Origin of the sequence: Streptomyces sp. CRCS-T-1 (assembly GCF_024442335.1) — a bacterium.
Taxonomy (GTDB): Bacteria; Actinomycetota; Actinomycetes; order Streptomycetales; family Streptomycetaceae; genus Streptomyces; species Streptomyces koelreuteriae.
In genome coordinates this window covers 6,260,107-6,317,043 of record NZ_CP101651.1, presented here as the reverse complement: position 1 = coordinate 6,317,043, position 56,937 = coordinate 6,260,107, and the positions used below count along the sequence as shown (strand labels likewise).

General features: G+C 71.5%; 53 protein-coding genes and 1 riboswitch (2 of these 54 cut by a window edge). Of the genes, 19 read left to right on the top strand and 34 right to left on the bottom strand.

Features of this window, described 5'->3' with window-relative positions; genetic code table 11:
- A protein-coding gene (gene ileS / locus NNW99_RS28590; RefSeq protein ID WP_215122040.1) for an isoleucine--tRNA ligase crosses the window boundary here: on the top strand, window positions 1–1,750 show its 3' portion. 1,394 nt of this gene lie to the left of the window's left edge; the window shows 1,750 of its 3,144 coding nt (coding positions 1,395–3,144); its start codon lies beyond the left edge, outside the window; the stop codon is at window positions 1,748–1,750.
- Between the two features lie 164 nt (window positions 1,751–1,914).
- Here ileS and NNW99_RS28585 read toward each other — a convergent pair whose 3' ends face one another.
- The 16 genes from NNW99_RS28585 to rsmH all read right to left on the bottom strand — a co-directional run bounded on the left by NNW99_RS28585 (window position 1,915) and on the right by rsmH (window position 20,104).
- Window positions 1,915–3,042, bottom strand: coding sequence for a DivIVA domain-containing protein (locus tag NNW99_RS28585; protein ID WP_215122039.1), 1,128 nt, complete (start codon window positions 3,040–3,042; stop codon window positions 1,915–1,917).
- Window positions 3,043–3,098: 56 nt separating this feature from the next.
- Window positions 3,099–3,383, bottom strand: a complete 285-nt coding sequence (locus NNW99_RS28580; RefSeq protein WP_115908676.1) for a YggT family protein — start codon at window positions 3,381–3,383, stop codon at window positions 3,099–3,101.
- A 59-nt stretch (window positions 3,384–3,442) separates the two neighbouring features.
- Window positions 3,443–4,084 carry a cell division protein SepF gene (locus tag NNW99_RS28575; protein ID WP_184596554.1) on the bottom strand — a complete coding sequence of 214 codons (642 nt, stop codon included), beginning with the start codon at window positions 4,082–4,084 and terminating at the stop codon, window positions 3,443–3,445.
- 129 nt (window positions 4,085–4,213) lie between these two features.
- Window positions 4,214–4,933, bottom strand: a complete 720-nt coding sequence (locus NNW99_RS28570; protein ID WP_215122038.1) for a YggS family pyridoxal phosphate-dependent enzyme — start codon at window positions 4,931–4,933, stop codon at window positions 4,214–4,216.
- A gap of 6 nt (window positions 4,934–4,939) precedes the next feature.
- Complete coding sequence (gene pgeF / locus NNW99_RS28565; RefSeq protein ID WP_215122037.1) at window positions 4,940–5,671, bottom strand: peptidoglycan editing factor PgeF; 732 nt, start codon at window positions 5,669–5,671, stop codon at window positions 4,940–4,942.
- A gap of 10 nt (window positions 5,672–5,681) precedes the next feature.
- Window positions 5,682–6,875, bottom strand: a complete 1,194-nt coding sequence (gene ftsZ, locus NNW99_RS28560) for a cell division protein FtsZ (protein ID WP_215122036.1) — start codon at window positions 6,873–6,875, stop codon at window positions 5,682–5,684.
- 288 nt (window positions 6,876–7,163) lie between these two features.
- Window positions 7,164–7,958: a cell division protein FtsQ/DivIB gene (locus NNW99_RS28555; protein WP_215122035.1), complete on the bottom strand. Its 795-nt coding sequence runs from the start codon at window positions 7,956–7,958 to the stop codon at window positions 7,164–7,166.
- Window positions 7,959–7,984: 26 nt separating this feature from the next.
- The gene (murG, locus tag NNW99_RS28550) at window positions 7,985–9,082 is read right to left on the bottom strand and encodes an undecaprenyldiphospho-muramoylpentapeptide beta-N-acetylglucosaminyltransferase (RefSeq protein ID WP_215122034.1); all 1,098 of its coding nucleotides are present in this window, start codon (window positions 9,080–9,082) and stop codon (window positions 7,985–7,987) included.
- Window positions 9,083–9,088: 6 nt separating this feature from the next.
- On the bottom strand, window positions 9,089–10,453 hold the full coding sequence (gene ftsW / locus NNW99_RS28545; RefSeq protein WP_215122033.1) for a putative lipid II flippase FtsW: 1,365 nt from the start codon (window positions 10,451–10,453) through the stop codon (window positions 9,089–9,091).
- Between the two features lie 145 nt (window positions 10,454–10,598).
- A complete protein-coding gene (gene murD, locus NNW99_RS28540; protein ID WP_215122032.1) occupies window positions 10,599–12,038 on the bottom strand; it encodes a UDP-N-acetylmuramoyl-L-alanine--D-glutamate ligase in 1,440 nt (479 codons plus the stop codon).
- Window positions 12,020–13,111 (bottom strand): phospho-N-acetylmuramoyl-pentapeptide-transferase, encoded by a 1,092-nt coding sequence (gene mraY, locus NNW99_RS28535; protein WP_215124499.1) that lies wholly within the window; start codon window positions 13,109–13,111, stop codon window positions 12,020–12,022. Before mraY ends, murD begins: the two co-directional genes overlap by 19 nt.
- Window positions 13,111–14,526 carry a UDP-N-acetylmuramoyl-tripeptide--D-alanyl-D-alanine ligase gene (murF, locus tag NNW99_RS28530; protein WP_215122031.1) on the bottom strand — a complete coding sequence of 472 codons (1,416 nt, stop codon included), beginning with the start codon at window positions 14,524–14,526 and terminating at the stop codon, window positions 13,111–13,113. The genes mraY and murF overlap by 1 nt, the downstream gene beginning before the upstream one ends.
- 28 nt (window positions 14,527–14,554) lie before the next feature.
- Window positions 14,555–16,075: a UDP-N-acetylmuramoyl-L-alanyl-D-glutamate--2,6-diaminopimelate ligase gene (locus tag NNW99_RS28525; protein ID WP_215122030.1), complete on the bottom strand. Its 1,521-nt coding sequence runs from the start codon at window positions 16,073–16,075 to the stop codon at window positions 14,555–14,557.
- Window positions 16,076–16,272: 197 nt separating this feature from the next.
- Window positions 16,273–18,231 (bottom strand): penicillin-binding protein 2, encoded by a 1,959-nt coding sequence (locus NNW99_RS28520; protein WP_285439959.1) that lies wholly within the window; start codon window positions 18,229–18,231, stop codon window positions 16,273–16,275.
- 442 nt (window positions 18,232–18,673) lie between these two features.
- A complete protein-coding gene (locus NNW99_RS28515) occupies window positions 18,674–19,123 on the bottom strand; it encodes a septum formation initiator family protein (protein ID WP_215122028.1) in 450 nt (149 codons plus the stop codon).
- A 24-nt stretch (window positions 19,124–19,147) separates the two neighbouring features.
- Window positions 19,148–20,104, bottom strand: coding sequence for a 16S rRNA (cytosine(1402)-N(4))-methyltransferase RsmH (gene rsmH, locus NNW99_RS28510; protein ID WP_215122027.1), 957 nt, complete (start codon window positions 20,102–20,104; stop codon window positions 19,148–19,150).
- Window positions 20,105–20,476: 372 nt separating this feature from the next.
- Between rsmH and NNW99_RS28505 the strand changes: the two genes are divergently transcribed.
- The 4 genes from NNW99_RS28505 to NNW99_RS28490 all read left to right on the top strand — a co-directional run bounded on the left by NNW99_RS28505 (window position 20,477) and on the right by NNW99_RS28490 (window position 26,111).
- Complete coding sequence (locus NNW99_RS28505; protein ID WP_215122026.1) at window positions 20,477–21,028, top strand: carbonic anhydrase; 552 nt, start codon at window positions 20,477–20,479, stop codon at window positions 21,026–21,028.
- A 291-nt stretch (window positions 21,029–21,319) separates the two neighbouring features.
- Window positions 21,320–22,360 (top strand): MoxR family ATPase, encoded by a 1,041-nt coding sequence (locus NNW99_RS28500; protein WP_215122025.1) that lies wholly within the window; start codon window positions 21,320–21,322, stop codon window positions 22,358–22,360.
- Window positions 22,360–23,718, top strand: a complete 1,359-nt coding sequence (locus NNW99_RS28495) for a DUF58 domain-containing protein (RefSeq protein ID WP_215122024.1) — start codon at window positions 22,360–22,362, stop codon at window positions 23,716–23,718. The genes NNW99_RS28500 and NNW99_RS28495 overlap by 1 nt, the downstream gene beginning before the upstream one ends.
- Window positions 23,718–26,111, top strand: coding sequence for a DUF3488 and transglutaminase-like domain-containing protein (locus tag NNW99_RS28490; protein WP_215122023.1), 2,394 nt, complete (start codon window positions 23,718–23,720; stop codon window positions 26,109–26,111). Before NNW99_RS28495 ends, NNW99_RS28490 begins: the two co-directional genes overlap by 1 nt.
- Before the next feature lie 138 nt (window positions 26,112–26,249).
- On the opposite strand, the gene NNW99_RS28485 is transcribed toward NNW99_RS28490, so the two are convergent.
- The 3 genes from NNW99_RS28485 to NNW99_RS28475 all read right to left on the bottom strand — a co-directional run bounded on the left by NNW99_RS28485 (window position 26,250) and on the right by NNW99_RS28475 (window position 28,585).
- Entirely contained in the window at window positions 26,250–26,651 is a 402-nt protein-coding gene (locus NNW99_RS28485; RefSeq protein WP_184596525.1) for a DUF3040 domain-containing protein, read from the bottom strand.
- Between the two features lie 280 nt (window positions 26,652–26,931).
- Window positions 26,932–27,795 (bottom strand): methyltransferase, encoded by an 864-nt coding sequence (locus NNW99_RS28480; RefSeq protein WP_215122022.1) that lies wholly within the window; start codon window positions 27,793–27,795, stop codon window positions 26,932–26,934.
- 196 nt (window positions 27,796–27,991) lie between these two features.
- A complete protein-coding gene (locus tag NNW99_RS28475) occupies window positions 27,992–28,585 on the bottom strand; it encodes an SAV_6107 family HEPN domain-containing protein (protein ID WP_215122021.1) in 594 nt (197 codons plus the stop codon).
- 156 nt (window positions 28,586–28,741) lie between these two features.
- Here NNW99_RS28475 and NNW99_RS28470 point away from each other — a divergent pair, with 156 nt between their 5' ends.
- From NNW99_RS28470 to NNW99_RS28455, 4 genes are all read left to right on the top strand, one after another.
- Window positions 28,742–29,569: an ATP-binding cassette domain-containing protein gene (locus NNW99_RS28470; protein WP_215122020.1), complete on the top strand. Its 828-nt coding sequence runs from the start codon at window positions 28,742–28,744 to the stop codon at window positions 29,567–29,569.
- Window positions 29,541–31,625, top strand: a complete 2,085-nt coding sequence (locus NNW99_RS28465; RefSeq protein WP_215122019.1) for a YhgE/Pip family protein — start codon at window positions 29,541–29,543, stop codon at window positions 31,623–31,625. The genes NNW99_RS28470 and NNW99_RS28465 overlap by 29 nt, the downstream gene beginning before the upstream one ends.
- 47 nt (window positions 31,626–31,672) lie before the next feature.
- On the top strand, window positions 31,673–32,302 hold the full coding sequence (locus NNW99_RS28460) for a TetR/AcrR family transcriptional regulator (RefSeq protein WP_215122018.1): 630 nt from the start codon (window positions 31,673–31,675) through the stop codon (window positions 32,300–32,302).
- 390 nt (window positions 32,303–32,692) lie between these two features.
- Window positions 32,693–34,195, top strand: a complete 1,503-nt coding sequence (locus NNW99_RS28455) for an NAD(P)/FAD-dependent oxidoreductase (RefSeq protein WP_215122017.1) — start codon at window positions 32,693–32,695, stop codon at window positions 34,193–34,195.
- Between the two features lie 28 nt (window positions 34,196–34,223).
- Here the strand turns inward: NNW99_RS28455 and NNW99_RS28450 are convergent, their stop codons facing one another.
- The 6 genes from NNW99_RS28450 to NNW99_RS28425 form a co-directional block, all read right to left on the bottom strand.
- Window positions 34,224–35,171, bottom strand: coding sequence for a hypothetical protein (locus NNW99_RS28450; protein WP_215122016.1), 948 nt, complete (start codon window positions 35,169–35,171; stop codon window positions 34,224–34,226).
- Between the two features lie 56 nt (window positions 35,172–35,227).
- The gene (gene metF, locus NNW99_RS28445) at window positions 35,228–36,151 is read right to left on the bottom strand and encodes a methylenetetrahydrofolate reductase [NAD(P)H] (protein ID WP_215122015.1); all 924 of its coding nucleotides are present in this window, start codon (window positions 36,149–36,151) and stop codon (window positions 35,228–35,230) included.
- Between the two features lie 104 nt (window positions 36,152–36,255).
- On the bottom strand, window positions 36,256–36,912 hold the full coding sequence (gene thiE, locus NNW99_RS28440; protein WP_215122014.1) for a thiamine phosphate synthase: 657 nt from the start codon (window positions 36,910–36,912) through the stop codon (window positions 36,256–36,258).
- A gap of 247 nt (window positions 36,913–37,159) precedes the next feature.
- Window positions 37,160–37,525, bottom strand: coding sequence for an Rv2175c family DNA-binding protein (locus tag NNW99_RS28435; RefSeq protein ID WP_184596507.1), 366 nt, complete (start codon window positions 37,523–37,525; stop codon window positions 37,160–37,162).
- Window positions 37,526–37,603: 78 nt separating this feature from the next.
- Entirely contained in the window at window positions 37,604–38,845 is a 1,242-nt protein-coding gene (locus tag NNW99_RS28430) for an NAD(P)/FAD-dependent oxidoreductase (RefSeq protein ID WP_215122013.1), read from the bottom strand.
- A gap of 32 nt (window positions 38,846–38,877) precedes the next feature.
- Window positions 38,878–39,228 (bottom strand): hypothetical protein, encoded by a 351-nt coding sequence (locus NNW99_RS28425; RefSeq protein ID WP_215122012.1) that lies wholly within the window; start codon window positions 39,226–39,228, stop codon window positions 38,878–38,880.
- A gap of 52 nt (window positions 39,229–39,280) precedes the next feature.
- A riboswitch (TPP riboswitch) is annotated at window positions 39,281–39,392 on the top strand.
- Between NNW99_RS28425 and thiO the strand changes: the two genes are divergently transcribed.
- From thiO to NNW99_RS28400, 5 genes are all read left to right on the top strand, one after another.
- Window positions 39,390–40,559 (top strand): glycine oxidase ThiO, encoded by a 1,170-nt coding sequence (gene thiO, locus NNW99_RS28420; protein ID WP_215122011.1) that lies wholly within the window; start codon window positions 39,390–39,392, stop codon window positions 40,557–40,559. It overlaps the preceding riboswitch by 3 nt.
- Window positions 40,556–40,756, top strand: coding sequence for a sulfur carrier protein ThiS (gene thiS, locus NNW99_RS28415; RefSeq protein ID WP_215122010.1), 201 nt, complete (start codon window positions 40,556–40,558; stop codon window positions 40,754–40,756). Before thiO ends, thiS begins: the two co-directional genes overlap by 4 nt.
- Window positions 40,757–40,758: 2 nt before the next feature.
- Window positions 40,759–41,556: a thiazole synthase gene (locus NNW99_RS28410; protein WP_215122009.1), complete on the top strand. Its 798-nt coding sequence runs from the start codon at window positions 40,759–40,761 to the stop codon at window positions 41,554–41,556.
- A 93-nt stretch (window positions 41,557–41,649) separates the two neighbouring features.
- Entirely contained in the window at window positions 41,650–43,584 is a 1,935-nt protein-coding gene (gene pknB / locus NNW99_RS28405) for a Stk1 family PASTA domain-containing Ser/Thr kinase (protein WP_215122008.1), read from the top strand.
- 59 nt (window positions 43,585–43,643) lie between these two features.
- On the top strand, window positions 43,644–44,522 hold the full coding sequence (locus NNW99_RS28400; protein ID WP_215122007.1) for a deoxyribonuclease IV: 879 nt from the start codon (window positions 43,644–43,646) through the stop codon (window positions 44,520–44,522).
- 18 nt (window positions 44,523–44,540) lie between these two features.
- Here the strand turns inward: NNW99_RS28400 and NNW99_RS28395 are convergent, their stop codons facing one another.
- Window positions 44,541–45,191, bottom strand: a complete 651-nt coding sequence (locus tag NNW99_RS28395) for a sulfite oxidase-like oxidoreductase (RefSeq protein ID WP_215122006.1) — start codon at window positions 45,189–45,191, stop codon at window positions 44,541–44,543.
- Window positions 45,192–45,366: 175 nt separating this feature from the next.
- Between NNW99_RS28395 and bfr the strand changes: the two genes are divergently transcribed.
- Entirely contained in the window at window positions 45,367–45,843 is a 477-nt protein-coding gene (gene bfr / locus NNW99_RS28390; RefSeq protein WP_215122005.1) for a bacterioferritin, read from the top strand.
- A 7-nt stretch (window positions 45,844–45,850) separates the two neighbouring features.
- On the opposite strand, the gene NNW99_RS28385 is transcribed toward bfr, so the two are convergent.
- A complete protein-coding gene (locus tag NNW99_RS28385; RefSeq protein ID WP_251057968.1) occupies window positions 45,851–46,093 on the bottom strand; it encodes a bacterioferritin-associated ferredoxin in 243 nt (80 codons plus the stop codon).
- A gap of 147 nt (window positions 46,094–46,240) precedes the next feature.
- The gene (locus NNW99_RS28380) at window positions 46,241–47,593 is read right to left on the bottom strand and encodes a class II 3-deoxy-7-phosphoheptulonate synthase (protein WP_215122003.1); all 1,353 of its coding nucleotides are present in this window, start codon (window positions 47,591–47,593) and stop codon (window positions 46,241–46,243) included.
- 96 nt (window positions 47,594–47,689) lie between these two features.
- On the opposite strand from NNW99_RS28380, the gene NNW99_RS39210 reads away from it, so the two are divergent.
- Window positions 47,690–47,746, top strand: coding sequence for a trp operon leader peptide (locus tag NNW99_RS39210; protein ID WP_082319877.1), 57 nt, complete (start codon window positions 47,690–47,692; stop codon window positions 47,744–47,746).
- Between the two features lie 137 nt (window positions 47,747–47,883).
- Window positions 47,884–49,740, top strand: a complete 1,857-nt coding sequence (locus NNW99_RS28375; protein ID WP_215122002.1) for an anthranilate synthase family protein — start codon at window positions 47,884–47,886, stop codon at window positions 49,738–49,740.
- 39 nt (window positions 49,741–49,779) lie between these two features.
- On the opposite strand, the gene NNW99_RS28370 is transcribed toward NNW99_RS28375, so the two are convergent.
- Genes NNW99_RS28370 through NNW99_RS28355 form a run of 4 tightly spaced genes read right to left on the bottom strand, consistent with a single transcriptional unit; the run spans window position 49,780 to window position 53,637 of the window.
- On the bottom strand, window positions 49,780–50,808 hold the full coding sequence (locus tag NNW99_RS28370) for a 6-phosphofructokinase (protein WP_215122001.1): 1,029 nt from the start codon (window positions 50,806–50,808) through the stop codon (window positions 49,780–49,782).
- Between the two features lie 53 nt (window positions 50,809–50,861).
- On the bottom strand, window positions 50,862–51,563 hold the full coding sequence (locus NNW99_RS28365) for a response regulator transcription factor (RefSeq protein WP_215122000.1): 702 nt from the start codon (window positions 51,561–51,563) through the stop codon (window positions 50,862–50,864).
- A complete protein-coding gene (gene macS / locus NNW99_RS28360; protein WP_215121999.1) occupies window positions 51,560–52,786 on the bottom strand; it encodes a MacS family sensor histidine kinase in 1,227 nt (408 codons plus the stop codon). Before macS ends, NNW99_RS28365 begins: the two co-directional genes overlap by 4 nt.
- Before the next feature lie 29 nt (window positions 52,787–52,815).
- Window positions 52,816–53,637 (bottom strand): 1-acyl-sn-glycerol-3-phosphate acyltransferase, encoded by an 822-nt coding sequence (locus tag NNW99_RS28355; RefSeq protein ID WP_215121998.1) that lies wholly within the window; start codon window positions 53,635–53,637, stop codon window positions 52,816–52,818.
- A gap of 202 nt (window positions 53,638–53,839) precedes the next feature.
- On the opposite strand from NNW99_RS28355, the gene NNW99_RS28350 reads away from it, so the two are divergent.
- Window positions 53,840–54,637, top strand: coding sequence for a carboxylesterase (locus NNW99_RS28350; protein WP_215121997.1), 798 nt, complete (start codon window positions 53,840–53,842; stop codon window positions 54,635–54,637).
- Entirely contained in the window at window positions 54,630–55,262 is a 633-nt protein-coding gene (locus tag NNW99_RS28345; RefSeq protein WP_215121996.1) for a hypothetical protein, read from the top strand. The genes NNW99_RS28350 and NNW99_RS28345 overlap by 8 nt, the downstream gene beginning before the upstream one ends.
- Here the strand turns inward: NNW99_RS28345 and NNW99_RS28340 are convergent.
- Window positions 55,259–56,005: an endonuclease/exonuclease/phosphatase family protein gene (locus NNW99_RS28340; protein WP_215121995.1), complete on the bottom strand. Its 747-nt coding sequence runs from the start codon at window positions 56,003–56,005 to the stop codon at window positions 55,259–55,261. The genes NNW99_RS28345 and NNW99_RS28340 overlap by 4 nt on opposite strands.
- Window positions 56,006–56,114: 109 nt before the next feature.
- A protein-coding gene (locus NNW99_RS28335) for an ROK family glucokinase (protein ID WP_215121994.1) crosses the window boundary here: on the bottom strand, window positions 56,115–56,937 show its 3' portion. Its footprint extends 131 nt past the window's final position; only the last 823 of its 954 coding nucleotides appear in the window; its start codon lies off the right edge, out of view; it ends in the stop codon at window positions 56,115–56,117.

Genomic DNA, 56,937 nt, shown 5'->3' with positions numbered 1-56,937 from the left:
CATCTGGCGCTGCGAGGACGACCACCTCACCTGCGTCGGCTCCCTCACCGAGCTGACCGAGCTGACCGGCACCGACCAGTCGGGCCTGGACCCGCACCGCCCCTACATCGACGCGGTCACCTTCACCTGCCCGCAGGACGGCTGCGGCAGCACGGCCACGCGCGTGCCCGAGGTCATCGACGCCTGGTACGACTCGGGTTCGATGCCGTTCGCGCAGTGGGGCTACCCGTACAAGAACAAGGACACCTTCGAGTCCCGCTACCCGGCGCAGTTCATCTGCGAGGCCATCGACCAGACCCGCGGCTGGTTCTACACGCTGATGGCGGTCGGCACCCTGGTCTTCGACAAGTCGTCGTACGAGAACGTGGTCTGCCTCGGCCACATCCTCGCCGAGGACGGCCGCAAGATGTCCAAGCACCTGGGCAACACCCTGGAGCCCATCCCGCTCATGGACCGGCACGGCGCCGACGCGGTCCGCTGGTTCATGGCGGCCGGCGGCTCCCCCTGGGCGGCCCGCCGCGTCGGCCACGGCACCATCCAGGAGGTCGTCCGCAAGACGCTCCTCACCTACTGGAACACGGTCGCCTTCCAGGCCCTGTACGCCCGTACGTCGGGCTGGGCCCCCTCCGAGGCCGACCCGGCCCCGGCCGACCGCCCGGTCCTGGACCGCTGGCTGCTGTCCGAACTGCACGCGCTCACCGACCAGGTCACCCAGGCGCTCGACGCCTACGACACCCAGCGCGCCGGCAAGCTGCTGTCCGCGTTCGTCGACGACCTGTCGAACTGGTACGTGCGCCGCTCCCGCCGCCGCTTCTGGCAGGGCGACAAGGCGGCCCTGCGCACCCTGCACGAGGTCGTCGAGACGGTCACGCAGCTCATGGCCCCGCTGACCCCGTTCATCGCCGAGCGGGTCTGGCAGGACCTGATCGTCCCGGTCGCCCCGGGCGCCCCGGAGTCGGTCCATCTCTCCTCCTGGCCCGAGGCGGACCTCACGGCCATCGACCCGGAGCTGTCGAAGCAGATGGTGCTGGTGCGCCGGCTCGTGGAGCTGGGCCGTGCCACGCGCGCGGAGTCGGGCGTCAAGACGCGTCAGCCGCTGTCCCGCGCCCTGATCGCCGCGTCGGGCTTCGACGCGCTGGACTCCGGGCTGCGCACCCAGATCACGGAGGAGCTGAACGTCGAATCGCTCGCGACCCTGAGCGACGTCGGCGGCTCCCTGGTCGACACCACGGCCAAGGCCAACTTCCGCGCGCTGGGCAAGCGGTTCGGCAAGCGCGTCCAGGACGTGGCCAAGGCCGTCGCGAACGCGGACGCGGCCGCCCTGTCCCTGGCCCTGCGCGAGGGCACGGCCTCGGTGGAGGTCGACGGCGAGACCATCACGCTGGCTCCCGATGAGGTGATCATCACGGAGACGCCGCGCGAGGGCTGGTCGGTGGCGTCCGACTCGGGTGCCACGGTCGCCCTCGACCTGGAGATCACGGAGGAACTCCGGCGTGCGGGCCTGGCCCGTGACGCGATCCGGCTGATCCAGGAGGCCCGCAAGAACAGCGGCCTCGATGTGGCCGACCGCATCGCGCTGCGCTGGACGGCGACCGACCCGGCCGTCACCGAGGCGCTGGCCGAGCACACCGGCCTGATCGCCGACGAGGTCCTGGCGACGGACTTCGTGGAGGGCGAGGCGGACGACACGTACGGCGAGCCCTTCACCGACGAGGGTCTGACCCTGACCTTCCGCCTGCGCAAGGCGTAGCGCTCAGCCCGAAGGCCCGGTCCCGCCAAAGATCTTGGCGGGACCGGGCCTTCGGCGTTGCGTACGCACGAACAAGCATGCAAAAGAGCGAGGCCCCGGGATCACCCCGGGGCCTCGCCCTGAACGCTGCCGATGTCTACGCCGTACTACTGGCCATCAGGCCGTCAGTTGTCATCCTCGTCGATCAGGAAGCCCCGCATGGGCGAGGGCGCCTGACCCATCGGCGAGGGGCCCTGCGGACGCACGGGCGCCATCGGCTGGGTCATCGCCGGAGACATCTGCTGCTGACCGCCGTAGGACGGACCGGACGGCGACGGGCCGCCGCCCATCGTCTGGTTGCCACCGCCGTAGGACGGGGCGCTCGCGCCGGCCGGAGCCATGGAAGGCGCCGGGGACGGCGGGAGGGACGCGGCAGCCGGAGTGCGCGGCGGAGCCAGCGAGTCGTCGGCCTGGGTCTCCAGCTGACGCAGCTGCGACTCCAGGTACGACTTCAGGCGCGTGCGGTACTCGCGCTCGAAGCCGCGCAGGTCCTCGACCTTGCGCTCCAGCGTGGCGCGAGCGGACTCCAGGGAGCCCATCGCCACGCGGTGCTTCTCCTGCGCGTCCCGCTCCAGGGCATCGGCCTTGGCACGGGCGTCACGCTCCAGACCCTCGGCACGCGAACGCGCTTCCCCGACGATCTTGTTGGCTTCGGAACGGGCCTCGGCGATCGCCTGGTCGGCGGTCTGCTGGGCCAGCGAGAGGACACGGGCGGCGCTGTCGCCACCGGGGCCTCCCTGACCGGGGCCGCCCATCGGAGGACCGCCCATGGGGCCGCCCATCGGGCCACCCATCTGCTGCTGCATCTGCTGCTGCATCGGGCCGGGACCGCCCGGACCCTGGCCCATCGGACCGGGGCCCTGCGGACCACCCTGACCGCCGGGACCGGCGGGCAGCTGCGGGGCACCGCTCGGCAGCTGGGGCGGACCACCCATGGGGCCACCCATCTGCTGCTGCGGCGGGCCCGATATGCCGGCGGGTACAGGACCACCCGGACCGCGCATGCCCTGCTGCTGCTGTTGCTGCTGATCCTGCTGGGGCTCCGGAGGCTTGCGCATGTTCTGCTGATTCTGGGCAGCAGCGCGCGTGGCCGCGGCCAGCTTGGCGCGCAGGTCCTCGTTCTCGCGGAGCAGGCGGGTCAGTTCGGCTTCGACCTCATCGAGGAAGGCATCGACCTCGTCCTCGTCATAGCCTTCTCGGAGGCGGACGGTCGTGAACTGCTTGTTCCGCACGTCCTCGGGGGTCAACGGCATCTCTTCACCTCAACGTAGTCGTCGGCATTCGGCAAGACGGTAGGTCACATCGCTCATCACAGCCGGCTCACGATCGAGATCAGGATGTAGACGATGATCATCAGTACGAAGAAGGACAGGTCTAGCGCCACGCCCCCGAGACGCAGCGGCGGAATGACCCGCCGCAGAAGCTTGAGCGGTGGATCAGTGACAGTGTAGGTGGCCTCCAGAACGACCACCATCGCCTTGCCGGGTTGCCATGAGCGGGCGAACTGGAAGACATAGTCCATGACCAACCGGAAGATGAGCACGATGAGAAAGCACATCAGCGCGATGTAGATGACATCCAGAACCACGCTCATGACCTGCGCTTCCCTCTCCCCTGTGCCCTGCTGGGTACTGCTGTTTCCGGTGGTGCGTCTCAGCTCTGGTTGAAGAACCCGCCCTCTGCGATGCGGGCCTTGTCCTCCGCCGTGACATCGACGTTAGCAGGCGACAACAGGAACACCTTCTGCGTCACCCGCTCGATACTGCCGTGAAGACCAAACACCAGACCAGCCGCAAAGTCGACAAGTCGCTTCGCATCTGTGTCATCCATCTCAGTCAGATTCATGATCACCGGAGTGCCTTCACGGAAGTGTTCCCCGATGGTACGGGCCTCGTTGTAGGTCCGTGGGTGGAGTGTGGTGATCCGGTAAGGCTCTCGTTCGGACACGACCTTGGGCATGATCACCGGTGCGTTCTTCTCCAGACTTGCGCGTTCTTGTGTGATGGATGCCACGGGCGCGATACGCGCCGGGCGTCCGGATTCCGCGGGGAGCGAAGCGGAACGGGGGGCCGGTTCGCGAGGCACGGACGGCTGTACGACTCGTACCTCTTCGTCCCTTTGGGGCTGATGTGAGACGTGCGGCTGATGGGACGGCTCGTGCCGTCGGTGGTCCCGCTCGGGCTCCGGGTCCAGTTCGGGTTCGAAGTCGTCGTCGGGGTCGAATCCGCGGCCGTCGTACCCATCGTCCTCCACGAGGCCGAGGTAGACCGCCATCTTGCGCATCGCGCCGGCCATGCTCTGAGTCCTCCGCTCTGTGGTGGATCTGCTGACGACTGCCAAGTGCCTGCGATCCACGAGGTCCTTGAGTCCGCCTATCGGCGGCAATGACCATATTTTCTGCTGTGGTCCGACTTCTTGGCGACGTTACCCGAGCCTGGGGCGGACTCCGAGTACCGCGCTGCCGACGCGCACATGTGTCGCTCCGGCCGCCACGGCCTGTTCGAGGTCCGCACTCATCCCTGCCGAGACCATGGTGGCAGTCGGATGACTCCGGCGCAGGTCGGTCGACAAAACCATCAACCGCTCGAACGCCGCCTGTTCGCGTCCCGCATATTCGCCGGTGAGCGGCGCGACGGTCATCAGTCCGCCGAGCCGCAACCCCGGCGCGTCGGCCACGAGGCCGGCCAACTCCTCGATCCCGCCGGGGGCCACGCCGCCCCGCTCGCCCCGCGCGCTCTCCCCGGCGTCGAGCGCGACCTGGAGCAGACACCCCAGTTCGCGCCCGGTCCGCACAGCCTCCTTCGACAGAGCTGTGACGAGCTTGGGACGATCGACGGACTGCACGAAGTCCGCGTAACCGACCACCGATCGCACCTTGTTGGTCTGGAGTTGACCGACGAAATGCCATGAAAGGGGCAGATCCGTACAGGCGGCGGCCTTGGGGGCCGCGTCCTGGTCGCGGTTCTCGGCGACGTGCCGCACCCCGAGTTCCGCCAGCATGCGCACATCGCTCGCGGGATACGTCTTGGTGACCACGATCAGGGTCACTTCCTCGCGCCCCCGCCCGGCGGCCGCGCACGCATCGGCGATACGTCGCTCAACTTTCGCCAGATTCGCGGCGAGTTCGTCCTTACGGTCCGTCATGCCCCATCAGTCCAGCCATACATAGCCCGCGAGCCGACCCGTGGTCCGGTCGCGGCGATACGAGAAGTGATCGTCCGACTCCAGCGTGCACACCGGAGCCTGCGCCCGGTCGCGCACCCCGAGCCGTTCAAGCTGGGCGTGCACTCCGGCACTCACGTCGACCGCCGGAGTGCCCCAACTGGTTTCGGCGTACGCCGCCGGCTCGACGGCGGAGACCTCGGCGCGCATCGCCTCGGGCACTTCGTAGCACCGGCCGCAGACGGTGGGCCCGGTGCGGGCGACGATCCGGGAGGGCTCGGCGCCCAGGTCCGTCATCGCGCGTAGAGCGGCCGGGACGACCCCGGCGATCATGCCGGGCCGGCCCGCGTGAGCCGCCGCGACGATCCCGGCGACGGGGTCGGCGAGCAGGACCGGCACGCAGTCCGCGGTGAGCACCGCGAGGGCGAGCCCCCGCTTCACCGTGACGATCGCGTCGACCGAGGGGATCTCGGACGAAGATCCCCACGGCCGGTCCACCACCGCCACGTCGGCCCCGTGCACCTGGTTCATCCAGACCACCCGGTCCGGCTCGACGCCCAGGGACTTGGCGGCCAGGTCCCGGTTGGCGCGTACGGCGTCGGGGTCGTCGCCGACCGCTCCGCCGAGATTGAGCTCCTCATACGGAGCGGCGCTCACTCCGCCCCACCGGTCGGTGAAGCCGAAGTGCGCGCCGCTCACGCTTTCGCGCTGTCCTATCACGACTGAAGGATCACTTGAGGAAGTCCGGTACGTCCAGTTCCTCGGCCGCGCTGTCCGAGTAGGTCCGCGGCGCCGGCGGGACCGGCGGGGCGACCGGGATGTCGTTCGCCGGTTCCGGAGCGGGCTCCGGGTCCTCCTTCGGGGTCACGCTGCCGAGCGAGCCGAAGGACGGCCGGCTCTCGGTCTGCCGCGCCGGGGCCGGCTCCTCGCGCTTGGCCGAGGACGAGCCGAGGACGTTGTCCCGCTTGGAGGGCGGCTGTCCGCCGTCGAAGCCGGCCGCGATCACGGTGACCCGGACCTCGTCGCCGAGGGCGTCGTCGATCACCGCGCCGAAGATGATGTTGGCCTCGGGGTGAGCGGCCTCGCTCACCAGCTGGGCGGCCTCGTTGATCTCGAACAGACCGAGGTCGGACCCGCCGGAGATGGAGAGCAGCACACCGCGGGCGCCGTCGATGGACGCCTCCAGCAGCGGCGAGGAGATCGCCATCTCGGCGGCGGCCACCGCGCGGTCGTCGCCGCGCGCCGAGCCGATGCCCATCAGCGCCGAGCCCGCCTCGGACATGACCGACTTGACGTCGGCGAAGTCGAGGTTGATGAGGCCGGGGGTGGTGATGAGGTCGGTGATGCCCTGGACACCGGAGAGCAGGACCTGGTCGGCCGACTTGAACGCGTCCAGCACCGAGACCTGGCGGTCCGAGATGGACAGCAGCCGGTCGTTCGGGATGACGATGAGGGTGTCGACCTCTTCGCGGAGTTCGGCGATGCCGTCCTCGGCCTGGTTCGCGCGGCGCCGCCCCTCGAAGGTGAACGGGCGCGTGACCACACCGATGGTGAGAGCGCCGAGCGAGCGGGCGATGTTGGCCACGACGGGCGCGCCGCCGGTGCCGGTGCCGCCGCCTTCACCGGCTGTCACGAAGACCATGTCGGCCCCCTTGAGGACCTCCTCGATCTCCTCGCGGTGGTCCTCGGCGGCCTTGCGGCCCACGGCCGGGTTGGCTCCGGCGCCGAGTCCGCGGGTGAGTTCACGGCCGACGTCCAGCTTGACGTCGGCGTCGCTCATCAACAGAGCTTGCGCGTCGGTGTTGATGGCGATGAACTCGACGCCCTTGAGACCGACCTCGATCATCCGGTTGATGGCATTGACACCACCGCCGCCGACACCGATGACTTTGATGACTGCGAGGTAGTTCTGCGGTGCTGCCACGTCGAAGGCCTCTCGCCTCGAGTTACGTGTCGCCGAATCACCGTGACGCGCTGCGCCCCGCGACCCGACGACTGATGCCGAATGGGACGGTCCGTATCGCCGACCCGAACCCTAACCCTGAAGTTTAGGGTTACCAGTGTGTCTGTTCCTTGGAGTCTTCTGAACAGGACACTAAGTCGACAAGTGGCGCACGTTCAACGAACACGCCGAACCTCCCGTTTTTCTTTTCACCCTATGTGATCAGCCGTAGCACTGCCCAACCAGGGTGCTGGCCTGCGCGGATGTGCGTCAACTTACTGATGACGCGGGCGCGGTGGGGACGCTCACGTCGAAGTAGCGCGCGCCGGGCGAGGCTTTCATCAGGGCGGTGAGCGTACGGGCCTTGACCGCGCCCTTCTCGCTGCTGCCCCAGACGACCGTGCGGCCGTCCCTCAACTCCAGTGAGATGTCGTCGTAGGAACGGACCTTGACGGTCTGTGTGGCGCGGGCGACGGCGGCCGGAACGGCTCGGGCGACGACGACCGCCTCGCGTACCAGCCGGGCCTCGCCGAAGCGGCGCAGGCTCGCGGCGGCGGAGCTGGACCGGGACAGCGTCAATTCCAGTGCGGGCACGCCTTTGGGCGCCTCGGGAACCGTGGCGAAACGGACACCTTCATCGTCCACCTCGACGAACTTTCCGCCCTTTTGGACAATCAGAACCGGAGTCCGCTCGACCACTTTCAGCCCGATTCCATCGGGCCAGGAACGGACCACGTCAACCGAGTCAATTCGGGGCAATTTCCGGCGCAGTCGCGACTCGATCGCGTCGGTGTCGACGGAAATCAGCGGCTTCCCGAGCGGAACGTCGGCGGCGGCACGCACCTGAGCCGGTGTCAGGACCCTGGTGCCCGACACGGACACGCGCTCGGCGCGCAGCCAGTCGGAGCCGTAGAACAGCCATACCGTCGGGAAGCCGAGGAAGACCAGGGCGAGGCCCAGGATGACAATCACACGAAGCCGGGCCCGCCTGGACCGTGGACGGGGCGGCGGGCCGGACGACTTCTGCTGGCGTTCACCGCGCTCGGCGGTGGTCGATCCGGCCACGCTCCCCTGCCTTCCGTCATACAGTCCTAGCGGTGTGCACGACTGGCGGCGATCGCCTCGTACACCATGCCGACGAGCAGGTCGTCGGCGTCCCGGCGGCCGAACTCGGCGGCGCTGCGGGACATCTGGTACAGCCGGTGCGGGTCGGCGAGCACCGGCAGGACGTTCTGCTGGACCCACTCGGGGGTCAGCTCCGCGTCGTCGACCAGCAGACCGCCGCCGGCCTTGACCACTGGCTGGGCGTTGAGCCGCTGTTCGCCGTTGCCGATGGGCAGCGGGACGTAGGCGGCCGGGAGCCCGACGGCGGAGAGTTCGGCGACGGTCATCGCGCCCGCGCGGCAGAGCATCATGTCCGCCGCGGCGTACGCGAGGTCCATCCGGTCCAGATAACTTACCGGGATGTAGGGGGGCATTCCCGGCATCTGGTGGACCTGCGGCAGTTCGTTCTTCGGACCGACCGCGTGCAGGATCTGGATTCCGGCCTGCTGGAGCCAGGGCGCGACCTGCTGGACGACCTCGTTCAGCCTGCGGGCGCCCTGGGAGCCGCCGGTGACCAGCAGCGTGGGCAGGTTCGGGTCGAGACCGAACGCGGCCCGGGCCTCGGGGCGTACGGCGGCCCGGTCCAGGGTGGCGATGGAGCGGCGCAGCGGGATGCCGATGTAACGGGCGCCCCGCAGCTTGCTGTCCGGCGTGGAGACCGCGACCTGGCTGGCGTAGCGCGAACCGATCTTGTTGGCCAGGCCCGGGCGGGCGTTGGCCTCGTGGATGACGATCGGCACACCGAGGCGCTTGGCCGCGAGGTAGCCGGGCAGGGCGACGTAGCCGCCGAAGCCGACCACGGCGTCCGCCTTGGTGCGCTCCAGGATCTGCTCGGTCGCCTTGATCGTCCCGCGCAGCCGGCCCGGCACGGTGATCAGCTCGGGGGTGGGCTTGCGCGGCAGCGGCACGGCGGGGATCAGCGCGAGTTCGTACCCACGCTCGGGTACGAGACGTGTCTCGAGGCCGCGCTCCGTTCCCAGGGCCGTGATGCCCACGCTCGGATCCTGCCTGCGCAGGGCGTCCGCGAGGGCGAGCGCGGGCTCGATGTGGCCCGCGGTTCCTCCGCCGGCGAGTACGACATGCACCGAAATTCACCGCTCTCCGGACGAGCGCGCCGCCGAGGCACGTCGTCGCATCGTGTTCCATCTCCGGGGACTCCGAATGGAACCGGTGCCCCCAGTCCCCCGCTTTCTACCAAAGCGGGGTTGCCGCATCGCAAGCGCCGCCCGCGCAGCGGGCTCGTCGCGTGCGAAGGCGATCAGCAGCCCGATGGCGAACATGGTCGGCAGCAGGGCGGATCCCCCGTAGGAGAACAGCGGGAGGGGGACACCGGCGATCGGCAGCAGACCGAGCACCGCACCGATGTTGATCACGGCCTGCGCCGTGATCCAGGTGGTCACGCCTCCCGCGGCATACCTCACGAAGGGGTCCTCCGTGCGTCCGGCCACGCGGATACCCGCATAGCCTAGAGCCGCGAAGAGGGCGAGTACCGACAGCGTCCCCGCCAGGCCCAGTTCCTCACCGGTGACGGCGAAGATGAAGTCGGTGTGGGCTTCGGGGAGTTGGCCCCATTTCTCCACACTCGCACCCAGCCCGGAGCCGAAGATTCCGCCCGAGGCCAGGGCGTAGATGCCGTGCACGGCCTGCCAGCAGTCGACGGGACCCGACTGAGGCTCGGTGGCACCGAGGCACTGCAGCCGGGCCATGCGGTTGGCGCTGGTCTTGATGAGGATCAGGCCGAGCACGGCGGCGATCGACAGCACACCGGCGAACAGCCGCGTGGGCGCGCCGGCGAGCCACAGCAGGCCGAACAGGATGGCCGTGAGGATGATCGCGGTGCCCATGTCGCCGCCGATCATGATCAGCCCGAGCAGCATGAAGGCGGCCGGCACCAGCGGGACGAGCATGTGCTTCCACTGGGTCAGCAGCTTCCGGTCCTGCTTGCGGGCGAGCAGGTCGGCGCCCCACAGCACGAGGGCGAGCTTGCCGAACTCGCTGGGCTGGATCTGGAAGGAGCCGCCCACCGCGATCCAGTTCTGGTTGCCGTTGACCGACACTCCTATCCCGGGGATCTGCACCAGGATCATCAGGAAGACGGCGCCCGCGAGGATGGGGTAGGCCAGCGCCCGGTGCAGTTTCACCGGCATCCGTGAGGCGGAGAACAGCAGCCCGGCGCCGATCACCGCGGCGAGCAGCTGCTTGCGGAAGAAGTACGAGCCCGGCAGCGACATCTGCAGCGCGGTGATCTGGGAGGCCGAGTAGACCATCACCAGCCCCAGCACGGTGATCAGCAGACTGCCGCCGAAGATCAGGTAGTAGGCGGTCAGCGGCCGGTCCCAGCCCCTGCGCGCCCGCAGATACAGCCCCAGGACACCGCTCTCGCGCGACGTCCGGGCCACGGCGGGCCGGCGGACGGGCCGCTGCGCGGGCGGCCCTCCGGTACGGCTACCGGGCATGGACGGCTCCCGCGGACGCGCGTGGAAGGGGTGGGGGCGTCGGCCCCGGGTCGGCGGCGGGTGTCCGCCGGCTGGTCTCGGGCCACATCCGAGTCACGCGTCCCTCCAAGGGTCCCGAAGCACCCGTCGTGGCCGAGACCGACCGTCAGGTGCCCGCGCCGAGTTCGCGAACCGCCTCCGCGAACGCGTCACCGCGCTTGTTGTAGTTGGTGAACATGTCCATCGAGGCGCAGGCCGGGGCCAGCAGCACCGTGTCGCCGGGCTGTGCGAGCCGCCGCGCCTCCTGGACGGCCTGGAGCATCGCCCCAGTGTCGGTCCGGTCGAGGTCGACGACGGGTACTTCCGGGGCGTGTCGCGCGAGGGCTTCCCGGATGAGCGCGCGGTCCGCGCCGATCAGCACGGCGCCGCGCAGCCGCCCCGCCGACTTGGCGACCAGCTCGTCGAAGACGGCGCCCTTGGCGAGCCCGCCCGCGATCCACACGATCGGCTCGTAGGCCGCCAACGAGGCTTCCGCCGCATGCGTGTTGGTGGCCTTGGAGTCGTCGACGTACGCGACGCCGTCCACGTCGGCCACGTGCGCGATGCGGTGGGCGTCCGGGGTGAAGGCCCGCAGACCGTCCCGTACGGCCTTGGCGGGCACCCCGTAGGCCCGGGCGAGGGCCGCCGCCGCGAGGGCGTTGGCGATGTTGTGCGGGGCCGGCGGGTTCACGTCGGCGACCTCGGCGAGCTCCTGGGCGTTCTTCTGCCGGTTCTCCACGAAGGCGCGGTCGACCAGGATGCCCTCCACGACACCGAGTTGGGAGGGCCCGGGCGTGCCCAGGGTGAAGCCGATGGCGCGGCAGCCCTCCTCGACGTCGGCCTCGCGGACCAGGTCCTCGGTGGCCTTGTCGGCCGCGTTGTAGACGCAGGCGATCTGATTGCCCTCGTAGATCCGGCCCTTGTCGGCGGCGTACGCCTCCATGGAGCCGTGCCAGTCGAGGTGGTCGGGGGCGAGGTTCAGCACGGCGGCCGAGTGGGCGCGCAGCGACGGCGCCCAGTGGAGCTGGTAGCTGGACAGTTCCACGGCGAGCACGTCGTAGCGCTCCTCGCCGAGCACCGCGTCCAGGAGCGAGACGCCGATGTTGCCGACGGCGGCGGTGCGCAGGCCCGCCGCCTCCAGGATCGAGGCGAGCATCTGGACGGTCGTGGTCTTGCCGTTGGTGCCCGTGACGGCCAGCCAGGGGGCGGCGTCGGGGCCGCGCAGGCGCCAGGCCAGTTCGACGTCGCCCCAGATCTCCAGACCCGCGGCACGAGCCGCCGCGAACAGCGGCTTGTCCGGCTTCCAGCCGGGCGCGGTGACGATCAGCTCGGAGCCCTCGGGCAGGGTGTCGCCGTCACCGAGGCGCACGGTGATGCCGAGCGCCTCCAAGTCGGCCGCCTGCGCCCGGGCGCGCTCGTCGGCGCCGTCGTTGACGACCGTGACGATCGCGCCGAGGCCGTGCAGCACCTTGGCCGCCGGGACGCCGGAGACGCCGAGCCCGGCGACGGTGATGTGCTTGCCCTGGAAGGCGAAGGGCTCCGAGGAGGTCACTTGTCCGCTGCCCATCCTGCGTAGAAGAGGCCTAGTCCGACGATCACACAAATGCCCTGAATGATCCAGAAGCGGACCACGACAAGCACTTCGGACCAGCCCTTGAGTTCGAAGTGGTGCTGGAGTGGCGCCATCCGGAAGACGCGCTTCCCGGTCAGGCGGAAGGAACCGACCTGGATCACCACGGACATGGTGATCAGGACGAAGAGGCCGCCGAGGATGGCGATCAGCAGCTCGGTGCGGGAGCAGATCGCGAGGCCGGCGAGCACACCGCCGAGCGCGAGCGAACCGGTGTCACCCATGAAGATCTTGGCCGGCGAGGTGTTCCACCACAGGAAGCCGAGGCAGGCGCCCATCAGCGCCGAGGCGACCACCGCCAGGTCGAGGGGATCTCGCACCTCGTAGCACGCGCCCGGGTTGGTCAGGGTCTGCGCGTTGGCGCAGGACTCCTGGAACTGCCAGACGCCGATGAAGGTGTAGGCGCCGAAGACCAGCACCGAGGCGCCGGTGGCCAGACCGTCCAGACCGTCGGTCAGGTTCACGCCGTTCGACATCGCGAGAATCATGAACAGCGCCCAGACGACGAACAGCACGGGTCCGATCGTCCAGCCGAAGTCCGTGATGAACGACAGCTTCGTGGAGGCGGGGGTGTTGCCGCGGTTGTCCGCGAACTGCAGCGACAGCACGGCGAACCCGATGCCGACGATCAGCTGGCCGGCCATCTTCGCCTTGGCCCGCAGACCCAGCGAACGCCGCTTGACGATCTTGATGTAGTCGTCGAGGAAGCCGACCAGGCCCATGCCGACCATCAGGCCGAGCACCAGCAGACCCGAGAAGGTCGGCGCCGCGTCGGCCTCCGGGTCCAGATAGCCCGTGATCACCTTCGCCAGGAAGTACGCGGCGACCGTCGCCAGGATGAAGGCGATACCGCCCATGGTCGGCGTACCGCGCTTGCTGGCGTGCTCGCGCGGGCCGTCGTCGCGGATGTACTGGCCGTAGCCCTTGCGGGCGAGCAGCTTGATCAGCAGCGGGGTGCCGACCAGGGTCAGGAAGAGGCCAATGACTCCTGCGAACAGGATCTGCTTCATCATCGGGCGGAAACCTCACCCTCGGCACCGGACTCGAGGAGCGCCTGCGCCACGCTCTCGAGGCCGACCGAACGGGACGCCTTCACGAGCACGACATCCCCCGGGCGCAACTCGCTGCGCAACAGGTCGACCGCCGCCTGTGCGTCGGACACGTGCACCGACTCCTCACCCCACGAACCCTCGTTATATGCGCCCAGTTGCAGCCAGGCGGCTTCCCTGCCACCGACCGCGACGAGCTTGCTGACGTTGAGCCGGACGGCGAGCCGCCCGACCGCGTCGTGCTCGGCGAGAGCCTCGTCCCCGAGCTCGGCCATCTTGCCGAGCACCGCCCAGGTCCGCCGCCCCTTGCCCATCGCCGCGAGCGCGCGCAGAGCGGCTCGCATGGACTCGGGGTTCGCGTTGTAGGCGTCGTTGACGATCGTCACGCCGTCCGGGCGCTCGGTGACCTCCATCCGCCAGCGGGAGAGGGAGCCCGCCTCGGAGAGCGCCACGGCGATCTCGTCTGCGGACATGCCCAGTTCGTGGGCGACGGCGGCCGCGGCGAGCGCGTTCGACACGTGGTGCTCACCGTACAGGCGCATGGTCACGTCACTTGCACCGGAGGGTGTGTGAAGCCTGAACGAGGGCTGTCCGCTGTCCGTGAGTCGCACGTTCTCGGCGGAGACGTCCGCTTCGCCGGACTCTCCGAAAAAGATCACCTTCGCCTTCGTACGGGCGGCCATGGCCCGCACGTAGGGGTCGTCCGCGTTCAGGATGGCGGTTCCGCCCTCGGCCTCGGACGGGAGCGCCTCGACGAGTTCGCCCTTCGCCTGGGCGATCTGCTCACGGCCGCCGAACTCGCCGATGTGGGCGCTGCCGACGTTGAGGACGAGGCCGACCTTCGGGGGCGTCAGACCGGCGAGGTAGCTGATGTGCCCGATACCCCGGGCGCCCATCTCCAGGACGAGGAACCTGGTCTCCTCGGTGGCGCTGAGCGCGGTCAGCGGCAGTCCGATCTCGTTGTTGAGGGAGCCGGGCGTGAACACCGTCGGCGCCTTGCGCTGGAGCACCTGCGCGATGAGGTCCTTGGTGCTGGTCTTGCCCGCCGAGCCGGTGAGGGCGACGAGGGTGGCACCGAGACGGCGTACGACGTGCCGGGCGAGGGCGCCGAGGGCGCTCTGGACGTCGTCCACGACGATCGCGGGCACGCCGACGGGCCGGGTGCCGAGCACGGCCACCGCTCCCGCCTCGACGACCGCCGCCGCGTAGTCGTGTCCGTCCACGCGCTCGCCGGCGAAGGCGGCGAACAGGCTGCCCGGCACCGCCTCGCGAGAGTCACGGACGACCGGTCCGGTGACCTGGACGGACGGATCCGGTATGTCGTGTGTCTGCCCGCCGACGACTTCTGCGATCTCGGCGAGGGAGAGGGCGATCACAAGTTCATCCCCTGGGTCTTCTGGATTTTCATCCCTGGGTCTTCTGGACGGCTTCGCGAAGTACCTGGCGGTCGTCGAAGGGACGGACCACCCCGGCGATGTCCTGGCCCTGCTCATGGCCCTTGCCCGCGACCAGCACGGTGTCGCCGGGCTCGGCACGGGCGACGGCGGCGGCGATCGCGGCGGCCCGGTCCTCGAAGACCTGCACCTCGCCACGCTCGAACGCGGGCACGGAGGCCGCGCCCTGGAGCATCGTGGCGAGGATCGCGAGGGGGTCCTCGGAGCGGGGGTTGTCGGAGGTCAGTACGGCGGTGTCGGCGAGCCGGGCCGCGGCGGCGCCCATGGGCTCGCGCTTGGACTTGTCCCGGTCGCCGCCGCAGCCGAGGACGATGTGCAGCTTGCCCTCGGTGACCTTGCGGAGGGCCTTGAGGACCGATTCGACCGCGTCGGTCTTGTGGGCGTAGTCGACGACCGCGAGGTAGGGCTGACCGGCGTCCACGCGCTCCAGACGGCCCGGCACGCCGGGTACGGCGGCGACACCGTCGGCGGCGGCCTGCGGGTCGAGGCCGGCGACGGCCAGGGCGACGATCGCGGCGAGGGTGTTGGCCACGTTGAAGGGGCCCGGCAGCGGTGACTTGGCGCTGATCCGCTCACCCTTGGGGCCGATGACGGTGAACGTCGAGTCGAGTTGGCCGACCTCGACGTCCTCGGCGCGCCAGTCGGCGTCGGGGTGGCCCTCGGCGGAGTAGGTGACGACCGGGACGGTGGCCTCGTTCGCGAGCCTGCGGCCGTACTCGTCGTCGATGTTGACCACGCCGAGTTTGCCGCGTCCCGGCGTGAAGAGCTGCGCCTTGGCCTGGAAGTAGTCCTCCATGCCGGAGTGGAACTCCATGTGCTCCGGGCTGAGGTTGGTGAAGACGCCGATGTCGAAGACACAGGCGTCGACCCGGCCGAGGACCAGGGCGTGGCTGGAGACCTCCATGGCGACGGCGTCGACGCCGCGTTCGAGCATGACGGCGAACAGGGCCTGGAGGTCGGTGGCCTCGGGGGTGGTGCGCTCGGACTTGATGCGCTCGTCGCCGATGCGCATCTCGACCGTGCCGATCAGGCCGGTGGACCTGACGGTCTTCAGGCCGCCCTCGACGAGGTAGGCCGTGGTGGTCTTGCCGGAGGTGCCGGTGATGCCGATCTGGAGCAGGTCCCGGCCGGGGTGGCCGTAGATCGTGGCGGCCAGCTCGCCCATCTGCGCGCGCGGGTCGTCGACGACGAGGACCGGCAGCCCGGACTCCGCGGCGCGCTCGGCGCCGGTGGGGTCGGTGAGCACGGCTGCCGCGCCGAGGCCGGCGGCCTGCGTGACGAAGTCGGCGCCGTGCAGGCGAGCGCCCGGGAGGGCGGCGTACAGATCGCCGGGGCGTACGGCGCGCGAGTCGTGGGTGATGCCCGTGACCTCGGCGGCGCTCTCCGGCGTGGGAACACCCAGCTGATCGGAGAGTTCCGCGAGGGGTGTGGCGGAGACCTGCACCGGCCTGGGCGGCCCGGGGTATGTCACGGGATGGCCCTTCTGGGTGGTTTGGGACTGATCAGCGTGTGGCACGGCGGTGAGCGTACCGGGCGCACCCGCCTCCGGGCGAAGTGAGGGGGCGGGGGTGCTCTGGTTCCCGGGGTCGGGGGTGATCGTTGTCACGGGGGCGGTCCTGGTGGCTCGGTGATGCTCGGTGCTGATCAGGGCTCGGGGTTCGGTTCCGGTCAGTTCTGGAAGGAGACGGGCAGCTTCGCGGCCTTGGCGCCGGTCGGCGGGACCTGGAGGGACTTCAGTGCGAACTCCATGACCCGCTTGTAGACGGGGCCGCAGATCTGGCCGCCGAAGTAGCTGCCCTGGGTGGCGTTCTGGATGGCGCAGTAGACGGTCACGCGGGGCTTGTCGGCGGGCGCGAAGCCGGCGAAGGACGAGGTATAGCCGTGGTACTTGCCGGTGGCCGGATCCACGCGGTTGGCCGTGCCCGTCTTGCCCGCGACGCGGTAGCCGGGGATGCGCGCCTTGGTGCCGGTGCCCTCCTCGTCGTCCACGACGGACTCCAGCATCTGGGCGAGGGTCTTCGCCGTCTTGGTGCTGACGACCCGCGTCTTCTTGGGCTCGGGGGCCGGGGCGAAGCGGCCTTCGGGGCCCTTGGTGCCGCGGACGAGCGAGGGTTCGACGCGGACGCCGCCGTTGGCGATGGTCGAGTACACGGACGCCGCCTGCATGGCGTTGATGGAGACGCCTTGGCCGAAAGGAATCGTGTACTGCTGCGAGGTCGACCACTTGTCGGGCGGGGCGAGGATGCCCTTGGTCTCGCCGGGGAAGCCGAGGCCGGTGTAGTCGCCGAGGCCGAACTTGCGCAGGTAGTCGTAGAGGACCTTGTTGGACTGGGCCTGGGTCTTGCGGAGCTGGCCGGTGGCGAGGATGGTGCCGATGTTGCTCGACTTGGCGAGGACGCCGTTGAGCGTCAGGTACCAGGTCGGGTGGTCGATGTCGTCCTTGAAGAGCCGGTCGCCGCGGTGCAGCCGGTTGGGCACGACGACGTGGGTCATCGGGGTGGCGGTGTTCTCCTGGAGGACGGCGGCCATCGACATGACCTTGGCGGTGGAGCCGGGCTCGAAGGCGTCCTGGACGGCCGCGTTGCCGAGCGCCGCCGAGTCGGCGTCCGACAGGTCGTTGGGGTCGAAGCCGGGTGAGTTGGCCATGGCCAGGATCTGTCCGGTGCGGGTGTCCTGGACGATGACGTAGCCGCGGTCGGCCGCGGACTCCTTCACCTGGTCGCTGATGGCCTTCTGGGCGGCCCACTGGATGTCGCGGTCGATGGTGAGCTCGACGTCGCTGCCGGGCACGGCGGGGGTCTCGGTGGAACCCACGGTGGGGACGAGACGGCCGCCGGACTGGGCGTAGCGGATCTTGCCGTCCTTGCCGGCCAGTTCCTTGTCCAGCTGCAGTTCGATGCCGCCGCCGGGCTTGCCCTCGCCGTTGACCCAGCCCAGTATCCCGGCGGCGAGGTCGCCGTTGGGGTACACGCGCTTGCTGGTGGCGACGGAGAAGACACCCGCGAGGACGTTGTGCGCTGACTTGTCCGTCTCCTCCTTCTTGGCCAGCGCGGACTTCAGGTCCTTGATCTGCTTCCAGACCTGCGGGGTCTGCCGGGAGGCCAGCTTCGCGTAGCGCAGGTTCTTGTTCTTCGGCCGCAGCTTCTCGACCAGGGCTTCCTGGTCCTGGCCGAGGATCGGCGCGAGGAGCGCGGCGGCCTGCTCGGGCCCGTCACCGATCTTCAGGTGGTCCGGGGCGAACATGGTGGGGTCGGCCGTGATGTCGTAGGCGTCCTCACTGGTCGCCAGGGCCACACCGGACCGGTCGGTGATCTCGCCCCGGTCGGCTGCCAGCACCTGCCCGACATAGCGGTTCTGCTCGGCCTTGGCCGCGTACGTGCTCGCGTCGACGGCCTGCACCTGGAACAGCCGCACGACGAAGGCGATCATCACCAGCGTCAGCGCGAGCCCGACCAGCCGCAGCCGGGGCCGGGGACTGCCCAGCCGCAGCGGCCGGGACGCCCCCGGCCGTCCCTGACCCGGCCGCCGCACCGGCCGCGCACCGGGCCCCGGCCGCCGCCGGGCATCAGACCGAGCGGGCCTGGCAGGACCGGGCACACGCCGGCGCGGGGGTTCCCTGTCGGACACTTCCGTCACCTGCCGGGGGTCGGGGTGGACTGGGGACTGACGGACACGGCTGGGGCCCCACGGCCGATCCGGCCCCGGGCCTCGGGGCCGAGGGCGCACAACGGCGACGGCCCGGCGAACACCCGAGCGGCCGCGAGCCCACGAGGGGACACCGCGCCAGGGGCCGGACGAACGCCGGGATCACGGAGACAGGCGGACCCGGCCAGGCCCGCCGCACGGCGGCACCGGGCATCGAGCCCGCCGGCCCCGGCACCGCCACGGGCTTGACCCAACGGAGACCACCCGGCAGACACCCGAGCTACCCGGCCCGAGACCCGAGCCACCGCGAATCCGCGAGCGGAGACCGCGCCAAGAGCCGGGCGAGCGCCGGGATCACGAGGGCAGGCGGGCTCGGCGAGGGCCGGGGCACGCCGGCGCGGGGGTTCCCTGTCGGACACTTCCGTCACCTGCCGGGGGTCGGGGCGGGGCCGTTGGGCATGGCCTCGGGGGCGAGGACGAGGGGGATGTGGGCGGCGGTCTGCCAGGCGCCGGGGGCGGCACTGGGGACGCCCTTGACGGTGCCGTCGCGCTCGAGGAAGGCCGGGTCGCCGCCGGGGACCATGCCGAGCTCGCGGGCGCGGCGCTGAAGGGCCTCGGGGGCGGAGTAGGCGTCGATGTCCCGCTGGAGGGCCTGTTCCTCGTCGGTGAGGCTCTTGGTCTCGCGCTGGAGATCGTCGAGCTTGAACGCGCCTTCGCTGAGCGCCGAGTTCAGCACCAGGAGACTGATGAGGCCGCCGCCGAGCAGGAGGACCACGAGGAGCACGAACGGCATGCGGGCCGCCTGTGCCTTACCGGTCGGGAAGAGCCGCGCGAGACCGGCCGCCCTCCCCTTGAGTTCGGGTTTACTGCTCACTCACGCTCCCTCGGGTCACGTGGCTCACTCGACGTCCTCCCTGATGCGCTGCGCCCCGCGCAACCGCGCCGGTGCCGCCCGCCGGTTCTCGGCGATCTCCTCTTCCGTGGGGAGTTCGGCACCACGGGTGAGCAGCTTGAGCCGCGGCTGGTAACGCTCGGGCACGACGGGCAGTCCGGGCGGCGCGGTGGTGGCGGCGCCCGCCGCGAAGACCTGCTTGACCAGACGGTCCTCCAGCGAGTGGTACGACAGCACCGCGATCCGCCCGCCCACGTCGAGCGCCTTCACCGCGGCCGGGATCGCCCGCTCCAGGACGGACAGCTCGCCGTTGACCTCGATGCGCAGCGCCTGGAAGGTGCGCTTGGCCGGGTTGCCGCCGGTGCGCTTGGCGGCCTGCGGCAGGGCGTCCCGGATCAGCTCGACGAGCCGCGCGCTGTTGCTGAACGGCTCCTTCTCGCGCTCGCGCACGACCGCGGCCACGATCCGCTTGGCCTGCTTCTCCTCGCCGTACGCCCGCAGGATGCGGACGAGTTCGCCCGGCGGGTACGTGTTGAGGACCTCGGCGGCGCTGGCTCCCGTCGTCTGGTCCATCCGCATGTCGAGCGGGGCGTCCTGGGCGTAGGCGAAGCCGCGGTCGGCCTCGTCGAGCTGCATGGAGGAGACGCCGAGGTCGAAGAGAACGCCCTGCACGCGCGCGATGCCGAGCTTGTCCAGCACCTCGGGCAGTTCGTCGTACACCGCGTGGACGAGGGTGGCGCGCCCCCCGTAGGACGCGAGGCGCTCACCGGACAGGCGCAGGGCCTCCTTGTCGCGGTCGAGGGCGACGAGCCGCGCCCCGGGGAACCGCTCGAGCAGCGCCTCGCTGTGGCCGCCGAGGCCGAGGGTGCAGTCGACGACCACCGCCTCCGGGCCCTCCAGGGCGGGTGCCAGCAGGTCCAGGCACCGCTGGAGCATCACCGGGACGTGTCGACTCTGGCTCAAGGGGGCCTCTCAGATCCGGCACGGGCCCACGCACCGCCGGGTCCCCGCCCGCTGCTGAAGGGGAGGCCTGCCGGCGCCGGAAGCGTCAGCCGACCGGGAGCGGGAGGAGGCCGAGCCGTACGTACGCGCCGCGCACGTGGGGAGATCGCCGGGCGTCGCCGGGTCTCCGGGGAAATCAGTCCAGCGGGGAGAGTCTCGCCTCCCGCTTCGCGTCACTTTAGTCCACCGTGTCTCCCGGTCAATCAACCGGCCTGCGCGTCGCGACCGGCGGGCACACCACCCTTGTGGGTTACCTCACCACAAGGCCCGATGGCGTTCTTTGTCCCCTCTCACAGCGGCCCCGGAACGGTCGTGACCAGTACCGTCATGGATATGACGACTTCTGCATCATTTCCCACGGGTTCGGAGAGCGCCGGCACCGGAAGCGGCACGGTCACCGACCGCATCGTCGACGCCAACACCCGCTACGCCGCCGACTTCGGCCACGCCGGGATGGCCGCCGCACCCGCCCTGCACGTGGCGGTCGTGGCCTGCATGGACGCCCGCCTCGACCCGCTCGCCACGCTCGGCCTCGAACTCGGCGACTGCCACACCATCCGCAACGCCGGCGGCGTGGTCACCGACGACGTGATCCGCTCGCTCACCATCAGCCAGCGCAAGCTGGGGACGCGCAGCGTCGTCCTCGTCCACCACACCGGCTGCGGCATGGAGACCCTCACCGAGGACTTCCGGGGGGAGCTGGAGGCCGAGGTCGGCCAGCGCCCGGTCTGGGCCGTGGAGTCCTTCCAGGACGCCGACCAGGACGTACGGCAGTCGATGCGGCGCCTGCGCACCTCGCCGTTCCTGCCGCACACCGACGACATCCGCGGATTCGTCTACGACGTCAGGACGGGCCTGCTGCGGGAGATCGACCCCGCCTCCTGACCTGGTCACCCGCCCCCGGCCCCACCCCGGAGCCGGCCTCTCGCGGCTGTCGAAATCCTGTCAGTCACACGTTCGAAAGGGTGCCAAGGCCGACATATCGCGGCCAGTTATCCACAGTCGAGTGACACGAATCGGTAACGGCAGCAAGAATGCGGGAGTGACGTCACGCTGAGCGTTTCACGCGTGGTGTCCGTGGTTCGGGGTGGGCCGACGCGCGGCATGCGGCGTCGGCCGGGGAAAATGGGGTATCCCGTGCTCCCCGGGAGTACGGGAAAGGCCGAGGAGGGCCGGGTGACGACCTATGACGATCGAGCGAGCCTCACTGATCTGACCGCCGTGGTGGAGCGGGTGCGGGAGTCGGTGGAAGGCGTGATCGAGGGCAAGCCCGAGGTCGTACGGCTCTCGCTGACCGTGCTGCTCGCCGAGGGACATCTGCTGATCGAGGACGTCCCGGGAGTCGGCAAGACGATGCTGGCCAAGGCGCTGGCGCGGTCCATCGACTGCTCGGTGCAGCGCATCCAGTTCACGCCCGACCTGCTGCCCTCGGACATCACCGGTGTGTCCATCTGGGACCAGCAGCGCCGTGACTTCGAGTTCAAGCCGGGCGCGATCTTCGCGCAGGTCGTGATCGGCGACGAGATCAACCGCGCCTCGCCCAAGACGCAGTCCGCGCTCCTGGAGTCGATGGAGGAGCGGCAGGTCACCATCGACGGCGACACCTACGAACTGCCCAGCCCCTTCATGGTGGTGGCGACGCAGAACCCGGTCGAGATGGAGGGCACCTACCCGCTGCCGGAGGCCCAGCGCGACCGTTTCATGGCCCGGGTCTCGGTCGGCTACCCCAGCGCGGAGGCCGAGTTGCAGATGCTGGACGTGCACGGCGGCGTCTCGCCGCTGGAGGACCTCCAGCCCGTGGCCCACGCGCACGAGATCCTCAAGCTGATCGAGGCGGTGCGCGGCGTGCACGTCGCCGAGCCGGTCCGGCGCTACGTGGTGGACCTGGTCGGCGCCACGCGCACGCACCCCGACCTCAGACTGGGCGCCTCCCCGCGCGCGACGCTGCACCTGCTGCGCGCGGCGAAGGCGTCCGCGGCCCTCAGCGGCCGGGAGTACGCGCTGCCGGACGACGTGCAGGCGCTGGCCGTCGCCGTCCTGGCCCACCGCCTGCTGCCCACCGCCCAGGCCCAGCTGGGCCGCCGCACCTCCGAGCAGGTCGTCGAGGAGATCCTGCAGCGCACCCCGGTGCCGGCGGCGCCGCAGCCGCAGAGCGGCTTCGGCGGCCTGGGCCGCGGGGTTCCGGCGTATCCCCAGCAGCCGCCGCGGAGGCTGTGATGACCACCGCGGGGACGGGGCACGCGGAGGCCGACCAGGACGAGAAGGGCGGCATCCGCACCGCCCTGGCCGGTCTGACCACCCGCGGACGCTCCTTCCTGGCCGCCGGCGTCGCGGCCGCCGTCTGCGCCTATGTGCTCGGGCAGAGCGACCTGCTGCGCGTGGGGCTGCTGCTGGCGGTGCTGCCACTCGTGTGCGCGACGGTCCTGTACCGCACGCGCTACCGGGTCGCGGGCAGCCGCCGCCTCTCCCCCGCGCGCGTGCCCGCCGGCAGCGAGGCCCGGGTCCACCTGCGGATGGACAACGTCTCGCGGCTGCCCACGGGCCTGCTGATGCTCCAGGACCGGGTGCCGTACGTGCTCGGCCCCCGGCCGCGCTTCGTGCTGGACCGAGTGGAGGCGGGGGGCCGCCGCGAGGTGTCCTACCGGGTGCGCTCGGACCTGCGCGGCCGCTACCCGCTGGGCCCGCTCCAGCTGCGCCTGACCGACCCGTTCGGCATGTGCGAGCTGACCCGGTCCTTCTCGACGTACGACAACCTCACGGTGATCCCGCGCGTGGAGCCGCTGGCGCCGGTGCGCCTCAGCGGTGAGGCGAAGGGGTACGGCGACGGACGGCAGCGTTCGCTCGCGCTGGCCGGCGAGGACGACGTGATCCCGCGCGGGTACCGCTACGGCGACGATCTGCGCCGCGTGCACTGGCGCTCCACGGCCCGCTACGGCGAGTTGATGGTGCGCCGCGAGGAACAGCCGCAGCGCGCCCGCTGCACGGTGCTGCTCGACACCCGGGGCATCGCCTTCCAGGGCGCGGGCCCGGACGCGGCCTTCGAGTGGGCCGTGGCGGGCGCCGCGTCCGTGCTGGTGCACATGCTCGAACAGGGCTTCTCGGTACGGCTGTTGACCGACACCGGCAGCGCCGTGCCCGGCGAGGGCGGCGACGGCTTCGCGGGCGCGAGCCAGGGGTCGGCGGACGCGGCCGGGCTGATGATGGACACCCTCGCGGTGATCGACCACTCCGACGGCGCGGGCCTGTCCCGGGCCTACGACGTCCTGCGCGGGGGGAACGAGGGGCTGCTGGTGGCCTTCCTCGGCGACCTGGACGAGGAGCAGGCGGCCGTGGTGGCCAGGATGCGCCAGCGCGGCGGAGGCGGCGTCGCCTTCGTGCTGGACAGCGAGACCTGGGTGCGGGAACCGAGTGACGTGACCGGTCCGTCGGACGGGAGCGAGGAGCGGCTGCGCATGCTGCGCGAGGCGGGCTGGACGACCGTGGGCGTGCCCCGGGGGGCTTCCCTGGACGAGTTGTGGCGACAGGCGGACCGGGAGCGCAGGGGCGTGGCCGCGGCGGGCGGGGAGGGACCGTGATGAGCGGGCGGATACGACTGACGCTGGGCGCGTGGGCGGCCGCCGTGATGGCCTCGTGCGCCCTGCTGCCCCTCGTCAGACCGGCCACGTGGATCGTGCAGGCGGCCTTCCTGCTGGGCGTGCAGGCGGGCGTGGGGGCCGCGACACGCAGGGTGCCGCTGGCCAGGCCGCTGACGGTCGCTGCGCAGGCCGTGGTCATGGTGTTCCTGCTGACGTTCGTCTTCGCCCGTGAGCAGGCCCTCGCCGGGCTGGTCCCGGGGCCGGAGGCCCTCGACCGCTTCGCGATCCTGCTCCGGCAGGGCGGGGACGACATCGCGCGGTACGCGATCCCGGCCCCTCTGGAGTCCGACGGCATCCGGCTGATGCTCATCGGCGGGGTCCTGATCATCGGGCTGCTGGTGGACGCCCTCGCGGTGACCTTCCGCAGCGCCGCTCCGGCCGGGCTGCCGCTGCTCGCGCTGTACTCGGTGGCCGCGGGGCTCTCCGACGGGGGCACGGACTGGCTGTGGTTCCTGGTCGCGGCGGCCGGCTATCTGATGCTGCTGCTGGCCGAGGGGCGGGACCGTCTCTCCCAGTGGGGGCGGGTCTTCGGCGGGGCCCCGCGCACGGCCGGAGAGGAGCAGAGCGGGGCGGTCGCCCCGGTCCGCACCGGCCGGCGCATCGGTGTGGTCGCGCTGGGCATCGCCCTGGTGGTGCCGCTCGGCCTGCCCGCGATGAACGGCGGCCTGCTGGACTCGGTGGGGGCGGGCGCCGGTTCCGGCTCGGGCGGCGGCGGCACGATCTCCGCCGTGAACCCGCTGGTGTCGCTGCGGGACAGCCTGAACGCGGACGAGGACCAGCAGGTCCTGTCCGTGAAGACCAAGGTGCCGGACGTCTCGGACCTGTATCTGCGGATCGTGTCCCTGGACGACTTCGACGGCACGACCTGGAAGCCGTCCCGGCGGTCCATCACCGCCCTCCCCGACGGCACGTTCCCGACGCCGATCGGTCTCGGCCCGGACGTGAAGCGCACGGAGTTCGACACCACGATCTCCGCGGCCGACTGGTACGCCCAGGACTGGCTGCCCATGCCGTATCCGCCGAGCGGGGTGAACATCCGGGGCAACTGGCGCTACGAGCCCCTGGGCATGACGCTGGTCGGCGATCACGGCCAGAACACCCGGGGCCTGACATACCAGGTCAAGAGCCTGGACGTGCAGCCGACGGCGGAACAGCTCGCCTCGGCGCCGAAGCCGCCGGCGTCCATCGACCGCGATTTCACCAAGCTGCCCGACTCGCTGCCTTCGGTGGTGGCGAGCACGGCCCGCAAGGTCACCGCGGGCGCGGCCAACCCCTACGACCAGGCGGTCAAGCTCCAGGACTGGTTCGCCGTGACCGGCGGCTTCGAGTACGACACCCAGGTGCAGGTCGGCAGCGGTTCGCAGGCGATCGCCCGCTTCCTGAAGGACAAGCAGGGTTTCTGCGTGCACTTCTCCTTCGCGATGGCGGCGATGGCCCGCTCCCTGGACATACCGGCCCGGGTCGCGGTGGGCTTCGCGCCCGGTTCCCCGCAGGCGGACGGCTCGGTGTCGGTGGGCCTGCGGGACGCGCACGCCTGGCCCGAGCTGTACTTCGAGGGCGTGGGCTGGACCCGCTTCGAGCCGACTCCGAACCGCGGCTCGATGCCGTCGTACACGCTGCCGGAGGACCAGGGCAGCTCGGTGCCGGACCCCGCGCGCCCGACCGAGACGTCCTCCGCCGCGCCCTCAGCGGCGCCCTCGACGCGCGAGAGCTGCACGCCGGAGCAGAAGAGGCTGGACGGCGGGTGCGCGAGCGAGTCGCCGCAGGCGGCGCTGCCCACGGACGACGACGGCCCGAAGTGGTACGCGATCCTGGTCTGGGCCCTGGCGGGCCTCGCCGCCCTGGCGCTCCCGCTGGCCCCGATGCTGTGGCGTCTGCGGACGCGCACGGTCCGGCTGGGGGCGCACGGCCGCGGCGAGGCGGACGCGGCTCCGCACACGCTGGCCGTCTGGCAGGAGCTGACCGACACCGCGTGGGACTTCGGCATCACCCCGGACGAGTCACAGACCCCGCGCAAGGCGGCCGCCCGCATCGTCGCGCTGGGCGGGCTCGAAGGGGCGCCTGCGGCCTCGGTGCACCGGGTGGCGAACGCGGTGGAGCAGGTCCTGTACGCGCCGCAGCCCCGCCCGACGGCGGGCATCGCGGACGACGTCCGCCGGGCGTCGGCGGGTCTGAGCGCCGCGGTCGGCAGGGGCGCCAGGATCCGCGCGGTTCTCGCGCCGCGCTCCACGGTGCGTGTGGTGTGGACGGCGTCGGCCTGGTGGTCGGGGGTGCGGGAGCGCGTCCTGGCGATGCGGCCGACGTGGCGGAAGGCCTCGGGGCAGCAGGGCTGAAGCCCGCCGGGCGCCGCCGGGCCCCGGCGGCGCCCGGCGTCGACGGCATGCGTCAGGGGGTGACCACCGACTCGGTGGTCACCCCCTGATTCACGTCAGCGGTGGGGACCAGTCCCGTGGGGACTAGACCCGTGGGAACTAGTGGCCGCCCTGTTCGTCGCGGCGCTTCTGCCAGCGCTGCTCGATGCGGTCCATCATGGAGCGCTTCTGCCGGCCGCCCTGGCGGCGGGCCTGCGGTCCGGCGGCGCCTGCCGCCTGTTCTCCTGGCTTGGGGGCCTTGCGCCAGCCGGTCACGGCGAGCACCGCACAGCCCAGCATGACGAGGAAGCCCACGACGCTGAGCCAGACCTGCTTGGCGACCATACCGGCCATGAGGAGCGCAATACCTACGAGGAAGCCGGCGACCGCCTGGTAGACCCGTCGCCGGGTGTACGTACGCAGTCCGCTTCCCTCGAGCGCCGTCGCGAACTTGGGATCTTCGGCGTACAGCGCTCGCTCCATCTGCTCGAGCATGCGCTGCTCGTGCTCCGAGAGCGGCACGGAGTCCTCCTCATCGTGCAGTCGCCGGGGGCGACCCGGGGGGTCTCTTCAGGATAGGCAGGGAATCGCCCCCGTGAAACCCGCCCCTCTGCGCCAACTGACCAACCGGTACCCGACATGGACGTCCCGGCTCGCTGAGGCTTCCATTCCCCGGCGGCCGACCCGTCATGCCGGAACGGTCTCCCTCGATCATACGGCGCCAAGCCCCCATTCGGGGGGCCTGTGGCGTACTCCATGCACAGTCAAGGCGCTGATCAGGGGTGGTACCCCATGAAGCGGCTCAGGCCCCGGCCGCCTCACCGGTCTCGCCGGCCCCACCGGTCCCAGCGGCCCCGGCGGTCTCACCCAGCACATGCAGTTGCGTGGCCACCGAGTGGAAGGCCGACAGCTCGGCCGCGGCCTCCTCCAGCTTCAGCAGCGCTTCCAGGGCCCCGGGCTCGGTGTCCACGAGGACGCCGGGCACGAGGTCGGCGAAGACCCGCACGCCGTGCACGGCCCCGACCCGCAGGCCCGCGCCCTCCACGAGGTCCGTGAGCTGCTCGGCGGTGAAGCGGCGCGGCACGGGGTCACCCGTGCCCCATCGGCCGTTCGGGTCGTCGAGGGCCTGCTTGGCCTCCTTGAAGTGACCTGCGAGGGCGCGGGCGAGCACGGCACCCCCGAGACCGGCGGCGAGCAGGCTCAGGACGCCCTCCGGGCGCAGGGCGGCCACCGCGTTGCGGACGCCCTCGGCGGGATCGTCCATGTACTCCAGGACGCCGTGGCACAGCACCACGTCGTAGCCGCCGCGCTCCGCCACGTCGAAGAGGCCGTGGGCGTCGCCCTGCACGCCCTTGACCCGGTCGGCGACGCCGGCCTCGGCGGCGCGGCGCTCCAGGGCGAACAGCGCGTTGGGGCTGGGGTCGACGACGGTGACCCGGTGGCCGAGGCGGGCGGCGGGCACCGCGAAGTTGCCGCTGCCGCCGCCGGTGTCGAGGACGTCCAGCGATTCCCGGCCCGTGGCCTTGACCCGGCGCTCCAGGGCGTCCTGGACGACCTCCCAGACCACGGCCGTACGCAGTGAGGCACGCGACCGGGAAGGGCCGGAGCGCGACGACGCCGGTTCAGCGTGGTGAGGGGAGACGGGCGGGCGCATCGGGTCCGACACGGCAGTTGACTCCTCGGCGCGGCACCGCCTCTTGCGCGGCGGAGCGAACGGGGCGCCTCCCCCGGCCCCGGCTACGGGGAGGGAAGACTTCAGGCGTCTCCCACCCTATTGCCTCGGACACGGCGGCCCGCATGAGCGGTCCCGCCCCGGACCGGAGGCAGTGCCGGCCGGGTGGATCCGGGGCGCAGCCCGCCGGTCAGCCGGCGTCCGGCATGCCCCTCCCCACGCCGGGATCCTCCGGCCGGTCCCGGCCCCTGTCCCGGTTCCGGTCCCGGTCGCGGTCCGGGCGCGGCTGTGGGAGGACCGGCTGGAGGACGAGCATGCGCTCGACGAGGCGGAGGAACATCGACACGTCCCGTATCAGGTCGTCGGCGTCCCGGACGCTCGCCGCGCCCTCGATGCCCGCCTCGGCGCGGGCCCGGCGCCGGGCTCCGGCGGCGAACAGCGCGCTCCACTCGGTCAGTTCGGGTGCGATCTCGGGGAGGACCTCCCAGGCGCTCCTGATCTTGGTCCGGGCGCGGGTCGAGGTCTCGGGCCTCCCCCGGGCCGCGAGGACGGCGGCGGCGGTGCGGAGGGCGGCGAGATGGGCCGTCGCGTAGCGCTCGTTCGGAGTGCCCAGGGCGGTGGCCTCGTCGAGACCGGAGCGGGCCTGGGCGAGCAGGTCGAGGGCGGCGGGCGGGGCCGTGGCCCGGCGGAGCACGGGGTGCACGTCGCTCGCGGGGCCGGTCAGTGAGGGGGCAGGGCCGGTGGCGCGGCGCCGGCGGGCGGCGGCTGCGTGATAGCTGGCCATGACGAACCTCCTGTCGTCGTGTGACGGCGGCTCCTCCCAGGGAGTGCCGTATGTGACCCATCGTGAGGTATGGCACTGACAATCCGTTCTGACCTGCGGTTTTGCTTCGATCGCAGGTTCGGAGTAGTTTTTGCACTGACCAGTCAGTTCAAATTCATGCACCATCAGGGGAGCCCCGTGGGGGAACAAACGGGAGGGGCGCGGGTCGCCGCCGAGGGCCTTGGGATCAAGGGGCCGCGCGGGTGGGCGTTCCGCGGGATGTCCGTCGACGCAGAGCCGGGATCACTCATCGCGGTCGAGGGCCCGTCCGGCTCCGGCCGTACGTGCCTGCTGCTCGCGCTGACGGGCCGGATGAAGATCACGGAGGGCACGGCGACCATCGGCGACGCCGGCCTTCCCAAGCACATGTCGGCGGTGCGCCGAATCAGCGCCCTGGCCCATGTGCCCGGGGTCACCGACCTCGACCCGGCGCTCACCGTCGGCGAGCACCTGCGCGAACGGGCCCTGCTCCACAGGCGGTTCGGCGACTCCCTGCGCGGGCTGCTGCGGCCCCGCGGCGAGCGGGCGGCCGAGGCGAAGCGGCGCGTCGACGCGGCGCTGACCGCGGCCGGACTGGACCTGGAGGCGCTGCCCAAGGGTCCCCGGACCGCCGTACGCGATCTGGAGCGGCTGGAGGCGCTGCGGCTGTCGGTCGCCCTCGCCCTCGTGGCCCGGCCGCGGCTGCTCGGGGTCGACGACACCGACCTCAAGCTCTCGGACGGCGAGCGGGACGAGGTCTGGGCCCTGCTCACATCCCTCGCCGAGGCCGGGACGACGGTCGTCGCGGTGTGCAGCGAGGCCCCCGAGGGCGCCGTCAAGGTGTCCACCCGGCAGAGCGCCCCTGAGGAAACCCCGCAGGACACCTCTCAGGACACCCCGCAGGACACCCATCAGAGCGAGGACAAGGAGAAGGCCGATGCGCTCGCCGAGACTGGCCGCGCTTGAGCTCCGCCGCTTCGGCCGGGGGAAGCTGCCGCGCGCGGCGCTGGTCGCGCTGCTGGTGCTGCCGTTGCTGTACGGCGCGCTGTACCTGTGGTCGTTCTGGGACCCGTACGGCCGGCTGGACCGCATCCCCGTGGCGCTCGTGAACGACGACAAGGGGGCGACCGCCGACGGGAAGAAGGTCACGGCGGGCGACGACATCACGAAGAAGCTGCGCGACAGCAAGACCTTCGACTGGCGCGAGGTGAGCGCCGCCGAGGCCCGCAGGGGCGTCGAGGACGGCACCTACTACCTGTCGCTCACCATGCCGGGCGACTTCAGCGAGCAGGTCGCCTCCAGCTCCGGCAAGGCCCCGGAGACCGGCGCCCTCCAGGTGCGCACCAACGACGCGAACAACTACATCGTCGGGCAGATCTCCCGGTCGGTGTTCGGCGAGGTGCGCCAGGCCGCGTCCACCAAGACGTCGCGGTCCTTCCTGGACAAGATCTTCGTCTCGTTCTCCGACATCCACGGCGAGACCGTGAAGGCCGCGAAGGGCGCCGACAAGCTCAAGGGCGGCATCGGGAGGGCCGAGAAGGGCTCCAAGGACCTCGCCGACGGCCTCAAGGACGCCAAGGACGGCAGCGGGAAGCTGTCCGCGGGCCTGAAGAAGCTCGACAAGGGCGGGGGCGACATCGCGTACGGCACGAAGGAGGTCGCGGAAGGCACCCAGCGTCTCGCCGACAAGGTCAACACGAACGCCGGCAAGGTGGCCCCCTTCCTGAAGGGCAACGAGAAGTCCATCGGCGACACGGCCCAGTTCGTGGCCGACGCCTCCGGCGCGGTCCGCAAGCACCTGGACGCCCTGGCGGAGCGGGCCCCGGCCGCCGCCAAGGAGGCCCGTACGTCCTCGGACACGCTGAACGGCACCTACGCCAGGCGCTGCGACGACCCCGTGGTGCCCGACGCCGCCTGCGCCGACCTGAAGAAGGCCAAGGACGCGGCCGCCGGCGTGGCCACCCTCGCCGGTGACCTCGACACGCTGATCGCGGACCAGAAGGGCGATCTGACCAAGCTCGACAAGCACCTCGCCACCCTGCAGAAGCAGTCCCAGGCCCTCGCGGACCGCGCGCCGCATCTCTCCGAGGACCTCGCCGACGCCGTCAAGAAGATCAACAAGCTGAACGACGGGGCGGGCGAGGTCGCCAAGGGCGCGAAGAAGCTGCACCAGGGGATCCGCTCGGCCAAGACCGGAGCGACCGACCTGGACAAAGGCGTCGGCGATCTGGAGACCGGCGCGGTCGACCTCAACGGCGGCATCTACAAGCTGGTCGGCGGCTCCGGGAAGCTCGCCGGCGGACTGCACGACGGGGCCGAGCAGATCCCCGACTACGACAAGCAGGACCGCGACCGGCGCACCGAGGTCATGGCCGACCCGGTGCGGCTCGCCTCCCAGGACCTGCACAAGGCGCCCAACTACGGCACCGGCTTCGCCCCGTACTTCATCCCGCTGTCGCTGTGGGTGGGCGCCATGGTGGCGTACATGCTGATCGCGCCGATGAACCGGCGCGCGCTCGCCGCGGGCGCCTCGGCGTGGCGGATCGCGCTGTCCGGCTGGCTGCCGGTGGTGGCGATCGGGGTGCTCCAGACGGTGGCCCTGATGTCGGTGCTGCACTGGGCGGTCGGGCTGGAGATGGCGCGGGCGGCCGGGACGGTGGGCTTCCTGTTCCTGGTGACGGCGTGCTTCGCGGCGATCGTGCAGTGGCTGAACGCGCGCTTCGGGGCGGCGGGCCGGATCCTCGTCCTCGCCGTGCTGATGCTCCAGCTGACCTCGGCGGGCGGCACGTACCCCGTGCAGACCAGCCCCGGCTTCTTCAACGCGCTCCACCCCTTCCTGCCGATGAGCTACGTCGTGGAGGCCCTCAGGAGGCTCATCACGGGCGGCGGTATGGAACCGGTGTGGCACGCGTGCGTGGTGCTGACGGCGTTCACCGCCGGTGCCCTCGCGCTGACCGCCGTGGCGGCCCGGCGCCGCCAGGTGTGGACGCTGGACCGGCTGCACCCGGAGCTGACCCTGTGAGCCCTTCCGTCACGTCTCCCGGAAAGGTTCCTGTGACAATCAGGGCCATGGAAAGCAGCAGTGCAACGTCGGGCGGCAGCACACGCCGCGAGGCCACCCGGCAGAAGCTCTACGAGGCGGCCGTCACGCTCATCGCCGAGCAGGGCTTCTCCGCCACGACCGTGGACGAGATCGCCGAGCGTGCCGGAGTCGCGAAGGGCACGGTCTACTACAACTTCGCGAGCAAGTCCGTACTCTTCGAGGAACTGCTGCGGCACGGAGTGGGCCTCCTCACCGCCTCGCTCAAGGAGGCGGCCGAGCGGACCGCCCGGGAGGGTGGCAGCAAGGTCGACGCGCTGGACGCGATGATCCGCGCGGGTCTGGTCTTCATCGACCGCTATCCGGCCTTCACCCAGCTCTACGTGGCCGAGCTGTGGCGCACCAACCGGACCTGGCAGTCCACGCTGATGGTGGTCAGGCAGCAGGCCGTCGCGGTCGTGGAGGACGTCCTGCGCGAGGGCGTCGCGGGCGGCGAGTTCAGCGAGGAGATCGATGTCCCGCTGACGGCGTCCGCGCTGGTCGGCATGGTCCTGGTGGCCGCGCTCGACTGGAAGTCCTTCCAGGCGGAGCGCTCCCTGGACGATGTGCACGCGGCCCTGTCCCGGCTGCTCCAGGGCAGGGTGAGCGGCTGCCGCTGAGGAGGCGGCCGGCGCACACGTGAAAGCGCCGGTCCGCTGTGGCCGCGTCCCCCGCGGGCCACCTCGAACCGGCGCCTTCCCTGCTCCCCCTTTTTCCTGCTCCCCCGTGCGTCCCCCGCAGGACCCCCGTGCGGTCGTCCCCCGGTTCTCCCCCGTGTCTCGCTCCCGCCGACAGGGCCGGCGGAAGGAGCGGATCGCGGGCCGGCCCCGTTCCGGCGCCCCGTGTCGCCGGTGCCGGAGCCGTGCCCCTTTCCGTGCCTCCACTCTCTCGTTCCCGCCGGGCCCGCCCCATCCGCGCGCGTACTCAACTCCCCGGCTAGGTACGGGTACTCAGCCCTGCGCACACGGCACCAGAAGGCGCTGTCGGTGGGGGCCGATAGAGTCCATGGCATGGCACGGATTGCGGTGATCGGCGCCGGGATGGGCGCGCTGACGGCTGCCGCCCGGCTGGCCGTCGCGGGCCACCGGGTGGCGGTGTACGAGCGGACGGACACATACGGCGGGGCCCTGCGCCGCTTCGAGCGTGACGGGTTCTCCTTCGACACGGGCCCCGGCCTGCTCCCGCTCCCGGCGGTCTACCGCGATCTGTTCCTCAAGACCGGCAAGGAGCCGCTGGAGGCGTGCGTCGACCTGGTCCAGGTCGATCCCTCGTCCCGGCATGTGTTCGCGGACGGCACCTGTGTGTCGCTGCCGAACGCCTCGCGCGCGGGTGTCGTCACCGCCCTGGACGAGGGCCTCGGCCCGGGCGCCGGGCAGCGGTGGGGCGACTTCCTGGTCCGGGCCCGCGAGGCCTGGGACCGCACCCGCCGCCCGCTCCTGGAGGAGCCGCTGTGGCCGAACTGGCAGGTGCTGGCCGAGCGCGAGCCCTACCCCGCGGTGCCCCACAAGCGGCTGGTGCGCACCCGCCGGGCCGGCACCCTCGCCGAGATCGGCGCCTGGGAGCTGCGCGACCCCCGGCTCACCGCCCTGCTGGAGAGCCACGCCCTCGCCCAGGGCCTGGACCCCCGCGCCACCCCGGCGAGCGCGGCCGTACTGCCGTACATGGAGCACGCCTTCGGCGTCTGGTACGTGCGCGGTGGCCTGCGCGAGCTGGCGCGGGCGGTGTACGAGCGGTGCGTGGCCAGAAAGGTCGAGTTCCGCTTCGGCGCCGATGTGACCGGGGTGCTGGAGAAGGACGGGCGGGCATCCGGGGTGGAGCTCGCCGACGGGACGGTCGCCGAGGCGGACTTCGTGATCGCCGGTGTCGCACCCGGCGTGCTGGAGCGGCTGACGGCGGGCACCGCGGTGCGGGGCGACGGGGAGGTGCCGCCGCAGCCCGCCTCGGCCAGTCGGCTCACGCTGCTGCTGGGCCTGCGCGGCGCCCGCCCCGAGGACACGGCACACCGCACGGTGGTGCACACGGCGGACCGGGAGGCCGAGCTGGACGCCCTGTTCGGCACGACTCCGTCGCACGCGCGGCCCACGGTCACGATCCTGCGGCCCGACGACCCGGCACTGGTCCCGGACCGGGACCACGAGGCGGTCACCCTGACGACGGTGGTGCCCGCCCGGCCCGACGAACCCGCCATGTCCTACGACGACCTCGCCGACACCATGATCGGCGTCGCCGAACGGGCCATACCCGACCTGCGCGAGCGTCTCCTCTGGCACGAGGTGCGCACCCCGGCCGACATCGCCGGGGCGACCGGCGCGGAGGGCGGGGCGGTGCCGGTGCAGGCACTGGCGGCGGCCGACGGGCGGCTGCTGCATCCGTCCAACGGCACGCGCGTGCCCGGACTGTTCACCGTCGGCGGCTGGGCGCACCCCGGCGGCGGACTGCCGCACGCGGGCATGTCGGGCGCGCTGGTCGCGGGACTGATCGTGGAGGGGCCGGGGTTCCGGGGCTCCCAGTGAGCCCGCCGCCCCCGGCGGGGTTCAGCCTTCAGAAACGGTACTGCTCGTCGAAGCCGTTGCCCTGCGGCTGCTGCTGCCCGTTGTCCTGGTACGGGTACGGCTGCTCCGGCGGCAGCTCCTGCCCGTACTCGTCGGTGCGCTGCTGCGGGACCCACACACCGCCGGGCGGGGACTCGCCGCCGTAGGTGCCGGCGTACTGGTCCTGGCCGTAGCCCTGCTGCTGGCCGTAGTACTGCTGGTCGCCGTAGCCGGTGTCGTACGAGGTTCCGCCGCCGTAGGTCCCGTTGCCGACGTACGGGTCGGAGTAGGCCGCGTACTGCTGCTGGCCGGTGGTGTCGTAGCCCTGCTGCTGGCCGTAGCCCGAGTAGTCGTAGGCGTAGGACTGGTCGGTGCCCTGGGCCGTGGCGGCGTACTGGTCGTGGGTCGAGCCCTGCTGCGGGTAGCCGGTGTCGCCGTAGACGCCGTAGGAGCCGGTGTCGTCCGGGATGGGCTGCGGCTCGTAGACGGCGGCACCGTCGGCGGCCGTCGACTGGAGGGGACGCGCGGGGGTGAAGACGTCGTCGCGGTCGTAGTCGTCGCCCTGCGCGTAGGAGGCCGCGTCACGGCGGTAGTCGCCGCGCTCGCCGCCCTCGTCGCCCTCCGCCGACTCCAGGCCGGAGACCTCGAGGGTCGGCTCCTGGCGGCCCCGCTCACCGCGGCCGCGCTTGCCGCCGCCCAGGATCGGGGCGTTCATCGCCCAGCCGGCCGCGAAGCCGCTGCGGAACGACAGGGTGACGTAGGTCTGCCCGACCGCGAAGGCGGCCGCGCCCAGTCCGATCACGACGACCGACGGGATCAGGACACCGACGACGACGCCGAGGAAGCCGCCGAAGGCCAGCAGTCGCCAGCGCAGCCGCGCCTTGTACTGCAACAGCACCTCGCCCAGCAGCCACAGCGCGACGACGCCGAACGCGATGTAGAGGACCGCCCAGCCCATGTACGCCCCTCTCCCAGTGGCCGCTACGCAGTGTGTCGTATACCGGTGCGAACGGTCTAGGCCTGCGATGGGTGGTGCAGGCCCAGGTTCTCGTAGATTTCCAGAGTCGCCGTGGAGTTGTTGAGCGTGATGAAGTGCAAGCCGGGCACTCCCTCGGCGAGCAGCCGCGCGCAGAACTCCGTGGCGAATTCGATCCCAATGGAGCGTACAGCGGCCGGATCGTCTTTTGCTGTGAGGATCCGCTCTTTCAGGGCGTCCGGGAAGACGGCGTTGGTGAGGGACGGGATCCGCGCCAGCGACTTCACGCTGGTGATCGGCATGATCTCGGGGATGACCGGGGTGTCGCAGCCGGCGGCCGCGACCCGGTCACGCAGCCGCAGATAGTCCTCCGGCTGGAAGAACATCTGCGTGATCGCGTAGTCCGCGCCCGCGCGGCACTTGTCGACGAAGTGGCGGACGTCGGTGTCCCAGTCGCTGGAGCGGGGGTGCATCGCGGGGAAGGCGGCGACTCCCACGCAGAAGTCACCGGAGGCCTTGATCAGCTCGACGAGCTCGGCGGCGTAGGCGAGGCCGCGGGGGTGCGGCACCCAGTCGCCCATCGGGTCGCCGGGCGGGTCGCCGCGCAGGGCGAGCATGTTGCGGATCCCGGCGTCGGCGTACTGGCCGATGATGTTGCGCAGGTCGGCGACGGAGTGGTCGACGGCGGTGAGGTGCGCGATCGGGGTGAGGGTGGTGTCGGAGGCGATCGCCTCGGTCGCCTTGACCGTGCCCGCGCGGGTGGAACCGCCCGCGCCGTAGGTCACGGAGACGAAGTCGGGCGCCACCGCCTCGACCCGGCGGAGCGCGTTCCACAGGTTCCGCTCGCCCTTCGGGGTCTTGGGCGCGTAGAACTCGAACGAGTACGTCGTCTTTCCTGTCGCGAGCATGTCGCGGACGGTGCGGGCGTGGTCCGACCTGATGGATGCGGTGCCGAGGGCCATACCGGCAGGTTAGCCAGGGGCGGTCGGTCCCCCAACCGGGCATCGATATTTGACCGATTTGTGTACTTGTTGTCCACCCCTTGGACAACCGGCCCACCGGCGTACTACTTCTCCCGCAGCCGCTTGGCGAACTCGGCCGCCGCCGCGCCGGGGTCGTCGGCCTCGGTGATCGCCCGTACGACGACGACCCGCCGGGCGCCCGCTTCCAGGATCTGGTCGAGGTTGCCGAGGTCGATGCCGCCAATGGCGAACCAGGGGCGGTCGGTGCCGAGGGCGGCGGTGTACCGGACGAGGTCCAGGCCGGGGGCGTGGCGGCCGGGCTTGGTGGGGGTGGGCCAGCACGGGCCGGTGCAGAAGTAGTCCACGCCGTCCTGTGCGGCGGCAGCGGCGGCCTCGGACTCGGCGTGCGTGGAGCGGCCGATCAGGACGTCCTCGCCGAGGATCGCGCGGGCAGCGGGGACCGGGAGGTCGCCCTGGCCGAGGTGCAGCACGTCGGAGGCGGCGGCGTGGGCGATGTCGGCGCGGTCGTTCACCGCGAGGAGCTTGCCGTGCCGGGCGCAGGCGTCGGCGAAGACGGCCAGATGCTCCAGCTCCTCGCCCGCCTCCATGCCCTTGTCCCGCAACTGCACGATGTCGACCCCGCCGGCCAGCGCGGCGTCGAGGAACTCGACGAGATCGCCCTGCCGCTTACGGGCGTCGGTGCAGAGGTAGACCCGGGCGTCGGCGAGCCGAGCCCGTGCGGTGGTGGCGGTGTCGGGCATGCGTGTCCCCCTGGGTGTCGGTGTCGGTGGCGTTCGGGGCGCGACCGGGGCGCCGGAGCGCCCCGTGCCGGTGCCGGCAGGGCGGCGAGGCCACGCCGCCGATGGCAGGCGGGCGGCGGCCCACGCCCCGAACGGGCGCGAGCCGCCCCGGGGCCGTGGCCCCGGGGGCCGCGGCCCGCGCTCCGGGCAGTGGTTCAGGTCCGGCCCCGCTCGCACGGCACCGGACGGCGTTTCGGTCCAGGCCGGGTCAGACCGCCAGCGCCTGGGCGCGGCGCTTCACCTCCGTGCCGCGATTCTCACTCAGGGCCTGCGCCGGGGTGCCGGGCAGGCTCGGGTCGGGGGTGAAGAGCCACTCCAGCATCTCCTCGTCCGTGAAGCCGTCGTCCCGCAGGAGCGTCAAGGTCCCGGACAGGCCCTTGACGACCTTGTCCCCGTCGATGAAGGCGGCGGGGACGTGCAGCGCGCGGTTCTCACCTCGGCGTACGGCGATGAGCTGGCCGTCCTTGACCAGCTGCCGCACACGCGTCACCTCGACATCGAACTGTTCGGCGATGTCGGGGAGGGTGAGCCAGGCGGGGACGAGAGCATCGATCTTTGCGTCAATCTCGGTCACGGAAACCAGCCTGCCATCCCCCACTGACAGTCGGAAGTCAGCCCGGCCCGCCCGGACCGGCCACGGGCTCCCCGAAAGCTACGCCGTCGCCGCCTTCAGTGGCCTGGCCGGGTCCTCCAGCAGCACCGGATTCATGGCGGCGCCGGACTCGATCAGGCGCCGCCCCTGCGCCAGGTCCCGGGGACGGCCCACCGCCAGCAGCGCCACCAGCCGGTCACCGCGGAGCCAGCACACCGTCCAGGCCGGCCCGGTCGGGTCGCCCCGCCACAGGGTCGTGTCGGCGCCCGCGTGATGCCCGGCGTACTGCACGAAACGCCCGAACTGCTCGGACCAGAAGTACGGCACCGGGTCGTACACCGCCGGTGCCTCCCCCGAGGCCAGGCCGACGATGTTCAGGGCCACCGTGCGCGGCCCCTGGAGGGCGTTGTCCCAGTGGTGCACCAGCAGGCGCTCGCCGTACCGGCCCGAGGGGAAGGAGGCGCAGTCGCCGACGGCGTACACGTCCGGCGCCGAGGTCCGCAGGTGCTGGTCGGAGATGATCTCGCCCTGGGGACCGAGCTCCACTCCGGAACCGGCCAGCCACGCCGTCGCGGGGCGGGCGCCGATGCCGACCACGACCGCGCCCGCGGGCAGCCGTGTGCCGTCGTCGAGGAGCACCGTCCCGGGCTCGACGCGCTCCACGCGCGCGTGGGTGCGCAGGACCGCACCCGCGTCGGCGTACCAGCCGGCCATCGGGGCGGCGACCTCGGCGGGCAGTGCCCCGGCGAGCGGCCGCTCGGCGGCCTCCACGACGGTCACCGCGCAACCGGCCTCGCGCGCGGCCGTGGCGAACTCGGCGCCGATCCAGCCGGCGCCGACGACCACGATGTCGTGCTTGCGGGCCAGCACGGGCCGCAGCCGCTCGGCGTCGTCGAGGGTGCGCAGCAGATGCACGCCCGGCACGCCCTCCGCGCCGGGCAGCCGGACCGGTTCGGCGCCGGTCGCGACGACGAGGGCGTCGTAGGGCACGGGCCCGTCCTCGGTGTCCAGCTCATGGTCGCCGGGGCGCAGGCCCAGCACCTCGCAGCCGAGTCGCAGTTCGATGCCGAGGGCCTCGAAGTCGAGGTCGAAGGCGGAGCCCTCGGCCTTGCCGAGCAGGACGGCCTTGGACAACGGGGGCCGGTCGTAGGGCTGATGGGGCTCGGCGCCGATGAGGGTCACGGTGCCGGTGAAGCCCTGCTCCCGCAAGGCGACCGCGGTCTGCACACCGGCCATGCCCGCACCCGCCACGACCACGCGCCGCGGCGCGGACGGACCTGGTTCCTGCGTCTGCTCGCTCACCTGATCACCATAGACACCTGACGTTTTGTCAGTCAGTGCTCATGCGCAGTGACCTGCTCCACAACGCTCGTCCCGCTGCCCTGCTGGGACTCCCACTCCCACGTCTCCTCCAGCCGCACCCGCCCGTCGGGCAGTTCCACGACCGTCGACACACAGTGCCCCGAGGACGTGGTTCCGTCCTGCTTGAGTTGTACGTAGCGGAAGTCCAGCCGGTCATCTTCCCGGGTACCCACGAGATGGCCGCGTACGACGTCGCCGCCCGTGTACTCGGCCCAGATCTCGCCGTCCTTCTCGTGGTACGTGAACCGGGTGCGGGTCCCCACCTGGCCCGGCGCCTGGTCGGCGACCGGGGCGAGGAGAAGACCGTCGAGGGATCGGGCCATGGACGGAGGCTCCCTTACTGCGACATACGGCATCGGGCTAGGGTGGCCAACGTAGAGCACTCGCGGGAGCCCGGACGCACCGGGCTGAGAGGGAGGCTGGCGGCCTCCGACCGTACGAACCTGATCCGGGTCATGCCGGCGAAGGGAGGGGCTGGACGCCCATGTCGCGTACGCGAACCTCAGACGTCCTCGTCATCGGGGGCGGCATCATCGGCCTGGTCACCGCGTGGCGGGCCGCACAACGCGGGCTCGCCACGGCCGTGGTGGACCCCGAGCCGGGCGGCGGGGCCGCGCAGGTGGCGGCCGGCATGCTGGCCGCCGTCACGGAGCTGCACTACGGCGAGCAGACCCTGCTCGGTCTGAACCTCGCCTCCGCCCGGCGCTACCCGGACTTCGCGGCGGAGCTCACCGACCTCACGGGCCACGACCTCGGCTACCGCCGCTGCGGCACCCTCGCCGTGGCCCTGGACGCCGACGACCGGGCCCATCTGCGTGAACTGCACGCCCTGCAGCAGCAGTCCGGCCTGGACTCGCAGTGGCTGTCGGGGCGCGAGTGCCGTCGCCTGGAGCCGATGCTCGCGCCCGGCGTGCGCGGCGGGCTGCGGGTCGACGGCGACCACCAGATCGACCCGCGGCGGCTGTCCGCGGCGCTGGTGACGGCGTGCGAGCGGGCGGGTGTGGTCTTCCACCGGGCATGGGCGGAGCGGCTCACCGTCGTACGGGAGCGGGCCGCGGGCGTCGTCACGGCCGACGGGACCGCGCTGGACGCCGGGCAGGTGGTGCTGGCCGGGGGCAGCCTCAGCGGACGGCTCGCGGGCGTCCTCGAGGACGTGCTGCCTCCCGTGCGGCCGGTGAAGGGGCAGGTCGTACGGCTGACCATGCCGGGGCGGCACGGGCCGTTCCTCAGCCGGACCGTGCGCGCGGTGGTGCGCGGCAGCCATGTCTACCTGGTGCCGCGCGAGAGCGGCGAGCTGGTCATCGGGGCGACCAGCGAGGAGACGGGCTGGGACACCACCGTGACCGCGGGCGGCGTGTACGAGCTGCTGCGCGACGCGCACGAGCTGGTCCCCGGCATCACCGAGCTGCCGTTCACCGAGACCCGGGCCGGACTGCGGCCCGGCTCCCCCGACAACGCGCCGCTGCTCGGCCCGACCGGCCTGGAGGGACTGCTGCTGGCCACGGGGCACTATCGCAACGGTGTCCTGCTCACCCCGGTGACCGGCGACGCCATGGCGCACGCCCTGACGACGGGCGAACTGCCCGAAGAAGCACGCCCCTTCACCCCGAAGCGCTTCAGTACCGCCACCGCACTCACGGAGCAGCCCGTATGAACATCTCCGTCAACGGGGAGCCCCGGGACGTCCGGCCCGGCACGGCTCTCGACACCGTCGTGAGGTCGCTCACCACCTCGCCCTCCGGAGTGGCAGCCGCCCTCAACGAAACCGTCGTCCCGCGCACCCGGTGGCCCTCCACGGCCCTCGCCGAGGGTGACCGCGTGGAAGTCCTCACCGCCGTCCAAGGAGGCTGACCATGGCCGACGATCCGTTTGTCCTCGGTGGTACGTCCTTCACGTCCCGCCTGATCATGGGTACGGGCGGGGCGCCCAGCCTCGATGTGCTGGAGCGTTCGCTGGTGGCGTCCGGGACGGAGCTGACGACGGTCGCGATGCGCCGGGTGAACCCCTCGGTGCACGGTTCCGTGCTGTCCGTCCTGGACCGGCTCGGCATCCGGGTGCTGCCCAACACGGCGGGCTGTTTCACCGCCGGAGAGGCCGTCCTCACGGCCCGTCTCGCGCGCGAGGCCCTCGGCACCGACCTGGTCAAGCTGGAGGTCATCGCCGACGAGCGGACGCTGCTGCCGGACCCGATCGAGACGCTGGAGGCGGCCGAGACGCTGGTCGACGACGGGTTCACGGTGCTGCCGTACACCAATGACGACCCCGTGCTGGCGCGGAAGCTGGAGGACGCCGGCTGCGCGGCGATCATGCCGCTCGGCTCGCCGATCGGCTCCGGTCTCGGCATCCGCAACCCGCACAACTTCCAGCTGATCACCGAGCACGCGCGCGTGCCGGTGATCCTGGACGCCGGGGCGGGTACGGCGTCGGACGCGGCGCTGGCGATGGAGCTGGGCTGCGCGGGTGTGATGCTCGCCTCGGCGGTGACACGGGCGCAGGAGCCGGTCCTGATGGCCGACGCGATGCGGCATGCCGTGGAGGCGGGGCGGCTGGCGTACCGGGCCGGGCGCATTCCGCGGCGGCATTTCGCGGAGGCGTCGTCACCGACGGAGGGAAGGGCCGCGCTGGATCCGGAGCGCCCCGCTTTCCAGTAGGCGCCGACCTACACGTCACAGGTCAGTCGCAGTACCGGGCCCGAGAGCGGACGGGGCGGCGGGCTGTCGGTCGTGGCTCGTACACTCGCCTGCGTGGACACGACCCTTCAGGACCCCTTGGTCGGGCAGGTGCTCGACGGCCGGTATCGCATCGACGCGCGCATCGCCGTCGGCGGGATGGCGACGGTCTACCGGGCTGTGGACACCCGGCTGGACCGCGTTCTCGCGCTCAAGGTGATGCACCCCTCGCTCGCGGTGGACGGCTCGTTCGTCGAGCGGTTCATCCGCGAGGCGAAGTCCGTCGCCCGACTGGCCCATCCGAATGTGGTGCAGGTCTTCGACCAGGGCACCGACGGCAGCTACGTCTATCTCGCCATGGAGTACGTCGCGGGCTGCACCCTGCGGGACGTCCTGCGCGAGCGCGGGGCCCTGCAGCCGCGCGCCGCCCTGGACATCCTGGAGCCGGTGCTGGCCGCGCTGGGCGCCGCCCACCGCGCCGGATTCGTGCACCGGGACATGAAGCCCGAGAACGTCCTCATAGGGGACGACGGCCGGGTGAAGGTCGCCGACTTCGGACTCGTCCGAGCCGTGGACACGGTGACGAACACCACAGGCACCGTGCTCGGCACGGTCGCGTACCTCGCGCCCGAGCAGATAGAGAACGGCACCGCGGACCCCCGTGTCGACGTGTACGCGTGCGGCGTGATGCTGTACGAGATGCTGACCGGCGACAAGCCGCACGACGCGGACTCCCCGGCCGTGATCCTCTACAAGCACCTGCACGAGGACGTCCCGCCGCCGTCGGCCGCCGTACCCGGTCTGGCCTACGAGCTGGACGAGATGGTGGCCTCGGCGACCGCCCGCACCCCCGACATCCGCCCGCACGACGCGGTGGCGCTGCTCGCGCGGGTCCGCGACGGGCGCGCCGGGCTGAGCGCGGAGCAGCTCGACGTGGTGCCGCCGCAGGCGCTCAGCGCGGAGCACGACGGCGCCGACGACCGTACGAGCGTGATCCCGCGCGCCCTGACCACGCTGCGCCCGCTGCCGGTCAACGAGGACGACGAGACCTCCGAGGCGGCGCTCAACCGCACCAGCCGTTTCGAGTCCCCGCCGCCCCCGCCGTCCCGGCGCCGCCCGGGGTCCCGGCGCGGCCCGCTGGCGATCGTCGTCGCCGTGCTGCTGGTGCTGGGCCTCGGCGGCGGCATCTGGTACATCAACTCGGGCCAGTTCACCGAGGTCCCCCCGCTGCTGGCGAAGACCCAGAGCCAGGCCGAGAGCCGGCTGCAGGACGCCGGGCTGGATCTCGGCAAGGTCGAGCACGCCTACAGCGACACCGTGGAGCGGGGCCAGATCATCAGCACCGACCCGAAGCCCGGGGCGCGCATCCGCGGCAACGACGCGGTGAGCATCACCGTCTCCGACGGCCCCGAGACCGTGCGGGTGCCCGCCCTGGAGGGCCAGAAGCTGGTCGAGGCGCGGGCCCAGCTGAAGGAGGACGGTCTTGAGCCGGGCATGGTCACCCGGGAGTTCAGCGAGGACGTGCCGAGGGGCTCGGTGATCTCCGCGCGGCCCGCCGACGGCACCAAGGTGCGCTCGGGCACGGCCGTCGCCCTGGTCGTCAGCAAGGGCAGCCCCATCGACATCCCCGACGTCACCGGCGCGGACGAGGCCGACGCCCGGGCTCAGCTCCAGGAGGCCGGGCTCAAGGTGAAGATCGCCACCGAGCGGGTCAACTCCTCCGAGTTCGACAAGGGCCAGGTCGCCGAGCAGACCCCGAACGCCGGCGGCCGTGCGGCCGAGGGCGACACGGTGACGCTGACGCTGTCCAAGGGCCCCGAGATGATCGAGGTCCCGGACGTGGTCGGCCAGAGCGTCGACGACGCCACGCGGGCGCTGGAGGGCGCCGGGTTCCAGGTCGACGAGGACCGCGGTCTGCTCGGCCTGTTCGGCGACGAGGTCAAGGGCCAGTCCGTCGAGGGCGGCGAGACCGCGCCCAAGGGTTCGACGATCACCATCAAGATCAGGTGACGGGCACGGGCCGGGAGCCCGTGGACGGAGCGGGGCCGGCAGCGTGACACCCTGAACGGGTGAACAATCAGCTGTCCGGCCCCTCCCGCAACCCGGTGGGCGGCCATGTCCCCGTGGCCGGTGGGCTGCACTCCGTCGGTCTGTCGTACGCCCGTGATCTGAGGGCGGAGACCGTCCAGGTCTTCGTCGCCAACCCGCGCGGCTGGGCCACACCGGCCGGGAATCCCAAGCAGGACGAGGCGTTCCGTGCGGCCTGCGAGGCCGAGTCGATCCCGGCGTACGTGCACGCCCCCTACCTGATCAACTTCGGTTCGCACACCGAGGCGACCGTGGAGAAGTCGGTGGAGTCGCTGCGGCACTCGCTGCGCCGCGGGCGGGAGATCGGGGCGCTGGGCGTGGTCGTGCACACCGGCAGCGCGACCGGCGGCCGGGAGCGGTCCGTGGCGCTGAAGCAGGTGCGGGAGCGTCTGCTGCCGCTGCTGGACGAGCTGACCCACGACGACGACCCGTATCTGCTGCTGGAGTCGACCGCCGGCCAGGGCGCCTCACTGTGCTCGCGGACCTGGGACTTCGGCCCGTACTTCGAGGCGCTGGACGCCCACCCGAAGCTCGGCGTGTGCCTGGACACCTGCCACATCTTCGCCGCCGGGCACGATCTGACCGGCCCGAGCGGGATGCACCAGACGCTGGACCTGCTGGTGGACACGGTCGGCGAGGGCCGGCTGAAGCTGATCCACGCCAACGACTCCAAGGACGTGGTGGGCGCCCACAAGGACCGGCACGAGAACATCGGCGTCGGCCACATCGGCGAGGACCCCTTCCGGGCCCTGATGACGCACCCCGCGACCGAGGGCGTGCCGCTGATCATCGAGACGCCGGGCGGCAAGGAGGGGCACGCGGCGGACGTGGAGCGGCTGAAGAAGCTGCGCGACTGCTGACGGCCTGACGGCCTCGGATCAGAGGTCGGGGCCGTCCCCGGGCTCCTCCTGGTACGAGTAGCGCTGCTCCTGCCACGGGTCGCCGACGTTGTGGTAGCCGCGCTCCTCCCAGAAACCGCGCCGGTCTGCGGTCATGTACTCCACGCCGCGCACCCACTTGGGGCCCTTCCAGGCGTAGAGGTGGGGCACGATCAGGCGCAGCGGGAAGCCGTGCTCGGCGGTGAGGAGTTCGCCGTCCTTGTGGGTGGCGAACAGGGCCTGCTCGGAGGCGAAGTCGGACAGCCGCAGGTTGGAGCTGAAGCCGTACTCGGCCCACACCATCACATGGGTGACGTCGTCCGCGGGCGGAGCGATGTCGAGGATGGTGCGCGCGGGGACGCCTCCCCATTCGGCGCCCAGCATGCTGAACTTCGTGACGCAATGCAGATCGGCCACGACAGTGGTGTACGGCAGGGCCGTGAACTCCTCGTGGGTCCAGCAGTGCTTGCCGCCGCCGGCGGTGGCGCCGAAGACCCTGAACTCCCAGCGCTCGGGCCGGAACTTGGGGACGGGCCCGTAGTGCGTGACCGGCCAGCCGCGCTGCAATCGCTGTCCCGGCGGAAGCCCGGGCTGCGTCGCTCCCGCCGAATCGCGCCCTTCTCCCGATTCGCGTCCCACCGGCTGACCCATGGGTCCATCCTGACAGACCTGGGGTGATGCCCTTGACCCGGGCCATCTCAAAACGGGGCATTACGAACTAAGCATGCCCTAACTTACTAAGTGAAGACTTACTGGACGATCTTCTTCCGCGGTGGAATCATGCGGCGCAACCTGCCAGTTCTTACGCGTGGAAGGAGCCTCTGCGATGCAGGGCGACCCCGAGGTCCTCGAATTCCTGAACGAGCAGTTGACCGGCGAGCTGACGGCGATCAACCAGTACTGGCTGCACTACCGGATCCAGGACAACAAAGGCTGGACCAAGCTCGCCAAGTACACGCGTGAAGAGTCCATCGATGAGATGAAGCACGCGGACAAGATCACCGAGCGCATCCTCATGCTGGACGGTCTGCCCAACTACCAGCGGCTCTTCCATGTCCGGGTCGGGCAGACGGTGACCGAGATGTTCCAGGCCGACCGACAGGTCGAGGTCGAGGCGATCGACCGCCTCAAGCGGGGCATCGAGGTGATGCGCACCAAGGGCGACATCACGTCCGCGAACCTCTTCGAGTCGATCCTCGAGGACGAGGAGCACCACATCGACTATCTGGACACGCAGCTGGAGCTCATCGAGAAGCTCGGTGAGGCGCTGTACCTCGCGCAGCAGATCGAGCAGCCGAGCTAGGACCCGCCTAGGCGGCGTCCTCCAGATCCGACAGGTCCGAGAGAACCGGTTCGCCCCGGTCGGCCATGTCCCGGCGAGGGCACGCGCCCCTGCCGAGGAGCGCCTGGATACGGCGTACGCACGACCCGCAGTCGGTGCCCGCCTTGCAGGCGGAGGCTATCTGGCGGGGGGTGCAGGCGCCGCTGTCCGCGTGCTGCTTGACCTGCTGCTCGGTGATCCCGAAGCAACTGCAGATGTACACGCGGCTCACCTCCCGGCGGGGTTTCGTTCCTGGTGCCGTCCCGTTGATCGGTGAGGCTAACCTAACCTTACCCGCCGGGCCGGAGCCACAAAAGTGGAGAGGGGCGCGGATCCTGTGATCCGCGCCCCAGTCCATGCCCGGTAACAGGCGAGCCCGCTACTGGTCCCTGTACATCTCGGCCACGAGGAACGCCAGGTCGAGCGACTGGCTGCGGTTGAGCCGCGGGTCGCAGGCCGTCTCGTAGCGCTGGTGCAGATCGTCGACGAAGATCTCGTCGCCGCCGCCCACGCACTCGGTGACGTCGTCGCCGGTCAGCTCCACGTGGATGCCGCCCGGGTGGGTGCCGAGGGCCTTGTGGACCTCGAAGAAGCCCTTGACCTCGTCGAGCACGTCGTCGAAGCGGCGGGTCTTGTGTCCGGAGGCCGCCTCGAAGGTGTTGCCGTGCATCGGGTCGGTCACCCAGGCCACGGTGGCGCCCGAGGCGGTGACCTTCTCCACCAGCTCGGGGAGCTTGTCCCGGACCTTGTCGGCGCCCATGCGGACGATGAAGGTCAGCCGGCCCGGCTCACGCTCCGGGTCGAGGCTCTCGATGTACTGCAGCGCGTCCTCGGCCGTGGTCGTCGGGCCCAGCTTGATGCCGATCGGGTTGCGGATCTTCGAGGCGAACTCGACATGCGCGTGGTCCAGCTGCCGGGTGCGCTCGCCGATCCACACCATGTGCCCGGAGACGTCGTACAGCTGCCCGGTGCGCGAGTCGACCCGGGTCAGGGCGGACTCGTAGTCGAGCAGCAGCGCCTCGTGCGAGGAGTAGAACTCGACGGTCTTGAACTCCTCCGGGTCGGCCCCGCAGGCGTGCATGAAGTTCAGTGCCTGGTCGATCTCGCGGGCCAGCTGCTCGTAGCGCTGTCCCGAGGGGGACGACTTCACGAAGTCCTGGTTCCAGGCGTGCACCTGGCGCAGGTCGGCGTAGCCGCCGGTGGTGAAGGCGCGCACCAGGTTCAGCGTGGAGGCCGACGCGTGGTACATCCGCTTCAGGCGCTCGGGGTCCGGGATGCGGGCGGCCTCGTTGAACTCGAAGCCGTTGACCGAGTCGCCGCGGTAGGTCGGCAGGGTCACGCCGTCGCGGGTCTCGGTGCCCTTGGAGCGCGGCTTGGAGTACTGGCCGGCGATCCGGCCGACCTTCACCACGGGCACGGACGCGGCGTACGTCAGCACGGCGCCCATCTGGAGCAGCGTCTTCAGCTTGTTGCGGATGTGGTCCGCGGACACCGCGTCGAAGGCCTCGGCGCAGTCGCCGCCCTGAAGGAGGAACGCCTCTCCCTTGGCGACGGCCGCCATCCGGGCGCGCAGCTGATCGCACTCGCCCGCGAAGACGAGCGGCGGATACGACTCGAGGTCCGCAACGACTGCGCGCAGAGCCTCGGTGTCGGGGTACTCGGGCTGCTGCGCCGCGGGCAGGTCTCGCCAGGTGTTGCCAGCACTCGCGCTGGTCTTAGCGTTCACGGTCACGACCTCAACATTACGGGGTCGTGTCGGGCGTCCTGACCCATGCCCAGCAATTGAGACACGGCGTACGCTCCTCGGACATGGGGTAGGGTGCGCTGCATGTTCGCGCATTCGATCCAGACCTGGTGGTGGACCGCTCATCCGGCGGCCCACTGACTGCGCGTACGACTGACTTCGCGAAGGCCGCCCGAGGGGCGGCCTTCGGCGTTTCCGGGGTCCGTTCCTCACCGACATCGATCCGCATCGATTACCGACGTCGATCGGCATCGATCGACATCAACGGAAGAGGAACCATGGACCTGGCACAGCTCCTTCACGATCCGCGCCCCTTCGCGCTGCTGCGCCGCCGCACCCCGGGCCAGGACCATGATCAGGTCGAGGTCCTGATCGGCCCGGTCGCCACCTGCGACCGGCTCGCCGACCTCCCCGACGAGGGCCTCGCGCTCGTCCCCTTCCGGCAGATCCGTGAGCGCGGCTTCGACGTCCGCGACGACGGCACGCCCCTGGCGGTGCTGACGCCCGAGGAGTCCTGCGAGATCCCGCTGGCCGAGGCCCTGGACCAGCTCCCGGGGCATGACGTGCGGGTCGAGGGCGGCGGCTTCGACGTCGGCGACGAGGAGTACGCGGAGATCGTCGGGCGGGTGCTGCGGGAGGAGATCGGGCGCGGCGAGGGCGCGAACTTCGTGATCAGGCGCACATACGAGGGGGAGATCCCCGGGTTCGGGCGGGCCGACGCGCTGGCTCTGTTCCGGCGGCTGCTGGAGGGCGAGCGGGGCGCGTACTGGACGTTCGTCGTGCACACCGGGGACCGGACGCTGGTCGGGGCGAGCCCGGAGGTGCATGTCCGGATGTCCGGCGGCACGGTCGTCATGAACCCGATCAGCGGCACCTACCGCTACCCCGCCGAGGGGCCGACCCCCGAGCATCTGCTCGGCTTCCTCGCCGACGGCAAGGAGATCGAGGAGCTGTCGATGGTCGTCGACGAGGAGCTCAAGATGATGTGCACCGTCGGCGACATGGGCGGCGTCGTGGTCGGACCCCGGCTGAAGGAGATGGCGCACCTCGCGCACACCGAGTACGAGCTGCGCGGGAAGTCCTCGCTGGATGTGCGGGAGGTGCTGAAGGAGACGATGTTCGCGGCGACCGTCACCGGCTCGCCGGTGCAGAACGCCTGCCGGGTGATCGAGCGGCACGAGACCGGAGGACGGGGCTACTACGCCGGGGCGCTGGCCCTCATCGGGCGGGACTCCGGCGGGGCGCAGACCCTGGACTCCCCCATCCTCATCCGTACCGCCGACATCGACGCGGACGGCGGTCTGCGGGTGCCGGTGGGCGCCACGCTCGTGCGCGGGTCGGACCCCGAGGGCGAGGTCGCGGAGACCCATGCGAAGGCGGCGGGCGTGCTGGCGGCCCTGGGTGTACGGCCGGGCAGGCCGCGTGCGGAGTCCGTGCGGCCGAAGCTGGCCGAGGATCCACGCGTGCGTGCCGCGCTCGACGGGCGCCGGGCGTCGCTGGCGCCGTTCTGGCTGCGGATGCAGGAGCGCTCCGAGGGGCTCGCCGGGCACGCCCTGGTCGTCGACGGCGAGGACACCTTCACGGCGATGCTCGCGCACCTGCTGCGGTCGAACGGCCTGGAGGTGACCGTCCGGCGCTACGACGAGGCGGGGCTGCGGGAGGCGGTGCTCGCGCACGAGGGGCCGGTCGTGCTCGGCCCCGGCCCGGGTGACCCCGCCGATCTCACCGGCCCCAAGATGCGGATCCTGCGCGGCCTCACCGCCGAGGTCATCCGCGGCCATGCGCACGGGGTCCTCGGCGTCTGCCTCGGGCACGAGCTGATCGCGGCCGAGCTGGGGCTGGAGATCGTACGGAAGGACGTGCCGTACCAGGGCGCGCAGACGGAGATCGAGCTGTTCGGGCGGCGCGAGACCGTCGGCTTCTACAACAGCTTCGTGGCGCGCTGCGACGAGGAGGCCCACCAGGAGCTGGCCGCGCACGGCGTCGAGGTCAGCCGGGCCGCGAACGGCGAGGTGCACGCGATGCGCGGGCCCGGGTTCGCCGGGGTGCAGTTCCATCCGGAGTCGATCCTGACGCTGAACGGCGCGGCGGTCGTACGGGAGCTGGTGGGGCAGTTGCGCAACACGACCGTGTAGCCGTCCGGGGGCCGGCGCCCCCGGACGTCCGTGTCCCGGTCAGCCGAAGAAGACGCCGACCTCCTCGTACAGCGTGGGGTCCACCGTCTTCAGGCGGGCCGTCGCGTCGGCGATCGGGACCCGGACGATGTCCGTGCCGCGCAGGGCGACCATCGTGCCGAAGTCGCCGTCGCGGACGCAGTCGATGGCGTGCAGGCCGAAGCGGGTGGCGAGCCAGCGGTCGAAGGCGCTGGGGGTGCCGCCGCGCTGGACATGGCCCAGGACGGTGGTGCGGGCCTCCTTGCCCGTGCGCTTCTCGATCTGCTTGGCCAGCCACTCGCCGACGCCGGAGAGGCGGACGTGCCCGAAGGAGTCCAGCGACTGGTCCTTGAGAACCATGTCGCCGTCCTTCGGCATCGCCCCCTCGGCGATGACGACGATCGGCGCGTACGACGCCTTGAAGCGGGACGTCACCCAGGCGCAGACCTGCTCGACGTCGAAGCGCTGCTCGGGGATGAGGATGACGTTCGCCCCGCCGGCCAGGCCCGAGTGGAGGGCGATCCACCCGGCGTGCCGGCCCATCACCTCGACGACCAGGACCCGCATATGGGACTCGGCGGTGGTGTGCAGCCGGTCGATCGCCTCGGTCGCGATGCCGACCGCGGTGTCGAAGCCGAAGGTGTAGTCGGTGGCGGACAGGTCGTTGTCGATGGTCTTCGGGACGCCGACACAGGGCACGCCGTGGTCGTCGGACAGCCGGGCGGCCACGCCCAGGGTGTCCTCGCCGCCGATGGCGATGAGCGCCTCGACCTCCAGCGCGGCGAGGTTGTCCTTGATACGGCGGATGCCGTTCTCCTCCTTCAGCGGGTTGGTCCGCGAGGAGCCGAGGACGGTGCCGCCGCGGGGCAGGATGCCGCGCACGGCGGGGATGTCGAGCCGGACGGTGTCGCCTTCCAGGGGTCCTCGCCAGCCGTCCCGGAAGCCGGTGAAGTCGTAGCCGTACTCCTGCACGCCCTTGCGGACGATCGCCCGGATGACGGCGTTGAGGCCGGGGCAGTCGCCGCCTCCGGTCAGTACTCCGACGCGCATGGAACAGTCCCTTCGCCGCAGGTGCCTGACGAAGGGTCAGTGTGACGTGCGCCTCACTCGTCGTCGAGGCCGCGCTCTATCGCGTACCTGACGAGCTCGACCCGGTTGTGCAACTGGAGCTTGCCGAGGGTGTTCTGGACGTGGTTCTGCACCGTGCGGTGGGAGATGACCAGGCGTTCGGCGATCTGCTTGTAGCTCAGGCCCTTGGCGACCAGGCGCAGCACCTCGGTCTCGCGGTCCGTGAGCCGGGGCGCCTTCGGTTCGTCGGTGTCGGGGGCGGGGGCGGGTTCGGAGGCCAGGCGGCGGTACTCGCCGAGGACCAGTCCGGCGAGGCCGGGGGTGAAGACCGGGTCGCCGACGGCCGTACGGCGCACCGCGTCCTGGAGTTCCCCGGTGGAGGCCGACTTCAGCAGGTAGCCGGTCGCGCCGGACTTCACGGCCTCCAGGACGTCGGCGTGCTCACCGCTCGCGGACAGCACGAGGACGCGCAGCGCGGGGTTGGCGGCGACGACCTCCTTGCAGACCTGGACGCCGGGCTTGGCGGGCAGGTTCAGGTCCAGCACGAGGACGTCGGGTGCGGCGGCCTTGGCGCGGCGCACGGCCTGGTCGCCGTCGCCCGCGGTGGCGACCACCTCGAAGCCCGACTCGGCCAGGTCACGGGCGACGGCGTCGCGCCACATGGGGTGGTCGTCGACGACCATGACCTTGATGGGGTCCTTCGCCGGGTCCCGCGGGTTCTCCGTGGTGTCCGTCATGGCCGCTCCGCCTTCCCCCGTGCGTCCGTCACTGCTTTCGGTACCTTCAGCTCGACCTCCGTGCCCTGGCCCGGCACCGAGATCAGCTCCGCGCTGCCGCCGAGGTCGCGCAGCCGGCCGCGGATCGACAGGGCGACACCGAGCCGCCCCTCGCCCTCGGCCTCGGCGAGCCGGCCCTGCGGGATGCCGGGGCCGTCGTCCCGGACGGTGACGATCACCTCGTCCGGCTCGTCCTCGACCAGGATCCACGCGCGCGCCTGCTCCCCGGCGTGCCTGCGGACATTGTCCAGGGCGGCCCCGACGGCCGCGGCCACCTCGCGGGCGGCGACCGGGGTCAGCGGCACGGGCGCGCCGGGCTCGGCGAGGCTGACCCTGGCCCCGGCGTACGGCGCGAGCAGGGCGCGCAGGTCGACGGGGCCGCTGTCCTGCGGCTCCTCCTCGACCGTCCGGACGACCGCGCCCTCGGCGGCGTCCTCCGAGACCCGGGAGACGGGCACGAGCCCGCCGGAGACCAGGGTGCGCAGCGCGACCTCCTGCTCGCCCGCCATCCGGCCCAGCTCGGCCGCCTCGCCGCCGATCACCGCCCCGCGCCGCTGCACCATCGCCAGCACCTGGAGCACGCTGTCGTGGATGTCCCGGGCGAGCCGCTCCCGCTCCCGGGTGGCGGCCTCGATCTCCAGGGCGCGGGCGAGGGTGCGCTCGGAGGCGCGGGCGACCTCGACGACGTAGCCGATGGCGACGGAGGCGATGCAGACGAGGATGACGTTGTGGACGGTGTCGCGGGCCGGGGTGCCGCGCTCGACCAGGTTGGCCACGGCCACGAGGCCGGAGGCGAGGGCCGCCCAGCGCCAGCCGCCCTTGACCGCGAAGGCGAGGACGGCTCCGGCGGTCCAGATCGACGGCAGGGTCGGGCCGCCGGCCTGGACCCGCTCGTGGGCGTCGGCGACGGGCGTGAGCATGATGCCGGTGATCGCGATGGTGAGGTCGGCGGCGAGGAACCGCTTGGTGCAGCCGGCGGCGTTCGCGACCCGGGGCAGGGTGGCCAGGGTCCACACGCTCAGCACGGCGTAGTAGGCGACGGCGACCCAGGGGCGGGTGAACTCGTCGTAGGCGGTGGCGAACAGGCCGACCGCGTACAGCATCGTGAGCACCCGGTAGCCGGACAGGGCACGCCACAGCGGCAGCTCGACCGACATCCTCATGACTCGCTCGCGCTTGGCCATCTCCCCCGCCCCCCGGCGTCGAGCCCCGACTAGGGCTCGGTCCGCCGCTGCTCCGTCTGGTCCTTCTCGGCCCGGTCCTTCTCGGCCTGCTCGCGCTCGGCCTTCTCCTTCGCGGCCTGTTCCTTCTCCGCCCGCGCGAGGGCGGCCTTCGCCGCCTTCTCGGCTTCCTTGTCCGCCTTCGCCGCGTCCGCGATCTGCCGCTTCATGGCCGTGGCGTACATGTCGACGTACTCCTGGCCGGAGAGCTTCATGATCTCGTACATGACCTCGTCGGTCACCGCGCGCAGCACGAAACGGTCGTGCTCCATGCCCTGGTAGCGGCTGAAGTCCAGGGGCTTGCCGATCCGGATGCCCGGGCGCATCAGCTTGGGCATGACCTTGCCGGGCGGCTGGATCTTCTCCGTGTCGATCATCGCGACGGGCAGGACGGGGGCGCCGGTGGCGAGGGCCACGCGCGCGAGGCCGCCCGGCTTGCCCCGGTAGAGCCGGCCGTCGGGCGAGCGCGTCCCCTCCGGGTAGATCCCGAACAGCTCGCCCCGCTCCAGCACCTCTATGCCGCTCTTGATGGCGGCCTCACCCGCGCCGCGCGCACCGGAGCGGTCCACGGGGAGCTGGCCGACGCCCTTGAAGAACGCGGCCGTCATCCGGCCCTTCACCCCGGGCGTCGTGAAGTACTCCGCCTTCGCGATGAACGTGACCTTGCGGTCCAGGACCGCGGGCAGGAAGAACGAGTCCGAGAAGGACAGGTGGTTGCTCGCCAGGATCGCGGCGCCCTCTGCGGGAACGTTCTCCAGGCCTTCCACCCAGGGCCTGAAGGCGACCTTCAGCGGTCCCCCAACAGCGACCTTCATCGCGCCGTACAACAACCGAGTGCCTCCTGTATGTGTCGGTCAGACCATAACCCGGAGCGCTGTCAAAGGCGCCGACGGCCCTGGTCGGTGTCAGTGCGGTCGCGTACGGTGAAGGTCCCGCGAACGACGTGCGACCCCCTCCATGACGTTCCGTGACATTCCGTGATCGTGTCAGTCCCTTCTCACGACCAGGAGGCCGAAGGTGCCGGTCCTTTCCGGAGCCGAGCCGTTTCGCCACGAGGGCGGGGAGGTCGCCGTCCTCCTCTGCCACGGTTTCACCGGATCACCGCAGTCGCTGCGCCCCTGGGCGGAGCATCTCGCCGAGCGCGGCCTGACCGTCTCCCTGCCGCTGCTGCCCGGGCACGGCACCCGCTGGGAGGACCTGCGGATCACCGGCTGGCAGGACTGGTACGCGGAGGTGGACCGCGAGCTGCGCCTGCTGTGCGAGCGCCGTGAGCAGGTGTTCGTGGCCGGTCTGTCCATGGGCGGCGCCCTGGCCCTGCGCCTCGCCGCGAAGCACGGCGGCGCCGTGAGCGGCGTGGTGGTCGTCAACCCCGCGAACAAGGTGCACGGGCTGGCGGCGCACGCGCTCCCGGTGGTCCGCCACCTCGTCCCCGCGACGAAGGGCATCGCCAGCGACATCGCCAAGCCGGACAGCCGGGAGCTGGGCTACGACCGGGTCCCGCTGCACGCGGCGCACTCCCTGCGCCAGTTCTTCCGGATGACCGACGGCGAGCTGCCGCAGGTCACCCAGCCGGTGCTGCTGCTGCGCAGCCCGCAGGACCATGTGGTGCCGCCCGCCGACTCGGCCCGCATCCTCAGCCGCATCTCCTCGACGGATGTGAAAGAGGTCATCCTGGAACAGAGCTACCACGTCGCCACGTTGGACCATGACGCGGACCGGATCTTCGAGGAGAGCGTCGACTTCATCGGCCGGCTCGCGTCCGGCCTCGGCAAGGGGCCCGGTCTCGGCAAGGAAGGGACGACCGCAGGTGGCTGAGCACGACTCGGACCGCGAGGACCGCGAGGGCCGTGAGCCGGACGAACAGGGCGTCCCGTTCGACGAGGAGGCCGCCTGGGCCGCGATCGTCGCCGCGTACGGCGAGGAGCCGCCGGACCCGCCGGGCGCCAAGCCGTTCAAGTCGATCGAGGACCTGGCGCTGCCGGCGACCGGGACCAACGACGACCGGGTGGACACGGCCGGGGCGGCCGGGGAGGCGGTCAAGCCCGCCGAGCCCGAGGAGGCCGCGAAGCCCGGGGACAAGCCGGTCGAGCCGGTCACCCCGCTGGGCGGCTCGGTCTCCTTCGCGCCCGGTGTCGGACCGCGCGACTACTCCGTGCCCGAGCCCGCCGAGGAGGACTTCGACGAGGACGACGAGGGCCACTTCGTGCCGCCCGAGCCGCCCCCGCTGCCGACGGCCGACGTCACCGCGAAGTTCGCCTGGCTGGGCGTGCTCGGCGGGCCGGTCCTGCTGCTGCTGGCCGTGGTGCTCGGCTGGGAGATGGAGTGGTGGCTGGCCACGGCGGGGATCGGCGGTTTCCTCGGCGGGTTCGCGACGCTGGTGATGCGGATGCGGACGGACGACGAGGACGACGAGGATCCGGGGCGCGGGGCGGTCGTCTAACCGGCTGGGATTCTGAGGGCGGCGAGGACCGGGAGATGGTCCGTGGCCGCCCTCAGGTCTGTCCCGGTCACCCCGGGGAGTCCGTCCGGCACGCCGCAGCCCAGCACCTCGATGCCCTTGGTCGCGAAGATCGCGTCGATGCGCTGGTAGGGGTCGGCGGGGGTCCAGGTGTGCTCGCCGCCCCAGGGCGCGGCGGCCCGGCAGTCGGTGAGCTGCTCGGTCAGCAGGCGGAAGGTGCGGCCGTCGGGGCGCTCGTTCAGGTCGCCGCCCGCGATCGCGTGCTCCACGCCCATCCCGGCGAGCCGGTCCAGGAGCATGCCGCCCTGCTCGTGGCGCTCGTCCTTCTGCAACGAGAGATGGCAGCTCAGGACGCCGATCCGGGTGCCGGCGAAGCGGACGACGGCGGTGGCGAAGCCGCGGCGGTGCAGGCCGGGGGTGGGGGGCAGGAGGATGTCCTCGGTGCGTTCCACCCCCGCCCGGAGCGAACTGAGGATCGCCGGTCCGGTGGTGGTGGCTCCGCCGGTGACGATCACCAGGTCGGCCGCGCGGGCCAGGCGGGCGAGTTTCTTGCGCCAGCGGAAGAAGCGGGGGGCTTCCTGGACGAGGACCAGGTCGGGTTCGCATGCCCTGATGACGCGGGCCAGGGCGGCGGTGTCGTCGCGCATCGAGCGGATGTTGTAGGTGAGGACCCTGATGACCGCGGAACCGTCGGGTTCGGTACGGGAGTTGGGGAGCGGCGGCATGTTGGTCAATTTACGCCCAATGGGGCGGGGCGCGGGGATTGTGCGCGAGTGCCGGTTGTTCGTGGCTGGTCGCGCAGTTCCCCGCGCCCCTGAAGACAAAGGCAGGGCATTACATGATCGGGTCGGGTTCCCTTGCCAGGTCCGCTGCTCCTACCAGGCCTGCCTTGTTGCCCAGTTCGGCCGCTCTTACCTCCGCGACCGGGCGCCAGTTGCCGCCGACCAGCCAGCGCTTGTAGGACTTGCGGATCGGGCCGAGGACCAGTTCGCCCTCGTCGGAGAGGCCGCCGCCCACGATGAACGCGGAGGGGTCGAACAGGGAGGCGAGGTCGGCGAGGCCCGCGCCGACCCAGCGGGCCAGTTCGCGGTAGGAGTCGACGGCCACGCGGTCGCCCTGGCGGGCGGCCATGGAGATGTGCTTGCCCTCGATGCCCTCGGGCGTGCCGTTGCCGAGGCCGAGCAGGATCTCGGCGTTCTCCGGGGTGGCGTTGGCGCGCTGCTTGGCGTACCGGACGAGCGCGCGCCCGGAGGCGTACTGCTCCCAGCAGCCCTGCGAGCCGCAGCCGCACAGCAGGCCGTCCGGCACCATGCGGATGTGGCCGAACTCGGCGGCCACGCCGAAGTGCCCGCGGCGCAGCTTGTTGCCGATGATGATGCCGCCGCCGAGGCCGGTGCCCAGGGTGATGCAGATGACGTTGCGGTGGCCCTTGCCGCCGCCGAACTTGTACTCGCCCCACGCCGCGGCGTTCGCGTCGTTCTCGACGACCACCGGAAGGCCCACACGGGCCTCGACCTTCTCCTTGAGCGGCTCGTTGCGCCAGTGGATGTTAGGCGCGAAGTAGACCTCGGAGCGCTGCCGGTTCACATAGCCGGCGGCGCCGATGCCCACGCCGACGATGTCGTGTCCGACGCGCGCGCCTTCCACCGCCGAGGCG

What these genes read in the sequence shown, in the direction of transcription:
- thiS (WP_215122010.1), top strand. Translation starts at nt 40,556, where the DNA reads ATGAACATCTCCGTCAACGGGGAGCCCCGGGACGTCCGGCCCGGCACG.
- NNW99_RS28470 (WP_215122020.1), top strand. Translation starts at nt 28,742, where the DNA reads ATGCACCATCAGGGGAGCCCCGTGGGGGAACAAACGGGAGGGGCGCGG.
- mraY (WP_215124499.1), bottom strand. Translation starts at nt 13,111, where the DNA reads ATGAAGCAGATCCTGTTCGCAGGAGTCATTGGCCTCTTCCTGACCCTG.
- murD (WP_215122032.1), bottom strand. Translation starts at nt 12,038, where the DNA reads ATGGGCAGCGGACAAGTGACCTCCTCGGAGCCCTTCGCCTTCCAGGGC.
- NNW99_RS28450 (WP_215122016.1), bottom strand. Translation starts at nt 35,171, where the DNA reads ATGGGCTGGGCGGTCCTCTACATCGCGTTCGGCGTCGTCGCGCTGTGG.
- NNW99_RS28395 (WP_215122006.1), bottom strand. Translation starts at nt 45,191, where the DNA reads ATGGGTCAGCCGGTGGGACGCGAATCGGGAGAAGGGCGCGATTCGGCG.
- thiE (WP_215122014.1), bottom strand. Translation starts at nt 36,912, where the DNA reads ATGCCCGACACCGCCACCACCGCACGGGCTCGGCTCGCCGACGCCCGG.
- NNW99_RS28490 (WP_215122023.1), top strand. Translation starts at nt 23,718, where the DNA reads ATGAGCGGGCGGATACGACTGACGCTGGGCGCGTGGGCGGCCGCCGTG.
- NNW99_RS28410 (WP_215122009.1), top strand. Translation starts at nt 40,759, where the DNA reads ATGGCCGACGATCCGTTTGTCCTCGGTGGTACGTCCTTCACGTCCCGC.
- bfr (WP_215122005.1), top strand. Translation starts at nt 45,367, where the DNA reads ATGCAGGGCGACCCCGAGGTCCTCGAATTCCTGAACGAGCAGTTGACC.
- NNW99_RS28475 (WP_215122021.1), bottom strand. Translation starts at nt 28,585, where the DNA reads ATGGCCAGCTATCACGCAGCCGCCGCCCGCCGGCGCCGCGCCACCGGC.
- metF (WP_215122015.1), bottom strand. Translation starts at nt 36,151, where the DNA reads ATGGCCCTCGGCACCGCATCCATCAGGTCGGACCACGCCCGCACCGTC.
- NNW99_RS28340 (WP_215121995.1), bottom strand. Translation starts at nt 56,005, where the DNA reads ATGCCGCCGCTCCCCAACTCCCGTACCGAACCCGACGGTTCCGCGGTC.
- NNW99_RS28370 (WP_215122001.1), bottom strand. Translation starts at nt 50,808, where the DNA reads ATGCGCGTCGGAGTACTGACCGGAGGCGGCGACTGCCCCGGCCTCAAC.
- NNW99_RS28365 (WP_215122000.1), bottom strand. Translation starts at nt 51,563, where the DNA reads ATGACGGACACCACGGAGAACCCGCGGGACCCGGCGAAGGACCCCATC.
- NNW99_RS28425 (WP_215122012.1), bottom strand. Translation starts at nt 39,228, where the DNA reads ATGGCCCGATCCCTCGACGGTCTTCTCCTCGCCCCGGTCGCCGACCAG.
- macS (WP_215121999.1), bottom strand. Translation starts at nt 52,786, where the DNA reads ATGGCCAAGCGCGAGCGAGTCATGAGGATGTCGGTCGAGCTGCCGCTG.
- NNW99_RS28575 (WP_184596554.1), bottom strand. Translation starts at nt 4,084, where the DNA reads ATGGCCGGCGCGATGCGCAAGATGGCGGTCTACCTCGGCCTCGTGGAG.
- ftsW (WP_215122033.1), bottom strand. Translation starts at nt 10,453, where the DNA reads ATGCCCGGTAGCCGTACCGGAGGGCCGCCCGCGCAGCGGCCCGTCCGC.
- thiO (WP_215122011.1), top strand. Translation starts at nt 39,390, where the DNA reads ATGTCGCGTACGCGAACCTCAGACGTCCTCGTCATCGGGGGCGGCATC.
- NNW99_RS28570 (WP_215122038.1), bottom strand. Translation starts at nt 4,933, where the DNA reads ATGACGGACCGTAAGGACGAACTCGCCGCGAATCTGGCGAAAGTTGAG.
- NNW99_RS28585 (WP_215122039.1), bottom strand. Translation starts at nt 3,042, where the DNA reads ATGCCGTTGACCCCCGAGGACGTGCGGAACAAGCAGTTCACGACCGTC.
- NNW99_RS28355 (WP_215121998.1), bottom strand. Translation starts at nt 53,637, where the DNA reads ATGAAGGTCGCTGTTGGGGGACCGCTGAAGGTCGCCTTCAGGCCCTGG.
- NNW99_RS28580 (WP_115908676.1), bottom strand. Translation starts at nt 3,383, where the DNA reads ATGAGCGTGGTTCTGGATGTCATCTACATCGCGCTGATGTGCTTTCTC.
- NNW99_RS28505 (WP_215122026.1), top strand. Translation starts at nt 20,477, where the DNA reads ATGACGACTTCTGCATCATTTCCCACGGGTTCGGAGAGCGCCGGCACC.
- NNW99_RS28465 (WP_215122019.1), top strand. Translation starts at nt 29,541, where the DNA reads ATGCGCTCGCCGAGACTGGCCGCGCTTGAGCTCCGCCGCTTCGGCCGG.
- NNW99_RS28455 (WP_215122017.1), top strand. Translation starts at nt 32,693, where the DNA reads ATGGCACGGATTGCGGTGATCGGCGCCGGGATGGGCGCGCTGACGGCT.
- NNW99_RS28495 (WP_215122024.1), top strand. Translation starts at nt 22,360, where the DNA reads ATGACCACCGCGGGGACGGGGCACGCGGAGGCCGACCAGGACGAGAAG.
- NNW99_RS28460 (WP_215122018.1), top strand. Translation starts at nt 31,673, where the DNA reads ATGGAAAGCAGCAGTGCAACGTCGGGCGGCAGCACACGCCGCGAGGCC.
- NNW99_RS28375 (WP_215122002.1), top strand. Translation starts at nt 47,884, where the DNA reads ATGGACCTGGCACAGCTCCTTCACGATCCGCGCCCCTTCGCGCTGCTG.